Here is a 51,369-nt window from a genome sequence, read left to right as displayed (position 1 = left end):
GGGGTGCGGCGGGCCACAGGGCCGGCCGCACGGCCTGTCGTCCGGAAGGAGGGACGTCGATGAGCACGAAGGACTTCGTCGAGAAGGACTACTACAAGGTCCTCGGCGTCCCCAAGGACGCCACCGACGCCGAGGTCAAGAAGGCGTACCGGAAGCTCGCACGCGAGTACCACCCGGACGCAAACAAGGGCGACGCGAAGGCGGAGGAGCGCTTCAAGGAGATCTCCGAGGCGAACGACATCCTCGGTGACCCCAAGAAGCGCAAGGAGTACGACGAGGCGCGCGCCCTCTTCGGCAACGGAGGCTTCCGGGCGGGTCCCGGCGGTGCGGGCGGCAACTTCAACTTCGACCTGGGCGACCTCTTCGGCGGTGCCCCGGGTGGCGGCCAGGGCGGCGGAGCCGGTGGCTTCGGCGCCGGTGGCGGCGGCCTGGGCGACGTCTTCGGAGGACTGTTCAACCGGGGCGGTACGGGCACCCGTGTCCAGCCGCGCCGCGGACAGGACATCGAGTCCGAGGTCACGCTCAGCTTCACCGAGGCGGTCGACGGCGCCACCGTCCCGCTGCGGATGTCCAGCCAGGCGCCCTGCAAGGCATGTTCGGGCACCGGCGACAAGAACGGCACCCCGAGGGTCTGCCCGACCTGCGTCGGCACCGGTCAGGTGTCGCGCGGCAGCGGCGGCGGGTTCTCGCTCACCGACCCGTGCGTGGACTGCAAGGGCCGGGGCCTGATCGCCCAGGACCCCTGCGAGGTCTGCAAGGGCAGCGGCCGGGCGAAGTCGGCCCGCACGATGCAGGTCCGGATCCCCGCAGGGGTGCTGGACGGTCAGCGGATCCGGCTGCGCGGCAAGGGCAGCCCGGGCGAGCGCGGCGGTCCCGCCGGCGACCTGTACGTCGTCGTCCACGTCGACGCCCACCCGGTGTTCGGCCGCAAGGGCGACAACCTCACGGTCACCGTGCCCGTCACCTTCACGGAGGCGGCGCTCGGCGGCGAGGTGAAGGTCCCCACGCTCGGCGGACCCCCGGTCACCCTGAAACTCCCGGCCGGCACCCCCAACGGGCGTACGATGCGGGCTCGCGGAAAGGGCGCCGTACGCAAGGACGGCACCCGGGGCGACCTCCTCGTGACCGTCGAGGTCGCCGTGCCCCAGGAACTCGGCGCGGATGCCCAGGAAGCGCTGGAGGCCTACCGGAAGGCGACCGCGGGGGAGGACCCGCGGGCGGAGCTGTTCCAGGCTGCGAAGGGAGCTTGAGATGGACGGCCGTCGACGCAATCCGTACCAGCTGACCGATGAATCACCGGTGTACGTGATCTCGATCGCGGCCCAGCTCTCCGGCCTGCACCCGCAGACACTGCGCCAGTACGACCGCCTCGGCCTGGTCTCGCCCGACCGCACGGCCGGGCGCGGCAGGCGCTACTCGGCCCGCGACATCGAACTGCTCCGCACGGTGCAGCAGTTGTCGCAGGACGAGGGCATCAACCTGGCGGGCATCAAGCGCATCATCGAGCTGGAGAACCAGGTCGCCGCGCTCCAGCAGCGTGTCGCCGAGCTCTCGGCGGCGGTGGACGGCGCGGCCGTGGCCATGCAGCAGCGCGAAGCCCAGGTGCACGCCTCCTACCGGCGGGACCTGGTGCCGTACCAGGACGTGCAGCAGACCAGTGCCCTGGTCGTCTGGCGGCCCAAGAGGCCGACGGACTGAGCTCTTCCGGGAAGGCGGGATCACCGTTCGCGGGGATCCTGCCTTCTTCCGTGTCCGGGCAGGTGCGCGGGACGGTTGCCCGGTCCCGAGGGGCCGTTCGTCAGGGTTCCAGCCCCGGGGTGGCCGCCCGGCGGGGCGGTGTGCCGTCCGGTTCCGCGATCCCCGACCGGACGATGAGCGCCCCCAGCTGGGTGCGGCTGTGCGCGTCGAGCGTCTGCATCAGCTTGGAGATGTGCGAGCGGCAGGTGCGGACGCTGATCCCGAGCTCGCGGGCGACCACGTCGTCGACGTGGCCCTCGACCAGGAGCCGGGCGATGCTCTGCTGGACGCTCGTGACAGGGGCTCCGGGGGTGGCGGAGGGCAGGTGCTCGCTGTAGGGCGTGGCCTGGGCCCAGAGGACCTCGTAGACCCGGGTGAGGTAGCGGACCAGCGCCGGGTGCCGGACCTCCAGGGCGACCTCGTCACCGGGCGCGGCGGGCACGTACGCCACCGTGCGGTCGAAGATGATGAGGCGGTCGACGGTCTGCTCGATGGTCCTTACCTGGAGCCGGCCGCTCGGCATCTGCCCCAGGTAGTCCCTGAGCCGCGGGCTGTAGCGCGCGGGGTGCTGGTACAGGTGCCGGAGCCGGGCGCCTCCCGCGATCGCGGTACGGCCGTTGCGCAGGGCCTGCTGCATGTGGTGCTCCAGGCGGTTGCCGCCCGGCTGCGCGGTCAGCACCTCGTGCCTGGCCCGCGCGGACGCCTCCTGGAGGGCCGCGATGATCAGCGGCCGTCCCTCCAGCACGGTGATGGCGAGATTGGGATCCTCGCTGGCTACCGTCGCCAGGGGGGCCAGCGCCCCGGCGAGGGCGGCGCTCAGCCGTATCCGCTCGTCTATCTCGCGGGTGATGGGCTGCAGCAGATGGGCCAGCGCGGCCGACGGCGGGACGGGAGACACATAGGTGTCGTCCGCCGGGTCGGGATGGACGAGGGCCATGTCGAGCAGGCACGGGGCGGCGGCCAGCCGGGTGCGAGGGATACGTCCCGCACGCAGCGCCTCCTCGTAGAGGCGTACGGCCGGTTCGCAGAGCTCTCGGTTCCCGTGCGAATGAGACTGTTCTGCCTCATCGGTGACGATTTGGGACCCCCCGCTTTCTGCACTGCAACAAGATGACGGTGGCGGAAGCCTAGCCGCGGGGGGAGGCTGGTCGTACCGGTCGAGCGCCTCGCCCGGGGGCGGTCAGGTGTCCTGGTCCAGGATTCCCGACCGGGCGATCAGATAGCCGAGTTGGGCGCGACTGTTGCTTCCGAGAGCTGCGGCGATCTTCGCCACATGGGCTCGGCAGGTCCGGACATTCATGCCGAGACGCCGGGCGATGGAGTCGTCGACATGACCGTCCACGAGGAGTTGTGCAATGGAGCGCTGAACGCCGCTGATTCCCAGGGGCGTCGGTGTGTATTTCACTTCTTCCAGAAGTGGCTCGGCGCGTGTCCAGAGCTGCTCGAATACCTTGGCGAGATATTCGACCAGGCCCGGATGGCGAAGTTCCAGGGCGACTTGGCGGTCATCCTGGGCGGGTATGAATGCGACCGTGCGATCGAAGATGATAAGCCGTTCGATGAGTTCTTCGAGCGTCCTGATCTCCACGTGATTACTCGCGATGCGTTCGGCATATGCGAGCGTGCTGGGGCTGTGGCGCACGGTGTGCTGGTACAGGGTGCGGATGCTCACGCCCCGGTGCACCACGGACAGGCCGCGTTCGAGCGATTTGCCCAGACGGTCCTCGCTCCTGCCGCCGCCGGGCTGGACCGTGAGGACCTCGGTGCGGCACTCTGCCGTGGCGAGGTCGAGCGCGGCGTTGATCCGGGTCTCCCCCTCCAGCACGGTGATGGCGTGCGTGGTCGGAGGTCCCTGGGCACTGATGTCCATGAACGGTTCGAAGCACTCGGTCAGTTCCACCGAGTGCCGTCGGCGCTCCTGGATCTCGCGCTCGATGGGGTGGAGATGCTGTGCGAGCGCGGCCGAAGGCGGAACGGGACGGAGCCACTCGGCGTCGTCCGGATCGGGATGCAGGAGCGCGAACTCCATCAGGCACGGCGCCGGAACCACTTCGGCGCGAGCGATACGGCCGAGACGCAGTGCGCTGGCGTAAAGGAGCCCCCCGGCCTCGCACAGTTCGGTGATCCCGTGAGGATGTGTCGGCTTTGTGCTACTTGTGGTCATATCTCCACCCCCCAGGTTCCTGAACATACAGGAACATGATGCATCGACTCAGTGGTGTTCGAGTGCCCTGGTGAGACATCGTCTTAAGTGCGGGGGAGAAGAATCCACAAGTGAGGACGAAGCCGACTATGTATAAGCGAATGCTTCGCTCGGTGCTTGCCGCCTCGTTCGTCGCGGCCCTGGGGCTGGGGTTGGGCGGAGGTGACATCGGCTGGAGCAGTGAAGCCGCTGCGTCGGGTGACATCGGCTGGAACGCGCCCGCCGGCGTCACGGGTGACATCGGCTGGGCCGCTCCGCTCGACGACATCGGCTGGCGCGCACAGTCGGGTGACATCGGTTGGAACACGCAGTCCGGTGACATCGGCTGGAACAAGCAGGCCGGTGACATCGGCTGGTCCGCTCCGACCAGCACGGTCGCATGACCACCCCTCCGGACGACCGAACCTTCCGGCGGGAGATGGCCACGGCCTACAGGTCAGGGTGGCACTTCATCGATCTGCTCACGGCACTGACCCGCCAGGGCGATTCGTTGATGGTCACCCTGTTCGGGGAGCCGATAGTCGTCGTGATGGAGACGGACGACGACGTCCGCGCCTATCGCTGTCTTCGCCGGCCCCGCGGGGCCCCGCAGCCGGTCCGCTGCGCTGTCCGGTACGGCATGATTTTCGTCAATCTCGATCAGCGGGACCACGAGCTGTTCGAACAAGAAGCCATCTCCGCCACCCCCCGCAGTGCCTGAACGGTTCCCCCGTCGTTCCAGATCGTTCAGGCACTTCCCCCACACAGCGGCGCCATCGTGACCTGAACACGATGGCGCCGTTGTGCTGCCCGGACGCGGGTCAGCCCCTGCCGAGCGCCCGGTCCACGGCGATCTCGATGACGACCCTTTCGGGGTTGTGCGCCGGAGTGCGTTCGTACCGCTCCGCGTAGCGGCGTACCGCGTCCGCCACCTGTTCCGCCTCCGTCCGTACGACCGCGCGGCCCTCCAGGGTCGCCCAGCGGCGCCCCTGCATCTGGCACACCGCGACCCGTGCGCCCTCCGGACCGGCCGCCAGGACGTGGGCGACCTTCCTGCTCCCGCCGCTGGTGATGACGCGGGCGAGCCGGGTCTCCGGGTCGTACGTCACGCCGACCGGCACCACGTGCGGAGTGCCGTCCGGGCGGAGCGTGGTCAGGGTGCACACATGGCGCTCCCGCCAGAAGGCGAGGTACTCGGGGCCGGGGTCGCGTACGTCAGGCATGGGATCAGCCTAGAGAGGGGACTCGCTCCGCGTGTGCGGAGGTGCCTGTTCAGGCTTGAGTGGAATAGACTCAACTTTGTACCCGTTGTTCGAGTCATAGTTCCGTGAAGCACCAGCACGAGGAGGAGACAGAGCCCGTGGACGCCGAGCTGACCAACAGGAGCCGGGACGCCCTCAACGCGGCCACCAGCAGGGCCGTCAAGGACGGACACCCCGATCTGACCCCCGGGCATCTGCTGCTCGCACTGCTCGAGGGCGAGGACAACGCCAACATCGTCGACCTGCTGGCCGCGGTCGACGCCGACCAGGCGGCCGTGCGCGCCGGGACCGAACGGCTCCTCGGCACGCTGCCCAGCGTCACCGGATCGACCGTCGCGCCGCCCCAGCCCGACCGTGAGCTGCTCGCCGTCGTCTCCGACGCCGCACAGCGTGCGAAGGAGCTCGGCGACGACTACCTCTCCACCGAGCACCTGCTGATCGCCCTCGCGGCGAAGGGCGGCCGTGCCGGTGAGATCCTCGACGGGCAGGGAGCCGGCGCGAAAAAGCTGCTGGACGCATTCGAGAAGAGCAGGGGAGGGCGCCGGGTGACCACTCCCGACCCCGAGGGCCAGTACAAGGCCCTGGAGAAGTTCGGCACCGACTTCACGGCCGCCGCGCGCGAGGGCAAGCTGGACCCGGTGATCGGCCGCGACCAGGAGATCCGCCGCGTCGTCCAGGTGCTGTCACGCCGTACGAAGAACAATCCCGTGCTCATCGGTGAGCCCGGCGTCGGCAAGACGGCCGTCGTCGAAGGGCTCGCCCAGCGCATCGTCAAGGGTGACGTCCCGGAGTCCCTGAGGAACAAGCGGCTCGTCTCCCTGGACCTCGGCGCGATGGTCGCGGGCGCCAAGTACCGCGGTGAGTTCGAGGAGCGCCTCAAGACCGTCCTCTCCGAGATCAAGGAGAGCGGCGGCCAGATCATCACCTTCATCGACGAGCTGCACACGGTCGTCGGCGCGGGCGCCGGCGGCGACTCCGCGATGGACGCGGGCAACATGCTCAAGCCGATGCTCGCCCGCGGTGAGCTCCGCATGGTCGGCGCCACCACCCTGGACGAGTACCGCGAGCGCATCGAGAAGGATCCCGCGCTGGAGCGCCGCTTCCAGCAGGTCCTGGTCGCCGAACCGTCCGTCGAGGACACCATCGCGATCCTGCGCGGACTCAAGGGCCGCTACGAGGCCCACCACAAGGTCCAGATCGCCGACTCCTCGCTGGTGGCCGCCGCGACCCTCTCCGACCGCTACATCACCTCCCGCTTCCTCCCCGACAAGGCCATCGACCTGGTCGACGAGGCGGCCTCCCGGCTGCGTATGGAGATCGACTCCTCCCCCCTGGAGATCGACGAGCTCCAGCGCGCCGTCGACCGGCTGCACATGGAGGAGCTGGCCCTCAGGAACGAGACGGACGAGGGCTCCAAGCAGCGCCTGGAGAAGATCCGCCGCGACCTCGCCGACAAGGAGGAGGAGCTGCGCGGCCTCACCGCCCGCTGGGAGAAGGAGAAGCAGGGCCTCAACCGCGTAGGCGAGCTCAAGGAGCGCCTCGACGAGCTGCGCGGTCAGGCCGAACGAGCCCAGCGTGACGGGGACTTCGACACCGCGTCCAAGCTGCTGTACGGGGAGATCCCGGGCCTGGAACGCGAGCTGGCCGAAGCGGCCGAGGCCGAGCAGGAGGCCGCCGGGGACACCATGGTCAAGGAGGAGGTCGGCCCGGACGACATCGCCGACGTCGTCGGCGCGTGGACCGGCATCCCGGCCGGACGCCTCCTGGAGGGCGAGACCCAGAAGCTCCTGCGCATGGAGTCCGAGCTGGGCAGGCGCCTGATCGGCCAGTCCGAGGCCGTACGAGCCGTGTCCGACGCGGTGCGCCGCACCCGTGCCGGGATCGCCGACCCCGACCGCCCCACCGGCTCGTTCCTCTTCCTCGGCCCGACCGGTGTCGGCAAGACCGAGCTGGCCAAGGCCCTCGCGGACTTCCTGTTCGACGACGAGCGGGCCATGGTCCGCATCGACATGAGCGAGTACGGCGAGAAGCACAGCGTCGCCCGCCTCGTCGGTGCGCCGCCCGGCTACGTCGGCTACGAGGAGGGCGGCCAGCTCACGGAGGCGGTCCGCCGCCGCCCGTACAGCGTCGTCCTGCTGGACGAGGTCGAGAAGGCCCACCCCGAGGTCTTCGACGTCCTGCTCCAGGTGCTCGACGACGGCCGGCTCACCGACGGGCAGGGCCGGACGGTGGACTTCCGCAACACCATCCTGATCCTCACGTCGAACCTGGGCAGCCAGTTCCTGGTCGACCCCCTCGTCGAGCCCGAGGTCAAGAAGGAGCAGGTGCTGAAGACCGTACGGACGTCGTTCAAGCCGGAGTTCCTCAACCGGCTCGACGACCTGGTCGTCTTCTCCGCCCTGTCCGGCGGCGAGCTCGCCCACATCGCCGGCCTCCAGGTGGGCCGGCTGGCCGACCGGCTGGCCGACCGGCGGATCACCCTCGACGTGACCCCCGAGGCCCTGGCCTGGCTGGCCGAGGAGGGCAACGACCCGGCGTACGGCGCCCGGCCGCTGCGCCGGCTCATCCAGACGGCGATCGGCGACCGGCTCGCGAAGGAGATCCTCGCGGGCGAGGTCAAGGACGGCGACACGGTCCGGGTGGACCGAGGCGGGGACGGTCTCGTCGTCGGGACGGAGTCCCCCGTCAAGACCCTGTAGGCCGTCGACGTGCCCCCGGCCGGGACCGAGACGGTCCCGGCCGGGGGCACACGTGTGCCGGAAGTCGGCGCATTGATGGATGCATCAGGCATCCATCGACTGCGAGATCATTCGATCCGTCTCCACGGGACCGCCCGCGAAATTGAGCCGAAAATTTACATTCCATGGCTGAATGGCAGATGCCGGGCGGTCTGTGCGTTGTTATTTGTATCTGGACGGTACATATCGTCACCCTCGACCGCAGTGGATCAACTGTGATGCGGGTACCGAGGTTTCCGCGCAATATCAGGACACTCCGGACCGCCATTACTGTTCCACGAGTGAGGTCTGGGGGAATTCGTCAGCCGGTAAGGTACGCGCATGACGGAACGTAAACCTGGCGAGATAAGCGCGGAGTCGAATGATTGCAAAAGCGACAGCCTAATTCGCCTCAGCGAATTTCGTACTCTGTGGGCCGCTTTCGCGCAGTCGGTCCTGGGGGACCAGCTGGCGCGGGTGGCGCTGTCGCTGCTGGTCTTCGAACGCACCGAGTCGGCCGGCTGGACCGCGGCGACCTACGCCCTGACGAGCCTGCCCGCCCTGCTGTCCGGGGTGCTCCTGACCGGGCTGGCGGACCGTTTCCCCCGCCGCACGGTCATGATCGGCTGCGACCTGGTGCGTGCCGTCCTCGTCGGGCTGATGGCTCTGCCCGGTACACCGTTGCCGCTGCTGGCCGGACTGCTGGTGCTCGCGCAGCTCGCCGAGGCCCCGTTCGGCGCCTCGCAGGGGGCCCTGATGCCGGCCGTACTGGGTGAGCGCCTGTACGAGCGCGGGCAGCGGGTCATCATGATCACGCACCAGGCCGGACAGCTGGTCGGCTTCGCACTCGGCGGCGTCCTCGTCGTATGGCTCGGCAGTCACGTCTCCCTGGGACTGAACGCCGCGACGTTCCTGATCTCCGCCGTCCTGATCCGCCTGGGCGTGAAGGCGCGTCCCGTGGACACGAGCGCCGACGCGCGGCCGAAGCGGATGCACACCCAGATCAAGAGCGCTGCGGCACTGATCTGGGCGGACCCCCGGCTGCGTTCGCTGGTCGCGCTCGGCTGGCTGGCGGGGTTCATCGTGCTGCCCGAGGGTCTCGCCGCCCCCTTCGCGGAGGAGGTCGGCGCGAGCGCCGCCTCGGTGGGGCTCCTGCTCGCCGCGCACCCCGCGGGCATGGTCCTGGGCGCCGCGATCCTGGGGCGGGCCTCCGTCGGCGACGAGCGGCGCCGTCGGCTGCTCGGGCCGCTGGCGGTGGGGGCGAACGTTCCGCTGCTCGTCTACTGGGCGGGCCCCGGGGTGGGAGTCGCCCTGCTGGTGCTCCTGGTGTCGGGCATCTGCTCGGCCTACCAGATCACCGCCGGAGCCACCTTCGTGCTGCTCACCCCGGCCGACCAGCGCGGTCAGGCGCTGGGACTCGCCCGGTCGGGACTGACCGCCATGCAGGGGATCGGAGTCGCGGCGGGCGGTCTCGCCGCCCAGCTGTCCGGGTCCTCGGCCCTGACGATCGGCGGTGCGGGGCTCGTCGGAACGCTCTGCGCGATCATGGCCGCGGTTTCCTGGGCGCGGGCCAGGCAGACGGGTGCCGGGACGATTCCCCTGAGGGCGTAGGACTACTGGCCGCCGATCGCGGCTAGGGTCGATGGCAGGAAACCACGAGCGATCCACAGGAGTACCCAGCGATGTCTATCGACCCGTCCTCGATTCCCAACTTCGGGGGCCAGCCCGAGCCGCAGGCGGCAGGACCCGAGGGGCCCGTTGTCCCTGACCAGGACCTCGTCAAGCAGCTTCTCGAGCAGATGGAGCTGAAGTACGTCGTCGACGACGAGGGTGACCTCGCCGCGCCGTGGGAAGAGTTCCGCACGTACTTCATGTTCCGCGGCGAGGAGGACCAGCAGGTCTTCTCGGTGCGTACGTTCTACGACCGCCCGCACGCCGTGGACCAGCGCGCCGTGCTCCTCGACGCGATCGACGACTGGAACCGCCGCACCCTGTGGCCCAAGGTCTACACGCACGCCCACGAGGGCGAGGAGGGCGCTGCCGCCTCCGTCCGGCTGATCGGTGAGGCGCAGATGCTCATCGGCACCGGCGTCAGCCTGGAGCACTTCGTCTCCTCGACGGTCAGCTGGGTGCGCGCCTCCATCGAGTTCGACAAGTGGCTCGTGGAGCGCCTGGGCCTGGCGACCGAGGAGAAGGCCGGGGGCGACGAGCCCACGGAGACCTCCCCCGAGGCCTGATCCGGCCCACGGAACGGCGGCCCGGCCCCGGGACGGCGGTCATCGCGACCACCGTCCTGGCCGGGCTTTCGCGCGTCCAGGACGGCCTCAGCGCACCGCGAGGCCCTTCAGCCGGCCGACCGCCTCGGTCAGCACCTCCGTGCGCTTGCAGAACGCGAAGCGCACGAAGGGCGCTCCCTGGTCGCGGTGGTCGTAGAACACCGCGTTCGGGATGGCGACCACCCCGCACCGCTCGGGCAGCGCCCGGCAGAACGCGAGGCCGTCCCGCTCGCCGCCCAGCGGGCGGATGTCGGTGGTGACGAAGTACGTCCCGGCGGGCCTGTAGACCCCGAAGCCGGCCTCGGCGAGGCCGGCGCTCAGCAGGTCCCGCTTGGCGCGCAGGTCCGCGCGCAGCTCGTCGAAGTAGCTGTCGGGCAGGCGCAGCGCCTCGGCGACCGCGTACTGGAGGGGCCCTCCGGAGACGTACGTCAGGAACTGCTTGGCGGAGCGGACCGCGGTGACCAGCTCCGGGCTCGCGGTGATCCAGCCGATCTTCCAGCCCGTGAACGAGAAGGTCTTGCCGGCGCTGCTGATGGTGACCGTGCGCTCGCGCATGCCGGGGAAGGAGGCGAGCGGGATGTGCTCGCCCTCGAAGACCAGGTGCTCGTAGACCTCGTCGGTGACGACGAGGAGGTCGCGCTCGCACGCGAGTTCGGCGACGGCGGCCAGTTCCTCACGGGTCAGCACGGTGCCGGTGGGGTTGTGCGGGGTGTTCAGGAGGATCAGCCGGGTGCGAGGGGTGACAGCGGCGCGGAGCTCGTCGAGGTCGAGCCGGTACGCGCCCTCGTGCGGGTGGAGCGTGACGGGGACCCGGGTGCCGCCCGCCATGGCGATGCAGGCGGCGTACGAGTCGTAGTACGGCTCCAGGGCGACGACCTCGTCGCCGGGCTCCAGGAGGGCCAGCAGGGCGGCCGCGACGGCCTCCGTGGCGCCCGTGGTGACCAGGACCTCGGTGTCGGGGTCGTACGTCAGGCCGTAGCGCCGCTGCTGGTGCTCCGTGATCGCGGTGCGCAGTTCGGGTACGCCCGGGCCCGGCGGGTACTGGTTGCCGTGGCCGGCGCGCAAAGCCCGGACCGCGGCCTCGCGGACCTCCTCGGGGCCGTCGGTGTCGGGGAAGCCCTGGCCGAGGTTGATCGATCCGGTCCGTACGGCCAGCGCCGACATCTCCGCGAAGATCGTCGTACCGAACTCGGCGAGGCGGCGGTTGAGCAGCGGTCGTCCGTGTGTCATGGGCGCCATCCTGTGCCGAAGCTCTGGAGTTGCTCAAGTCTGCTTTGGCCCCCGCGCGGCGCGGGAATCCCCCGGTCACGAAAGAAGCGGGGACCTCGCTTCGGGGGAAGAGAAGGATGTGAGGTCGGTGGAGCTGTTCATCTTCATCGTGTTCATCGTGCTCGTGTGCACGGGGGTGGCGGTCCTGATGTCGGGACGGGGGCGCAGGAAGAGCCCGCTGGGGGGACGCAAGGGGCGCGGCGGGCGGCGGGGCTCGGACAGCGGCGGCTCCGGTTCCGACGGCGGCAGCTGGTGGGCCGGTGACAGCGGGGGCCACTCGTGCGGCAGCAGCAGCGGCTCGTCCTGCGGTGGCGGCGGTGGCTGTGGCGGTGGTGGCAACTGACGGTGGCGACTGACGGTGGCGACCGGCGGTACGCACGCCGGTCGTGCCGGCGGAGGGGGGCCCTGCGCCCGTGAGGTGTCCGACGGGCCGAACTCCCGCCGGACACCTTTTTGTTGGGCCGCACAGGGAACAGATGAACCGTGCTGCCCCCGAGGGGATGGAAACCACGTCAAGTTGGGTAGAAACGCTGTGGGTGCGGCGTAGTTCATGATTCCCTCCCTCTAGAGAACATTCAGCCCTCGGACCCGAGTTGGGCCGGATCGGGCGTCTCCCTCCCCCAGGCGCATCGCGCCGGGGCGCCCCCTGTCCAGGTGTCCATGTGTGTTTGCGGAGCCGACCCATGCTCACGACCCTCAAGACCGCCTATTCCGATACCCGTGCCGCCGATCTGGCCTGGGCGCTGGGGCGGGAGCCCCTGCCCGCCCTCGCCGTGCTCGACCTCCAACTGGGCGGCGCCAAGCTGCAGATGAGGCTCCTCGGTGCCTCCCACCAGGTTCTTCTGGAAGAGGAGCGCGGTACGTGCTCCGAGACCGTCGCCTGTATCCCCGGCAGCAGTACGCCACTGCCCCTCGGAGTCGCCAAGCGCCTCGGTGACTGGGAGTACGAGTTCGCCGCCCGCGTCGAGACGCTCTCCGAGGGCTCGTTCGGGGGGCGCGCGCAGGAACTCCTCGCACTGGTGGCCGACCATCCGCACGGACTTGCCGGGACGTTCCCCGGCAGCCCGTACGCCTTCACCGCGATGCTGGCCCAGCAGGCGGAGGGCCAGGTGCGCTGGCGCACCTGGCACGCGTACCCGCAGGAGGGGCAGTTGGTGGTGACCCGGACACGGGTGGGTGTGCGGGTGGCCGCACCGGTTCCGTGAGCGGGGAGAGCCACCCGCGCGCGGCACGAAGCGTGGCCGCAGTGCGTCCGGCGTGCGTCCGACAGGTGTCCGGAGCACCCTACTTACACCCTTGTGGGTGACAAGCGGCGACCTCTTCGTGACGTAGCGTTCCCATCATGATCGACCAGCAGGTGTCGCTGCGAGGGGGCGCGGCGCGGCTTCCCGTACGGCCGAGGACCGGCCGGTTCCTCGTGCTGGCCGTGGTCTTCATCTGTGCCGCGTGCGGCCTGGTGTACGAGCTCGAACTGGTGGCGCTCGCCTCGTACCTGATCGGCGACTCGGTCACGCTGGCCTCCGTCGTGCTCTCCGTGATGGTGTTCGCGATGGGCCTCGGGTCGCTTCTCGCGAAACGTTTACGCAGCCGTGCCGCTGTCGGGTTCGGCCTCATCGAGGCGGCCCTCGCGCTGGTCGGCGGAACCTCGGCGCTCGTCCTGTACGCGTCGTTCGCCTGGCTCGGCGAGTCGCGCCACGCACTGGTCGGGTTCTCGCTCGCGATCGGGATCCTGATCGGTGCGGAGATCCCGCTGCTGATGACGCTGATCCAGCGCGTCGACCGGCAGGACGCGGGCGGGGCCGTCGCGGACCTCTTCGCCGCCGACTACGTGGGCGCGCTGGTCGGCGGGCTCGCCTTCCCGTTCCTGCTGCTGCCGATGATGGGCCAGCTCACCGGGGCGCTGCTCACCGGGGCGGTCAACGCGGCGGCGGGCGGCGCGCTGGTGCTGTGGGTGTTCCGGCGGGACCTCGCCCCCCGGTCGCGCCTGCTCCTGATCGCCGTCAACGTCACGGTGATCGCCCTGCTGGCCACGGCCACGGTCCTGGTCGACGACTTCGAGCGGGCGGCGCGGCGCGCGGTGTACGGGGACCAGGTGCGGGTGGCCGTGCAGACCGAGGTGCAGGAGGTCGTCCTCACGGGAGGGGGGCGGGGCTCCCTCGACCTCTACCTGGACGGGCGGCTGCGGGTCAGCTCCCGCGACGAGTTCCGCTACCACGAGGCGTTGGTGCATCCCGCGATGGAGGGACGCCGTGCGCGGGTGCTGATCCTGGGCGGAGGTGACGGGCTGGCCGCCCGCGAGGTTCTGCGGTATCCGGACGTCGAGTCCGTCGTGGTGGTCGAGCTCGATCCGGCCGTCACCCGGTTGGCCCGCACGGATCCGGCGCTCTCCGCGCTGAACGGGCACGCGTACGACGATCCGCGCATGACGGCGGTCTCCGGGGACGCGTTCACCTGGCTGCGGACCGCCCGTGGCCGCTACGACGTGGTGGTCGCGGACCTGCCCGATCCCGGGATCACGGCCAGCACCAAGCTCTACTCGGCGGAGTTCTACGGACTGGTCACGGAGGTCCTGGGGCCGGGCGGGCGGATCGTGGTGCACGCCGGGCCGCTGGGCAGCAGACCGGAGACGTTCTGGACGGTGGAGGCGTCGATGAGGGCGGGCGGCCTGGGCACCCGCCCGTACCGCGTGGAGGGCCGTCTCACGGGCTTCGCCGCGGGTCCGGACCGCGCCACGGACGCGTCACAGGCGCCGCACGACTGGGGGTTCGTGCTGGGTGCCCCGCACACCGTGGGACAGCTCGGTATCGCCCCCCGGGCGCCGGCACTGCGGTCGCTGGGGGCGCGCGAACTCCTGGCGGCCGGACGTTCGGCCGAGCGCGTACGGCCGCGTGGGGTGCCGCCCTCGACGCTGGTGCACCCGCGGTACCGCGAGGAACCGTGAGCACGCCGGGGCGGTGCGGTCCCCACGGAGCACGGGGTGTGGAAGCGCTGACGGGACGGCCGGGGCTGAGTAGGCTCGGGAGGTATGGAGCATGAGGTGTTCGTTCCGGTTCCGGTCGCGTCCCTTCGTCGGACGCTGGGTGATCCCGTGCGTGTCGCACGCTGTGTACCCGGACTCCAGCAGGACGCCGACGCGTCGGCGGGACCGCTGGCCGGCCGGCTGAAGGTCCGCGTCGACGGCCACACGATCACGTACCGCGGTGCGCTGACGCTCGACGGCCGTGGCGGTGACGCGTTCTCCGTCACCGGTGAGGGCGTGGAGGCCCGGGGCACGGGGGCGGTGAAGATGGCCCTGACCGTCGGGCTCACGGAGACGGACGGCGGGACGACGATCGCGTACACCGGGTCGGCGACCGGTGACGGCCGCATCGTGGAGCTGGACGAGGCGGCGGCGCTCGCCGCGGCACACCGGCTGCTGGACCGCTTCACACAACAGCTGGTGACGGAGTCACTGGCGGAGCGGGACGGGGAGGAGCCGGCTTCCGGGTCGGCGCCCGATGCCGCCGCCGAGCCTGCCCCCGGTCCCACGCCGGACGCTGCTCCCGGTCCGGCACCCGGTCCCGCCTCGGACGACGCGCCGGCCGTAGGCAAGGAGTCCGCGTTCGACGCCCCCGTGCCGCCGCCGTCGCTCGACCCGGCCACGGAGCTGGAGTTCACCGTGCCGGACGTTCCGCCCGCGGAGGCCGCGCACGCCCGCCGCACGATGATCGGCCGCAGCACGGAAGAGGTCGACCACGCCCCGCCGCGCGGCCGGTACGCACCCGTGCCCTCCCCCGAGGCGGGCGCCGCCGGCATCGCGCTGCGCTGGGCGGCTCCGGCCGCGGCCCTGGCGATCGCATCGGCCGTGGTGGTGGGCCGAGCCCTGCGGCGCCGGAGGTGACCGGGTCCCCGCGCCAGTAGGGTCGTGGGGTGAGCAGAGTCGCGAAGAACGTCCGGCTGACCGCCGGCGACGCCGAGTTGACCGTCGACCCCGTCCATGGCTGCCGTATCGGCAGCCTGCGGATCGGAGGCACCGAACTGCTGCGCCAGGGAGAGCGGTACGGCTGCTTCCCGATGGTGCCGTGGTGCGGCCGTACCGGGAACGGCCAGTTCCGCAACGGCGGCGAGCTGCACCGGCTGCCGCTGAACTCCCCGCCGCACGCCATCCACGGCACCGGCCGCGACACCGCCTGGCAGCTCGCCCGGCAGGACGGCGCGGAGGCGGCCTTCTTCTACGACCTGGCCGAGCCGTGGCCGTACGAGGGCCGGGTGACGCAGTCCTTCGAACTGACCGAGGACTCGCTGACGCTCCGTCTCGGCGTCGAGACGTACGGGAACTCGTTCCCGGCGCAGGCCGGGTGGCACCCCTGGTTCCTGCGCAACACCGGGGGCCAGGACGTACGGATCGACTTCGAAGCCGCCTGGCAGGAGGAGCGCGGTGACGACCACCTGCCGACCGGCCGCCGGATCGACCCCCTCCCGGGCCCCTGGGACGACTGCTTCGGGATGCCCGAGGGCGTCGACGTGAAGCTCACCTGGCCCGAGCGGCTGGAACTGACGGTGAAGAGCCGGGACGAGTGGGTCGTGATCTACGACGAGCAGGCGGAGGCGGTCTGTGTGGAGCCCCAGTCGGGCCCGCCGAACGGCCTGAACACCGCGCCCCGGCTGGTCACCCCGATCGAGCCGCTGGAGATCACCACGACGTGGAACTGGGTGCGCCTCTGACCGGCGGCACCGGCGCGGTGGCGGCAGCGCTTACCCTCGTGGACATGACTGACGTACGTGCTGAGCTGCTCCAGCAGATCAAGGACAAGGCCGTGGTGCACGGCAAGGTGACCCTCTCCTCGGGTCTGGAAGCCGACTGGTACATCGACCTGCGCCGGATCACGCTGGACGGCACCGCCGCGCCGCTGGTCGGCCAGGTGATGCTCGACGCCACCGCCGAGCTGGACTACGACTGCGTCGGTGGTCTGACGCTGGGCGCCGACCCGGTCGCCACGTCGATGCTGCACGCCTCCGCGGCGCGTGGGAAGAGCCTGGACGCGTTCGTCGTCCGCAAGGCGCAGAAGGCCCACGGGATGCAGCGCCGGATCGAGGGGACGGATGTCAAGGGCCGTCGTTGCCTCGTCGTCGAGGACACGTCGACCACGGGCGGTTCCCCGCTGACCGCGGTCGAGGCGGTGCGTGAGGCGGGCGGCGAGGTCGTGGCCGTGGCCGTGATCGTGGAGCGCGGCGCCGCCCCGGCGATCGCCGAGGCCGGACTGCCGTATGTGAACGTGTACGGGGTCGCGGACCTCGACCTGTCCTGACCTGCGAGTTCTCCGAGGGGCGGTCGGTTTCACGTGAAACCGGCCGCCCCTCGCGTCTGCCGCCACGCATCCCGACGGATGGGCAGGGTGGAGCCGGAGCGAGAGTCTGGGAAGATGGGGGCGACGATGACGTCGCCCCCAGGTCAGGGACCAGCACTGCACACCCGCACATCCCAAGGAGCGGACAGATGCCCATCGCAACCCCCGAGGTCTACGCCGAGATGCTCGACCGGGCGAAGGCAGGCAAGTTCGCCTACCCGGCCATCAATGTGACGTCGACCCAGACCCTGCACGCTGCACTGCGCGGCTTCGCGGAGGCGGAGAGCGACGGCATCGTCCAGATCTCCACCGGTGGTGCCGAATTCCTGGGCGGCCAGCACAACAAGGACATGGTGACGGGCGCCGTAGCCCTGGCCGAGTTCGCGCACATCGTCGCCGCCAAGTACGACGTCACCGTGGCCCTGCACACGGACCACTGCCCCAAGGACAAGCTGGACGCGTACGTCCGCCCGCTCCTCGACGTCTCCGCCGAGCGCGTCGCCAAGGGTCTGAACCCGCTGTTCCAGTCCCACATGTGGGACGGTTCGGCCGAGACCCTCGCCGACAACCTGGCCATCGGCCAGGAGCTGCTCGCCAAGGCCGCCGCCGCCAAGATCATCCTTGAGGTCGAGATCACCCCGACCGGTGGCGAGGAGGACGGCGTCACGCACGAGATCAACGACGAGCTGTACACGACCGTCGACGACGCGCTGCGTACGGCCGAGGCGCTCGGCCTGGGCGAGAAGGGCCGCTACCTGCTGGCCGCGTCCTTCGGCAACGTCCACGGCGTCTACAAGCCGGGCAACGTCGTCCTGCGTCCCGAGCTCCTCAAGGACCTCCAGGAGGGTGTCGCCGCCAAGTACGGCCAGGCGTCCCCGTTCGACTTCGTCTTCCACGGCGGCTCCGGCTCCACGGCCGAGGAGATCGCCACCGCGCTGGAGAACGGCGTCGTGAAGATGAACCTCGACACCGACACCCAGTACGCCTTCACCCGCCCGATCGTGGACCACATGTTCCGCAACTACGACGGTGTGCTGAAGGTCGACGGCGAGGTCGGCAACAAGAAGTTCTACGACCCGCGCAGTTGGGGCAAGTCCGCCGAGGCGGGCATGGCCGCGCGCGTCACGCAGGCCTGTGTCGACCTGCGTTCCACGGGCACCAAGCTGAAGTAGGCACTTCCGCACGGACGTCCTGGGCCCGGTCCCCCTTCAGGGGTGCCGGGCCCGTTCCGTGTCCGACCGATCCCTGAGGAATCCGCTGTGAGTACGCCCGCGCGCTACGACTTCGACACCGTCATCGACCGCCGGGGTACCTGGTGCGTCCAGTGGGACGGGGTCGCCGACCGGTTCGGCGTGGACGGGCTGCTGCCGTTCACCATCTCCGACATGGACTTCGAGACCGCTCCCGAGGTCCTGACCGCGCTCAGGGCCCGGCTCGACCACGGGGTGCTCGGCTACACGACCTGGCAGCAGGACGACTTCCGGTCGGCGGTCGCGCACTGGTTCGCGACCCGGTACGGCACCGAGATCGACACCGGGCGGCTGGTCTACGGGCCGTCCGTGCTCAGCCAGCTCTCGCAGCTGCTGCAGATGTGGACGGCGGAGGGGGAGGGTGTGGTCGTCCACACCCCCACGTACGACGGCTTCCGGAAGGCGGTCACCGGGCTCGGACGCGAGCTGCGGGGGGTGCCGGTGGGGGATACGGGGGCGCTGGAGCGGGAGCTGGCGCGGGCCGACGCGAAGGTGCTCGTGCTGTGCTCCCCGCACAACCCGACGGGGCGGGTGTGGACGGAGCCCGAGCTGCGGGAGATGGCCTCGCTCGCCCGGCGTCACGGGGTCGCGGTGATCAGCGACGAGATCCACGCGGACTTCGTGCACGACGGGTTCCGGCACGTGCCGTGGACGCGGGTCGGCGGTGACGGGCGCTGGGCGTTGATCAGCTCCGGTTCGAAGTCGTTCAACTTCCCGGCGCTGACCGGTTCGTACGGGATCATCGGCGATCCGGCGGACCGGGCGGAATTCCTGCGCCGGATGGAGACGGCTGAGGGGCTCGCCTCGCCGGCGGTGCTGTCGCTGACCGCGCACGTCGCGGCGTACCGGGAGGGCGCGCCTTGGCTGGACGCGGTCCGGGAGTACGTCGCGGGGAACCTGGCGCTGGTCGCGGAGCGGCTGAACGGGGCGTTTCCGGAGCTGGCGTGGGAGCCGCCGCAGGCGGGCTACCTGGCGTGGCTGGACCTGCGTCCGCTGGGTGTGGACGACGAGGCGTTGCAGCGGGTGCTGATAGAGCGGGAGAAGGTCGCGGTGATGCCGGGGGCGGTGTACGGGGCGCCGGGGTTCCTCCGCCTGAACACGGGGTGCCCGCGGAGCAAGGTGGAGGCGGGGGTGGGGGCGGTGGTGCGGGGGATTTTGGCGGTGCGGTAGGGGTGGGCGGGGGTGTGGGGGCCGCGGGGCGTTGCCCGGGGCCCGTTTTGCCCTCAATCGCCGGGCGGGCTTGATTTGGCGCTGGGGTGGGCTTGGTTTGGCGTTGGAGTGGGCTTGGTTTGGTGCCGGGCGGGCTTGAGATGGTGCTCGGGTGGGCTTGATTTGGCGTTGGGGTGGGAATGGTTGGTGCCGGGCGGGATTGGCTTGGTGCTCGGGTGGGCTGAATCGTGTTCCCGGCTGTTTCTGGAGTGGGGGCGGGTGATGCTGGCTCGTATGAATGACGATGCGGGTGGCGGTGGGATTCGGATTGCCTCGGCTGCCGGGCGGTGGGTCGTCCTGACCACTGTGCTCGGGTCGAGCATGGCCCTGCTCGACTCGACGGTGATCAACGTCGCCCTTCCCCGCATCGGGCAGGACCTCGGTACCGACCTGGCCGCCCTCCAGTGGACCGTCAACGCGTACATGCTCACGCTGGCCGGGCTGATCCTGCTCGGCGGTGCGCTCGGGGACCGGTTCGGGCGGCGGCGGGTGTTCGTCGTCGGGGTGGTCTGGTTCGCCGTGGCCTCCCTGCTCTGCGGGCTGGCCCCGAACGCCGGCGTCCTCGTCGTGGCCCGCGCCCTCCAGGGCGTCGGCGGGGCCCTGCTCACGCCCGGTTCCCTCGCGCTCATCCAGGCGAGCTTCCACCCGGACGACCGGGCCCGCGCCGTGGGGCTCTGGTCGGGGCTCGGTGGGGTCGGGGCCGCGATCGGGCCGTTCGTCGGCGGCTGGCTCGTCGACGGGCCCGGCTGGCGCTGGGTGTTCCTGCTCAACCTCCCGCTCGCCGCCGTCTGCGTTCCCGTCGCCCTGCGGCACGTACCGGAGTCGCGGGATCCGGACGCGCACGGCCGCTTCGACGTGCTCGGGGCGGCGCTCGCCGCGTTCGCGCTCGCACTGGTCACGTACGCCCTGATCGAGGTGCCGGAGCAGGGCGCGTCCGTGCCGGTCGTCGGGGCGGCGCTCGGCGGTGTGCTGCTGGGCGTGGCCTTCGTACAGGTGGAGCGGCGCCGGGCCGACCCCATGGTGCCGCCGTCGATCTTCGCGTCCCGGCAGTTCACCGCCGTCAACATCGTCACGTTCTGCGTGTACGCGGCCCTCGGCGGCTTCTTCTTCCTCTCCGCGATCCAGCTCCAGGTCGTCGCCGGTTACTCGGCCCTCGGCGCGGGCACCGCGCTCCTGCCGACCACGGTGCTCATGCTGCTCTTCTCCGCGTCCGCCGGCGACCTCGGCCGGCGCATCGGGCCCCGCATCCCGCTGACCGTGGGCCCGCTGCTCGCCGCCGCCGGGATGCTGCTGATGCTGCGGGTCGGCCCCGACGCCTCCTACGTACGGGACGTGCTGCCCGCCGTCCTGGTGCTGGGCCTGGGCCTGGTCACCCTCGTGGCGCCGCTCACCGCGACGGTCCTGGCCGCCGTCGACACCGGGCGGGCCGGGCTCGCCAGCGGCATCAACAACGCGGCGGCGCGGGCCGCCGGCCTGCTCGCGGTGGCCGCGCTGCCGCTGCTGGCCGGGATGGGGCCGGAGGCCTACCGCGACGCCGGAGAATTCGCCTCGACGTTCCGCCGGGCGATGCCGATGTGCGCCGGGCTGCTGGTGGCGGGCGCGGTGATCGCCTGGTGGGCGGTGCGGAAGCCCGCCGAGCCCGGACACGAGGCGCGGCCCGAGTGCGCGATGCACTGCGGGGTCACGGCCCCGCCCTTGGAGCCGGAGCCCGGACCCAGGCACACTTGAGCCATGTCCATCCACGAGAACCTTCTCGGGGGCCCTGCCCCGACGCACCTCCCCGACGACCCGGAGCCGCGCGAGCTGCTCGCCGCCGGTACGCCGCCCGCCGATGTCGCGGCGAAGTACCCCACGTCCTCGCTGGCCTGGGCGCAGCTCGCCGACGAGGCGTACGAGGGCGGTCGCGTCATCGAGTCGTACGCGTACGCGCGCACCGGCTACCACCGTGGCCTCGACGCCCTGCGCCGGGCGGGCTGGAAGGGGCACGGCCCCGTCCCCTTCGAGCACGAGCCGAACCGCGGCTTCCTGCGCGCCCTGCACGCCCTCGCGCGCGCCGCGCAGTCGATCGGTGAGCAGGAGGAGTACGAGCGCTGCTCGTCCTTCCTGCGCGACTCCTCGCAGACCGCCGCCGACACCCTGGGCTGAACCGCCCCACCCGCTTCCCGGGCCCCGCAGGCACGCACCACCGCCTGCGGGGCCCGAGGCGTCCCACGCGGCGCCGGTTTAGGATGCGGGCAGGGGACCGGAGCTCCACCACCTCAGAGGAAGGGGCGGACCGCTACCCGGAAGCTCGTGTCGAGGAGACAGCGATGTCGACGATCAACCCCGATCCCGAAGCCACCGGTGCGGACACCCCGCACCTGGACTTCGCGGGAACGACTCCGTACGAGGACTACGTCCAGGCGGATGTCCTGACCCACCTCCAGCACCTGCGCTCGGACGATCCCGGCGAGATGGTCTTCCTGGTCACCACCCAGGTCATGGAGCTGTGGTTCACGGTCATCGTCCATGAGTGGGAGACGGCGGCGCACGCCCTGCGCGAGGACCGCATACCGGTCGCCCGTGACGCCCTGAAGCGCTCGCTGCGGGAGCTGGAGGCACTGAACGCCTCCTGGAAGCCGCTGGCCGGCCTCACCCCCGCCCAGTTCAACTCCTACCGGGGCTCGCTCGGCGAGGGTTCCGGTTTCCAGTCGGCGATGTACCGGCGGATGGAATTCCTCCTCGGTGACAAGTCCGCCTCCATGCTCGTGCCGCACCGCGGTGCCCCCAGGGTCCACGCCGAGCTGGAGAAGGCGCTCCACGAGCCCGGCCTGTACGACGAGACGCTCGCCCTGCTCGCCCGGCGCGGTCACGCCGTGCCGCAGTCGGTCCTCGGCCGGGACCTGTCGCAGAAGTACGAGCCGTCCCCGCAGGTCGAGGCGGTCTGGGCGGAGATCTACGCGAACCCGGACCAGAACGACGAGCTCGTGCGGCTCGGCGAGGTGCTGACCGACGTCGGCGAGCTCGTGTGGCGATGGCGCAACGACCACCTCACCGCCACCCGGCGGGCCATGGGCTCGAAGACCGGCACCGGCGGGTCCGCCGGGGTCGCCTGGCTGGAGAAGCGGGCGACGAAGAGCGTGTTCCCCGAGCTGTGGACGGCGCGCAGCCATGTCTGACCTCCAGGAGCGCGCGACGGCGCTCGACACCGCAGACGGCCTGGCCGGACTCCGCGACCTGTTCGTCCTCGACGACACCGTCTACCTCGACGGGAACTCGCTGGGCGCGCTGCCCCGTCACGTCCCCGCCCGCATGCAGGAGGTCATCACCCGGGAGTGGGGCGCCCTGCGCATCCGCTCCTGGGACGAGAGCGGCTGGTGGACCGCCCCCGAGCGGATCGGCGACCGGATCGCCCCGCTGGTCGGGGCCGCCGCCGGACAGATCGTGGTGGGCGACTCCACCAGCGTGAACGTCTTCAAGGCCGTGGTCGCCGCGACCCGGCTGGCGGCCGAGGGGCGTGACGAGATCCTGGTCGACGCCACGACGTTCCCCACGGACGGCTACCTCGCCGGATCCGCGGCCCGGATGACCGGCCACCGTCTCGTCCCCGTCGCCCCCGCCGACGTACCGGACGCCCTCGGGCCCCGTACGGCGGCCGTCCTCCTCAACCACGTCGACTTCCGCACCGGCAGGCTCCACGACCTGCCCGGCCTCACCGCCGCCGTCCACGGGGCGGGCGCCCTCGCCGTCTGGGACCTGTGCCACAGCGCGGGCGCCCTGCCGGTCGGCCTCGACGCGCACGGTGTGGACCTGGCCGTCGGATGCACGTACAAGTACCTCAACGGCGGCCCCGGTTCGCCCGCCTACCTGTACGTCGCCGAGCGACACCAGGCGGCCTTCGACTCGCCCCTGCCCGGTTGGACGTCGCACGCGGACCCGTTCGGGATGACCCCCGGATACGTGCCCGCGGACGGCTCCGTACGGGGCCGGGTCGGCACCCCGGACATCCTGTCCATGCTGGCCCTGGAAGCGTCGCTGGACGTGTGGGAGGGCGTCGCGGTGGACGCCGTGCGCGCCAAGTCCCTGGCGCTGACGGACTTCTTCCTGGAGTGCGTCGCCGCGTACGTCCCCGAGGGCCTGGTCACCCCGGTCACCCCGGCCGCACACGCGGAGCGCGGCAGCCAGGTCTCGCTGCGCTGCGAGGACGCGGACAGGACGGAGCCGGTGATGCGCGCGCTCATCGGACGCGGAGTGGTCGGCGACCTGCGCCGCCCGGACGTGCTCCGCTTCGGCTTCACCCCGCTGTACGTCGGGTTCGCCGACGCGGAACGGGCCGCACGCGTCCTCGCCGAGGTGCTGGCGGCGTAACCGCACCCGACGGGCCCGGTTTCCGGACCGGGCCCGTCCCCCGCGGTCCGATCGGTGACGGTCCGTCGGATGGCGGCGCGCGGTACTGATACCGTCCCCGCAGGTCAGTCCAGTTGGGCATATGCGTAGGACGGTTGGAGCAGCATGTCGGATTCTGCCGCGCGTGATCGTGACGCCGCCGAGACCGAGTCGGCGTTCGCACATCCGCCGGTCGCCCCCGATCGGTCCGCCGCCTACGGCAGCCACCCCGACCAGGTGATCGACTTCTTCGGTCCGCGTGACGGCCGGGACGGTGCGCCGCTCGTGGTCGTCCTGCACGGCGGGGCCTGGCGGGCGCCGTACGACCGGCAGCACGTGTCGCCGTTCGCGGGCTTCCTGGCCCGGCGCGGATTCGCCGTGGCCAGCGTCGAGTACCGGCGCGGCGGTGAGATTTCGCAGCAGGGCGGGCCGGGACCCGTGGCGGGACGCTGGCCCGGGACGTTCGACGACGTGGCCGCCGCGATGGACGCCCTGCCGGAGCTGGTCGCGCGTGAGCTGCCGCGGGCCGATGTGCGCAAGACCGTGGTCACCGGGCACTCGGCGGGCGGGCAGCTCGCGCTGTGGGCCGCCGCCCGGCATGTGCTCCCGCTCGGTTCGCCGTGGCGCCTGCCCGCACCGCCGCCGCTTCGCGGGGTGGTCGCCCTGGCGCCGATCGGTGACTTCGCGAGCGCGGTCGAGCTGGACGTCTGCTCCGGCGCCGTGCACCAACTCCTCGGCGGCGCCGAGCACTTCGAGACGCGCGGCGCCCATGTCGATCCCGCCGCGCTGCTCCCGACCGGGATCGCGACGGCCGTCGTGCAGGGCGTCGACGACCTCACCGTGCCCCAGGCGGTCACCGAGGCGTTCGTGGACGCCGCGGCGAAGGCCGGGGAGATGGTGGGGCTGACGCTGCTGGACGGGGTCGGGCACTTCCCGCTGATCGACCCCTCGGCGGACGCCTGCGCGGTGGTGGCCGAGGAGATCGCCCAGCTGGCCTGGTAGGTCCTACAGGTGCGCGGCGGTGCCCTGCCGGATCACGTACCCGGCCACCCGGATACCGGGGAGGTCCATCCCGGCGTCCTGCGCCGTCGTGGCCCCGCGCGGGCCCGGTAGTACTTGCGACGGACGGCCCAGGATCCGTATCACTGCTGACGACCCGGGCCGCCCCGCCGCCTACCTTGGTGAGCGTGACCGAGACGAAGACCAGAAGCCCCGAGTTCCGGCTGGCCGCAGGGGCGATAGACGGCCTGCGGCAGGACCTCTTCCACAACGTGTTCGACTACCGTCCGCTGGGCCCGCTGGGCACCGGCGGCCCGGTGATCAGGAGGCTGCCCGGGGCGATCAGGAGGCGGGCGGTCTGGACGCCGCACGCGGTCGTCGGGGCGGTCGCGCTGATCTCGCTGCTGGCCGGTGTGTTCGAGGCCAACACCTACTCGGTGTTCGGGATAGCCACCCTCATCACCGGTGTGATGCCGCCGGTCACCCTGCTGATGACGCTGATCCGGCCCGTCCTCGGGTTCTGGGTGTCGATTGTGAGCACCCCGATCGTGGCCGTCGTGGGACACGGGGACTGGCCGTGGGGGCCGAGCGGCTTCGCCTGCCACCTGGGCGTGCTGATCGTCGTCGCGGCGCGGACCCGGCCGCGTACCGCCGCCTGGATGTGGCTGATCACCCTGGTCGTCGGGTCCTTCCTGGGGAACTTCGGCAGCGGCCCCTACAGCTCCACCACCGCGCCCATGGCCGTCACCTCCGCCTTCGCCCTGCTCCTCGTCACCGTGGTGCAGGTGCGCCGCGAGGCCGAGCGCGAGGTGACCGTGCAGCGGACCGTCACCGCCGTCGAACGCGACCGGCGCACGCTTCTGGAGGAGCGCACCACCATCGCCCGTGAGCTGCACGACGTCGTCGCCCACCACATGTCCGTCGTCGCGATCCAGGCCGAGGCCGCCCCCTACCGGGTGGAGAATCCGCCGCCCGAGCTGGAGCAGGCGTTCGTCACCATCCGGGAGAACGCCGTCGCCGCGCTCACCGAACTGCGCCGCGTCCTCGGCGTCGTACGGGCGGAGGACTACGAGGCGCCGGACGCACCGCAGCCCACCCTCGCCGAGCTCGACCGGCTGCTGGACAACGTCCGGGAGACGGGTCTGGAGACGGAGAAGACGGTCACCGGGGCGGTGCGGGAGCTCCCGCAGGGAGTCGAGCTGTCGGCGTACCGGATCGTCCAGGAGACGCTCAGCAACACGCTCCGGCACGCGCCCGGCGCGTCCGCGAAGGTGGAGATCGGGTACGTGCTCGGCGGGCTGGGGCTGCGCGTCGTCAACGGACCCGCGCGGGGGCTCGTCAAGCCCTCGCCGGGGGCCGGCCACGGGATCACGGGGATGAGGGAGCGGGTCCAGATGCTGAACGGCGAGATGACGGCCGGGACGACGGAGGACGGCGGCTACGAGGTCGCGGTGTTCCTGCCCGTGCCGGCGGCGCACGACACCGCGGAGGAGAGGGCGTGAGCGAGTCCACCCCGTCGTCCACCATCCGGGTGCTGATCGTCGACGACCAGATGATGGTCCGCGAAGGGTTCTCCGTACTGCTCAACGCCATGCCGGGCATCGAGGTCGTCGGGGAGGCCGTCGACGGCAGGCAGGCCGTGTCGCAGGTCGCCGCCCTGCGGCCCGACGTGGTGCTGATGGACATCCGGATGCCCGAGCTCAACGGCATCGAGGCCACCCGCGAGATCGTCGCCGCCGACGCGGACGCCAAGGTGCTCGTCCTGACCACGTTCGACCTCGACGAGTACGTGTACCAGGCCCTGCGGGCCGGGGCCTCCGGCTTCCTGCTGAAGGACGCGTCCGCGCGACAGCTCGCCGACGGCGTACGGGTGGTGGCGTCCGGGGAGGCGCTGCTCGCCCCGACCGTGACCCGGCGGCTGATCACCGAGTTCTCCAAGCTCGCCGAGGCGCCCCGGCCGCCCGCCATGGCCCGGATCGGCGACCTCACCGAGCGCGAGACGGAGGTGCTCGTGCTGATCGCCCAGGGGCTGTCGAACCTGGAGATCGCCTCCCACCTCGTCGTCGCCGAGTCCACCATCAAGACGCACGTGAGCCGCATCCTGGTGAAGCTCGGGCTGCGCGACCGGACCCAGGCGGCCGTGTTCGCGTACGAGGCGAGGCTGGTCACGCCCGGGTAGCGTCGGCCCATGCACGTGTCCTTCGACCCCTGGTCCCCGGCGTTCGTCGCCGACCCGTACCCCGCCTACGCCGCGCTGCGCGCCACCGGCAGGGCGCACTACTTCGAGCCGACCCGGCAGTGGCTGATCCCGCACTACGCCGAGGTGTCCGGGCTGCTGCGCGACCGGCGGCTGGGCCGGACGTACCTGCACCGCTTCACCCACGACGAGTTCGGCGTGACCGCGCCGCCCGCCGCCCACGAGCCGTTCCACACGCTCAACGGGCAGGGGATCCTCGACCTGGAGGCCCCCGACCACACCCGGATCAGGCGGCTGGTCGCCAAGGCCTTCACCCCGCGGACGGTCGAGACGCTCGCGCCCACCGTGGAGCGGCTGGCCGCCGGGCTCGTCGAGGACTTCGTCGCGGCGGGCGGCGGTGACCTCCTCGGCGCGGTCGCCGAGCCGCTGCCCGTCGCGGTCATCGCCGAGATGCTCGGCATCCCGGAGTCCGACCGGCCGCTGCTACGGCCCTGGTCGGCCGCGATCTGCGGGATGTTCGAGCTGAACCCGCCGCAGGAGACGGCGCGGGCCGCCGTCCGGGCGTCGGTCGAGTTCTCCGCGTACCTCCACGGGCTGATCGAAGCCCGCCGGGCGGACCCCGGCACGGACCTGATCTCCGCGCTCATCGCCGCCCACGACGACGGCGACCGGCTGACCGAGCAGGAAATGGTCTCCACGTGCGTCCTCCTGCTGAACGCCGGCCACGAGGCGACGGTCAACGCCACCGTCAACGGCTGGTGGACGCTCTTCCGGCACCCGGAGCAGCTGGCGTCCCTGCGCGCCGACCACGAACTGCTGCCGACCGCGGTGGAAGAGCTCCTGCGGTACGACACCCCCGTGCCGATGTTCGCGCGCTGGGTCCTGGACGACATCGAGGTCGACGGCACCGTCATCCCGCGCGGCTCGCAGGTCGCCCTGCTCTTCGGGTCGGCCAACCGGGATCCGGAGCGCTTCGCCGACGCCGGGACCCTGGACCTGTCCCGTGCGGACAACCCGCACATCTCCTTCGGAGCGGGCATCCACTACTGCCTGGGCGCGTCGCTGGCCCGCCTCGAACTGGCGGCCTCGTTCGGCGAACTGCTGCGCAGGGCACCCGGGATGCGGCTGGTCGCGGAGCCGGAGTGGAATCCGGGGTACGTGATCCGGGGGCTGCGGGGGCTACAGGTGGAGATCTGAGCCGACGGATCCGGGCAGCACCATGACATCCGGTGCCGGCGCCGGATTCGCCCAGGAGTGCGGTCCCACGCGGACGGTACGGGCACCCCGGCCGCGCACACCGCCGCGACCAGCACCCGGGTCCGGGCCGAACCGCGGCCGTCCAGCAGGCGCGGCGCCAGGAGGGACGGCCGGCGGGAGGAGGGCGCCCGTGAGGAGGACGAGGGGCAGCTCCGTCCGCGGGACGGAGAAGTCCCGGCCCGCGCCCTCGAAGGCGCCGCCCATGTGCCGGTCGGTGCGCCGGAAGGTGCTCCGGAGGAACAGTGCCGTGACCGTCCCCACCGGTGCCGGCCCGCACCCGCCGTACCCCGCCGTGTCCCGTCGATCCATACGGATCAGGACGCCGCCCCCGCCCCCGCCCGGCCCGGTTCCGCTACCTGGTCTCCAGGTCCCGTCGCCGGAAGCCCTCCAGCCCGAGCCACAGGAGGCCGGCCGCGATCAGGGTCAGGACCATCATCGGCGTCCAGTCCATCGCGGCGGCGGGCAGCCGCGGCACCTGCCCGAGCGGCGACACGTCGTTCATCCACCCCGGGAATCCCAGGAGTTCGCCGAGGTAGCCGGTGACGAACGCGTACACCGGGACGATCCACGCCGCCTGCGCCGCCCGGGGCAGCCACCCGAAGAGCACGGCGGCGACCCCGGCGGTCACCCACAGCGCCGGTGCGTACGAGAGTGCCGCGCCCAGCAGCGCGGGCACCAGCGCGGTGTCCCCGGTCGACGCCGCCCCCGCGACACCGATGCCGAGCCCGCCCAGGAGCATCACGGCCGTACCGCCGACGAGGGCGACGGCCAGATGGCTGCCCGCCCAGCGGGTGCGGGACAGACCGGTCGCGAGCAGGGCCTCCGCGCGGCCCGCGGTCTCCTCGCTCCGGGCTCGCAGGGCCGCCGTCACGACGTACACGGAGGCGACGACGGCGAGGACGACCATGACCATCGACGCGAACGACTCGGCCGTCGTCGACCCGCCGGCCCTCCGGAGCGCCTCCTGGATCCCGTCGATGTCCTTCAGCATCTCGTCGGCCTGACCGAGGATCGACCCGTACATCACGCCCATCAGGAACAGCCCGGTGCCGAAACCGGCCAGTACGGAGCGGTGCAGCCGCAGGGCGAAGCCCAGTGGGTGGGTCAGCGCGGCCGACGCCACCGCCCTGCCGGGCCTCGTGGCGCGGAGTCCCGCGCCGACGTCGCGCCGGGACGACAGGGCGAATCCGGTGCCGGCGCAGAGCACGGCGAGTGCCAGGCAGAGCAGCAGCGGCCACCAGCGGTCGTCCACGTAGACGTAGGTGCGCTGGGCCCAGCCGATGGGAGAGAGCCAGGACAGGGCGGCGGTGCCGCCCGCGTCACCGGCTGCCCGCAGCACGTAGGCGAGGCCGATGACGGCCAGCGCCGCGCCGGTCGCGCCCCGGGTGTGGGCCGTGATCTGTGCGGTGATCGCGGCGACGGAGGCGAAGACGATGCCCACGGCCGCGTAAGCGAGGCCGAGGAGCAGAGAGCCGGTGGCGCCGTCGGGGGCGAGGTCCATGCTCCCGAGACCGACGGCCACCAGCAGGGCGAGTACGAGGTCGGCGAGCACCGCGACGGAGAGCGCGGCAGCCAGGTGCGCGTGCCGTCCGACGACCGTGGAGCGGACCAGCTCGGCGCGACCGGTCTCCTCCTCGGCACGCGTGTGGCGGGTGATGACCAGGACGCTCATGAGGCCGGTCAGGACGGCCATGAAGCCGAGCAGCTGGTGGCCCGCCATCGCACCGAAGGTGTAGTCGGTCAGATAGTGCCGGGGCCCCGTCATGGCGAGTCCGGCCGGGCCGGCCATGGTCGCGGCGACGGAGGCGCGGGCCTCCGGGTCGGCGTACAGCGTCGTGTAGTTGCGCGCCGTGGACACCGAGCCGAGGAACAGTGCCAGGATCCACACGGGGAGCCGGACACGGTCCCGGCGCAGGGCGAACCGGATGAGGGTGCCGGTCCCCGCGAGCGGGCCGGTGCCGGTGCGGGCCTCGGCGGACGGCGCCGTCCGGATGGAGGTCGCGGCGGTCATCGAGCGTCCTCGTGGCGGTGGGCCGCGAGCTCGTCGCCGTAGTGGCGGAGCATCAGCTCCTCCAGGGTCGGCGGATGGCTGACCAGACTGCGGACACCGAACGCGGCGAGCCGGCCGATCGCGCCCTCCAGATGTCCGCCGTCCACGGCGAACCTCACCCGGGCCGCACCCCCGGCCTCCCCGGGGAGAAGCTCCACGGCGTGCACTCCGGGCAGGTCGCCGAGCCCGGTGGCCGGGTGGGCCGTCTCGGCCTCGACCGTCGTGCGCGTCAGGTGCCGCATCTCGCTCAGCGAACCGGACTGCACGGTCCTGCCGGACCGGATGATGCTGACCCGGTCGGCCAGCTTCTCGACCTGCGCCAGGATGTGGCTGGACAGCAGCACGGTCCGGCCGGCGGCCTTCGCCTCCAGGATCACGTCCTGGAAGACCACCTCCATGAGGGGATCGAGCCCGGAGGTCGGTTCGTCGAGCAGCAGCAGCTCCGCGTCGGAGGCCAGCGCGGCGATGATCGCGACCTTCTGGCGGTTGCCCTTGGAGTAGGCCCTGCCCTTCTTCGTCGGGTCGAGGCCGAAGCGTTCGACGAGCTCGTCGCGCCGCCGCCCGTCACCCCCGCCGCGCAGCCGTGAGAGCAGGCCGATGGCCTCGCCGCCGGTCAGATTGGGCCACAGCTCCACGTCGCCCGGTACGTAGGCCAGCCGCCGGTGCAGGTCGACGGCGTCCTGCCAGGGATCCCGCCCGAGCAGCCGGGCCGCGCCGGAGTCGGCGCGCAGCAGCCCCAGCAGGACCCGGACGGTGGTGGACTTCCCGGCGCCGTTGGGTCCCAGGAAGCCGTGGACCTCGCCGGTCTCGACGCTGAGGTCGAGGCCGTCCAGCGCCTGTGTCCGCCCGAACGACTTGTGCAGTCCGGCCACGGCGATCGCCTTCGTCATGCTTCTGAACGTACGCTTTCTTCACAATCTTGTGAAGTTAAAGAAGCGTATAAAGTCGGTTCCATGATCGGAGCGGCGGAGGCGGCGGAGCGATGACCAGCGGGACCGGGGAGAGTGCCGGACGGGACGAGCCGGCCGTGGCGCGGTTCGTCGAGCGCTTCGCTGCCGAGATGACGGAGGCGGGGATGCAGCGGACGGCCTCACGCGTCTTCGCGGCGCTCCTCGCGGACGACGACGGCTCCATGACCTCGGCCGAGCTCGGCGAGCAACTGCGGATCAGCCCGGCAGCGGTCTCCGGCGCGATCACCTATCTGACCCAGGCCAGCATGGTCGGGCGGGAGCGCGACCCGGGCTCGCGCCGGGACCGCTACCGGCTGCACGACGAGGGTTGGTACGGCACCTTCACCGACCGGGACCGGCTGCTGACGCGCTGGGAACGCACGCTCCGGGAGGGGGCGCGGGCCCTGGGCGCGGACACGCCGGCTGGGACGCGGATCGAGGAGAGCGCGGAATTCCTGGAGTTCCTGCAGAAGGAGCTGGCGGGGGCGATGGACCGGTGGCGGGAGAGCCGGGGCGGCGGGGGGACGAGGAGCGGGGGCTGAGCCTTGTCGGCTCGGCCCCCGAGGCCGTCTTTCCGCTACCGCCGGTGCAGCGGACGGCGGTTTCGTACCGCGGGTCGGGAGGCCCGCCGGGCAGGGGGCCCGCCGGGCAGGGGGCCCGGCGGGCAGGGGGCCGGCGGGCTGGGGGCCCGCCGGTTCAGTGGTCCGTAGGTTCAGCCGCAGCCGTCGGGAGTATCAGCCCCCACGCCCCCGCCCGCACCGTCCACGTCCGGGTCCTGACCGGCCCAGCGACCTGTATGTCCGCGCGGTAGCGGAAGTCCGGACCGGACACCGTGACCGCCTTGCTCTCCGCCGTCACCGTCTCGCCGGACGAGGTGTGGATCACCACGTCCGCCAGGCCCCCGTCGCCCTGTGTGGTCACCGAGACGCCCTCGACCGGCCGGTCCAGGTCGTTCAGCAGGACCCCGTCCGCCTCCACCCGCAGCCGGTACGCGCGCGGCGGGCCGGTGGGCGAGGCCGGTGCCGGCCGGACCAGGGCGGCCATCAGGGTGCGGCAGGTGTCCCAGACCGCGGTGACCCCCGAGTGGTGCGCGCCCGCGCCCGGCGCCGAGGTGAGGGCGGGGATGCGCAGGTCGCCCAGCACGACGCCGTCGCTGTCGTCGACCAGCAGGTCCAGCCGGCGCGCGGTCCCGTCGAGCGCCGTGCGCGCCGCCGCCACCGCGCCCCGGGGCACACCGAGCGCGTGGGCGAGCTCCAGGGTGTGCGCCGCGCCGACCGGGATCAGCGAGAGCACGCCCTCGGCGAGCTCCCGCTCCCGGTGGAGCTGGGCCACGGCGCGCAGCAGCGCGCGGTCGTCACCGACGACCACCGGCCGCCGGCCGCCCCGCCGGGAAAGGGCCCGGGCGAACTCCTCCGGGCCGTCCGGAAGACAGATTTTCGTGTGCGCGCCCGCGCTCAGCACGTCCTTCGCGATACGGACGGATTCGCCGTCGGTCCTGCGGGCAAGGGGGTCGATGAGCACAAGTAGCTGGTGGTCGCCGTCGCCGGGGGGCTCTGCAGCCGACACCTCGGTCCTTCCTCGGGTAGCATCTTGGTGCAAGAGCCCCTTGCGCTATTGCGCCAGGGGCTTCGTCTATTCCGGGGCACCCGGTTCGACGGCTCAGGCTTTGCCGTACATCGTCGTACGGCAGGTACGACCTTTACGTACGCCCCCTGACCTTGGACATGCCCCGCCCGGAAGGGGTGTACGCCTGTGCCCGCACTTGTGCTGCTCGGTGCTCAGTGGGGTGACGAGGGCAAGGGGAAGGCCACCGACCTCCTCGGTGGATCCGTCGACTATGTGGTGCGTTACCAGGGCGGCAACAATGCCGGCCACACGGTTGTCGTAGGCGACCAGAAGTACGCACTGCATCTCCTCCCCTCCGGAATCCTGTCGCCGGGGTGTACCCCGGTCATCGGTAACGGCGTCGTGGTCGACCCGGCCGTCCTGCTCTCCGAGCTGAGCGGTCTGAACGAGCGGGGCGTCGATACGTCCAAGCTCCTGATCAGCGGCAACGCTCATTTGATCACCCCGTACAACGTCACCGTCGACAAGGTGACGGAACGCTTCCTCGGCAAGCGCAAGATCGGCACGACCGGTCGCGGTATCGGCCCGACGTACGCCGACAAGATCAACCGGGTGGGCATCCGCGTCCAGGACCTCTACGACGAGTCGATCCTGGAGCAGAAGGTCGAAGCGGCGCTGGAGCAGAAGAACCAGCTCCTGGCCAAGGTCTTCAACCGGCGCGCGATCGAGGCCGGGAAGATCGTCGAGGAGATGCTCCAGTACGCGGAGCAGATCAGGCCGTACGTCGCCGACACGACGCTGATCCTGAACAACGCCATCGACGAGGGCAAGGTCGTGCTCTTCGAGGGCGGCCAGGGCACCCTGCTGGACGTCGATCACGGCACGTACCCCTTCGTCACCTCGTCGAACCCGACCGCGGGCGGTGCCTGCACCGGATCCGGAGTGGGCCCGACGAAGATCAGCCGGGTCATCGGCATCCTCAAGGCGTACACCACGCGCGTCGGTGCCGGACCCTTCCCGACCGAACTTCTCGACGAGGACGGCGAGGCGCTGCGCCGGATCGGCGGCGAGCGCGGGGTCACCACCGGCCGGGACCGCCGCTGCGGCTGGTTCGACGCCCCGATCGCGCGGTACGCGACCCGGGTCAACGGCCTCACCGACTTCTTCCTCACCAAGCTGGACGTGCTGACCGGCTGGGAGCAGATCCCGGTGTGTGTGGCGTACGAGATCGACGGCAAGCGCGTCGAGGAGCTCCCGTACAACCAGAGCGACTTCCACCACGCGAAGCCGATCTACGAGAACCTCCCCGGCTGGTCCGAGGACATCACGAAGGCCAAGACCTTCGACGACCTTCCGAAGAACGCGAAGGCGTACGTGAAGGCGCTGGAGGAGATGTCCGGCGCCCCGATCTCCGCGATCGGTGTCGGCCCCGGCCGCACCGAGACCATCGAGATCAACTCCTTCCTGTAGGAGTCGCACGCGCGTCGACGGCCGTCCTGCCCCGGCAGTGGCGGCCGTCGACGCGGTTCCGGCCACGCGCCGTGGCGCGACCTCGGTGCCCGGGGTCCGTTGGGCCGGCCGGACGCGGGTGAGACCCCCGGCAGCGACTGCCGGGGGCCTCTTACGTCTCCGTCCGGGGTCAGCCGGTGCGCCGGTAGGTGAACGGCGCGTCGTTCTCGTCCGAGCCCGGCCAGGTGATGGACAGCCCGTCGGCGCCCTTCATCTGCACCGTGCGGGTACCGGCGTTCTCGCACCTGTCCTCGGGCTCCGCCGCCGTCACGATCGACGGGCCGATGCGCAGCTCCTCGCTGTTCGCGTAGACGAGGACGCTCTCCATCTCGCAGTGGTGCGAGGGCCCGTCGCTGGTGTACTCGGCGACCACCTCGCCGTACGCGCCCTGGTCCAGCACGAGGGTGAACTGGTCCGTGGACGGTGACTCGCCCGTCCCCACGTACTCCCACGTGCCGAGGAACTCGGCGGGGATGGGCGTCGCGTTCTCGACGCCCTTCGTGAGGACCGCGGTCTCGCCGTCGTCGTTCGTCCAGATGAGCGTGCCGTTGTCCGCGGCGCGGATCGTCTGCCGCCCTCCGTCGGTGCAGGCTTCCTCCGGGATGCTGGTGACCGCCCTGGACTCCAGCACCATCAGGTTGTCGAAGGAGACCAGCTCGGCGGCACCCTTGCACAGTTGCTCGTCGAACGAGTTGAACGTCGTGGCGACGTCGGCGCCCACGCCGCCCTGGGTGATGGTGACGCGGCGGAAGGAGAGGGGCTGCTGCTCGCTGTCCTTGCCCGTCCCCTCCCAGGTGCCCAGGTACGCCTCGTCGATCACGCCCTCGACCGCCGCGGACGGGTCGGCGGAAACCTGCGAGGGGGACGCGCCGTCCGTGGACGGCTTCCGGCTCGGTGCCGAAGAGCTCGGTGAGGCCGCGTCCGCCCCCTTGCCGTCCGACAGGTCCGAACCGTCGCTCATGGCCGCGTACGTGATCCCGCCCGCGATCAGCGCGACGGCGGCGACCGCCGCGGTCACGATCAGCGCGGTGCGCCGCGGCCGGCCGCCGGGAGGTCCCGCACCGTCGGGCCGGGTGACGGCCTGCGGGCCCAGGTCCGGGTGGGCTGCGAGGGGCGCGCCGAAGACACCCAGCTGCGGGGGCGCGACGGGCGGCGTCGGCTCCGGGCCGGTGAGCGGCACCGTGAGAGGTGTGGGGGCAGCCTCGGCCGCCCCGGCCGGCCGGGGCGGCGGGGGCGTGGCACCCGGCGGCGGCCCGGCCGGCCGGGCCGGTGCCCGCTGCCCCGGGCCCTCGGCGTCGAGCAGCTCGGCGGCCTTGCGGCCGAGCTCGGCGATCAGCCCGCCCGGCAGCCACGGTTCGGTGTCCCCGGACACCTCCTCCGTACGGGCCACGACCTCCGCCGGTGTGGGCCGGCCGGCGGGGTCCTTCGCCAGGCAGGCGCCCACCAGCTCGGTGAGTCCGGCCGGGAGCCCGGTCAGGTCGGGCTCCTCCTGGGCGATCCGGTACATCACCGCGTGCATGCCGCTCTCCGAGGAACCGAACGGATGACGGCGGGTACCCGCGAACGCCAGCACCGATCCCAGCGAGAAGACGTCGCTGACGGGTGTGAGCGCCTCGCCGCGCACCTGCTCGGGGGACATGTAGCCGGGCGACCCGATCACCGCGCCGGTCCGGGTCAGCTTGCCGTCGGCGGTCACCGCGTCCAGGGCCCTCGCGATCCCGAAGTCGATGACGCGCGGCCCGTCGATGGTCACCAGGACGTTGGCGGGCTTGAGGTCGCGGTGGATCAGCCCGGCGGTGTGGACCGCGGTGAGCGCCTGGGCGAGCCGGTGGGCGAGGATGCGCACCGAGCGCTCCGGCAACGGCTCGGTCCGTCCGGCGAGCACCGTGTGCAGGGACGGGCCGGGAACGTACGCGGTGGCGACCCAGGGCGCCGGGGCGTCGGTGTCCGCGTCCAGCACGGCCGCAGTCCACAGCCCGCCGACCCGGCGGGCCGCCGCGATCTCCTGCGCGAAGCGCCTGCGGAATTCGGGTTCCGTGGCGAGTTCGGAGCGTACGAGTTTCACGGCGACGGTCCGCCCGCCGGCCGAACGCGCCAGGTACACCTCGCCCATACCACCGGCTCCCAGACGGGCAAGAAGGCGGTACGGTCCAATATGTGACGGGTCGTCATCTGTCAGCTGATCCACCATCGGATCCTCGCACAGTGGCCTGTGCCCGGGCGCGGGGACGGCACGCTGTGGTGCAGTTCCGTTACGCGGCGGACACCCGTGGCCGCGGGTTCAGTCCCTGGCGCACAGCCGCATTCCCTTCGGGGTGGCGCACGGCAGGTGGCCGTGGTCGAACATGATGTCCTGCCCGCCCCCGCGGCTCAGGTAGCCCAGGAAGCCCGCGGCGGGCGATCCGGCCGACGGACGTCCGTAGGTGTAGGCGTACTCGGTCTCGCGGAACGGGTACGGGGACGACTCGATGTCCTCGATGGAGGGGACCGGTGCGCCGTCGATGGCCAGCTGGTGCAGCCCCTTCGTCTCCGTGCCCTCGCGCAGCTCGCTGTAGCCGATCGCCCCTTCGACCTTCGCGACCGTGGACAGGACCTCGTCCGTGTCGTCGAGCTCGCAGCGGATGTAGGGGACGTCCGGGGCGCTCCTGGTGGTGCAGTCGCGGGAGGAGAAGGTGGGTTCGCTGCTGCCCAGCACCCGGCGTCTGAAGACCTCGCGGGTGCCGGAGCCGGCGTCCCTGCTGATCAGCTTGACCGTCAGGTCGGGGCCGCCGACCTCCTTCCAGTTGAGGATCTCGCCGCGGTAGATCTTCCGGATGGTGCCGAGGTCGAGGTCCTGTACTCCCACGTGGTCGTTGACGACCAGGTGGAAGAGCGAGATGCCGACCGGGGTCTCTCCGAGCTCCGTGTACGCCTCGGGCCTCACGCCGTCGGAGAGGGTGACGGTGGTGCCGGCGGCCCCCGGCTTCGCTCCCTCGCCGGCGAGGGAGCGCAGGCCCTCGGCGCTGCCGTTCGCCCTGACCTCGATGCGGACGCCGTCGCACTTGCTCTCCAGCTCCCGCTCCGCCGCTTCCAGGACCGGGGCGAAGGCCGTGGAGCCGGTGACCGTCAGACTGCCCGGTGCGCATTCCATCGGCGGCGGGGGAGCGTTCCGTACGAGGATGATCGAGGCGAGCGCGACGACGCAGACGGTCAGGGCGACGGTGATGAGCCTGGCCGAGCGGCTGAACACGGGTGGCTTCTCGTCCGGTCGCAGCGCCGTGTTCGGGGACACCTCGCCGTCCCGGATGCCTCCCGTCACCCTGATCGGGCTGCCCACGTTCGCGCCGGTGAGCAGGACCAGCAGCTTGAAGTGCTCGTTGCGATTGAGCGGGACGCGCGGCAGCCGGATGAGCGCCCCCGTGTGCCGCAGACCGGCCGCCGGGGTGAAGTGGTCCATCAGATGGTCGGCGCCGGGGGAGTGGGTGACGGCGACACCGCGGACGGTACGACCGGTGAACTCGGCTGTGAGTCCGTGCAGTTGCTCGCCACGCCCGGTGTAGTCGTCGTTCCCGATCGACTGCGAGCCGTCGTTCTCCACCCGGAGCAGGACGAGCGTCGCGTCGGCCATGTCGGGGGTCTCGCTGAAGAGTCCGAGCCGTACGTTGGCTCGGCCCTGGCTGACACCGCTGCCTATCGGGGTGTCCATCTGGACGCGGTAGCCGATGCGTTTGCGGCGGGGGACGCGGCGTTCGTACCAGAGCACGCCCGCCGACGTCGCCACGCCGAGGGCGGCGGTGAGGACGGCGATGACGTTCTCGGGCTCGAACCACGCCATGGATGCTCGCGCTCCCTCAGGGGTGCGGGGTACCGGTCGCGCCACCGTACGGCGCGCCGGCCAGGGGCGGGCGGGCCGCCGGATTCCTTACGGTGAAGTTCGCCCGGCGTTCAACAAGCCTGTGCGCGGCACCAGTTGGAAGCGGACGGCAGGAAGCCGGATTCTGGTCTAGACCTTGACAGGTCCAGACCATCGACGGTTGAGTGGTCGTACCCCCCATGGCGGCGCGCGCTCACGCGGGCGCCGCGTCGAAGGAGTGATCACGTGGTCAAACGTGTCATGAGCCTGATCACCGCGCTGGGCGCGGTCGTCGCGATGCTCGTCTTCCTCCCCGCCACCACCGCCTCGGCGGCCGCGTGCGCCCCGGCCTGGAGCTCCTCCGCCGTCTACTGGGGCGGCGGCGCGGCCTCGTACAACGGGCACAACTGGTCCGCGAAGTGGTGGACGCAGAACGAGGCCCCGGGCTCGGCCGACGTCTGGGCCGATCAGGGCAGCTGCGGTTCCGGCGGCACGGACCCGGGGCAGCCCGACCCCTCGGGCTTCGTCGTCAGCCAGTCCCAGTTCAACCAGATGTTCCCGAACCGGAACTCGTTCTACACCTACAGCGGTCTCACCGCGGCCCTGAGCGCCTACCCCGGCTTCGCCAAGACCGGCAGCGACACGGTCAAGAAGCAGGAGGCGGCGGCGTTCCTCGCCAACGTCAACCACGAGACCGGTGGTCTGGTGCACATCGTGGAGCAGAACACCGCCAACTACCCGCACTACTGCGACCGCAGCCAGTCCTACGGCTGCCCGGCCGGTCAGGCCGCCTACTACGGCCGCGGTCCGATCCAGCTCAGCTGGAACTTCAACTACAAGGCCGCAGGTGAAGCGCTCGGCATCGACCTGCTGGGCAACCCCTGGCAGGTGGAGCAGAACGCGTCCGTGGCCTGGAAGACCGGGCTCTGGTACTGGAACACCCAGTCCGGCCCCGGCACCATGACGCCCCACAACGCCATGGTCAACGGTGCCGGATTCGGCGAGACCATCCGCTCGATCAACGGCAGCATCGAGTGCAACGGCGGCAACCCCGCCCAGGTCCAGAGCCGCATCGACAAGTACAGGGCCTTCGTCCAGATCCTCGGCACCACGCCCGGCTCGAACCTGAGCTGCTGAACTCGGCCCCACCCCGAGGGACGGGGGGCGTACCCGGCTCCGGCCGGTACGCCCCCCGATTCGTCCGCCGGGAACGGCGGTTGACAGGATCACGCTCATGACCACCGACGACAGCGCCCCACCGCCCGCCGGCGCCGAGGGCGGGCTCGCCCGGATCGACGGGCTCCTCGCCCTGCCCTTCCCCGCCGGGGAGGAGAGCGAGGACAGCGGCGTACACAGCAGTGGTCCCGGACACCATCTGCTGATCCTGCGGGCGAGCCAGGACTTCTGGGACGACCGGTCCCCGGAGCGTGTCGAACCGGCCGAGCAGGAGATCGAGGACGAGTTCAGCGCCCTGGCGACCGCGTTGACCGAGCGCTGGGGCGAGCCCGAGACCGTCGACCTCTGGCCGTACCTGGAGGGGAGCCAGGAGGGCGCACCCGCCCCCGAACCGATGGGCCGGCTCTGCAACCTGGCGGGCAGCATGCAGGTCTGGCGGCCGCCCCCGGGCGGGCCGGACGCGCCTCACCCGCCTCACGCGCCGGGGTCCCGGGCCGGTGGCCGGTGGATCGGGCTGGCCGTGGGGCAGGCGGACCCCGAATTCCCCATCTGGCTGCTCGCCGCCGTCGGGGAGACGGCGATCCTGCCCGGATGAGGCCGGCCGGGGTGGGCGTACCCCGGGCTCCGTCAGAGCAGCGCCGGCTTCACGGACATCAGCAGATGCTGGTGCGCGGGGGCGTCCGCGTCCTCCCCGCCCGTGATCATGGCGCGCTGGCCCGGCCCCATCAGGCTCATCCGGACCGTCGGATCCTCGAAGGAGGACAGGGCGTCCATGAGGTACGCGGGGTTGAACGCCACCGTCATCTCCTCGGCGCCCTCCCACACGGCCGGCAGCCGCTGGGAGGCGATGTCGTCCTCGTAGCCCGCCTGCAGCAGCACCGAGGCGTCGGGGCCGGGGGAGAAGGTCAGCTGCAGCGGACTGCCGCCGTCCGCCACCACGGAGACACGCTTGACGGCCTCCACCAACCGGGCCCTGTCCAGCACCGCGGCCGTGGGGCCCGCCAGTGCGAACAGCTTGTCGTGGCGCGGCAGCCGGCCGTCCAGGAGGCGCACCGTCGTGCGCGTCCCGGCGTGCTCGAAGCCTGCCGAGCCCGCGTCCAGGGCGACACTGACCGCACCCGAGCGGCCCAACGAGCGCGCGATCTCGGACAGCCGGCGGGCCGACACCACGACATCGGCCGTCGCGTCGGGCACCGCCGCCCGCCAGGGCAGGGAGCGCACCGCGAAGCGGTACCGGTCGGTGGCCGCCAGCGTCATCGTGGAGCCGTCGAGCGCGATGCGGATCCCGGTGAGCGCGGGCAGGGTGTCGTCCCGCCCCGCGGCCACCGTGACATGGGCGACCGCAGCGGCGAACTCCGCGGCGTCCACCACCCCGCGGACCTCCGGCAGCGGCGGCAGCGCGGGGTAGTCGTCGAGCGGGAGCACCGAGAGCCCGAACCGGGCGCCGTCCCCGGACACCGTGAACCGGGAGCCCTCCACCGCGCACTCCACGGGCCCCTCGGGCAGCACCTTGCAGATGTCGAGCAGCCGGCGCCCCATGACGAGCACCTTCCCGGACCGGGCGGTGTGCGCCTCCACCTCGACCCGGGCCGAGGCCTCGAAGTCCAGCCCGGACACCCGCAGTCGCCCGTCGGCCGCGTCGAGCAGCAGTCCGCCCAGTACGGGAACGGGGGACCTGGCCGGCAGCACCCGCGCGGCCCAGGCCACGGCGTCGGTCAGTGCGCCACGCTCCATACGGAATTCCACGGTGGGGGCCTCTCTCGTCCGGCGTACGACACGGTCGGGACGAGACGCTATGCGGCACCACTGACAGTCCCGGCGGCCGACGGGTCAGCCCGTCTTCGTGTACGTCAGGCTCTCGCCGGTGTCCGCGATCTCGCGGCGCAGGGTGCCGTCGGGCAGCAGGGTCAGGACGGTGGGCCTGCCCGGGGTGCACGACGACATCGGTTCGCCGACCGTGACCTCGGAGGAGCCGACGCGGACCGGGGAGCCGGGGGACGGCTCGGTCTCCAACGGTGCCTGGAACACGCAGTGGTACGAGCCCCCGGTGCCGAGCGGGCCGTCCGCCGTGAGGGACAGGACCGTGTCGCCCACCTCGCCCTGCTGGATGACGAGCCGTCGGGTGGACCGCCCGCCGCCGCCCTCGACGGCTGCCGACCAGGTGCCCAGATAGCCGTCGGGGACGACGCCCGTACCGCTCTTCCCGTAGGCGGACGGCCCGGAGCCCGGATCGGAGGGGGAACGGGACCCGGTCGGGGTCGGCGAGGCCGTGGTGTGCCCGTCGCCGTCCCCCATGAACGTGTAGACCGACCAGCCCGCGCCGATCGCGACGAGCACGGCGACCGCGACCAGCAGCACGGTCCAGCCCGCCGAGCGGCGGCGCCGCGGCGCGGGAGGAGGGACGGGGGCGGCGAATCGGGGCGGGCCGTACGGCGTGGTGGACCCGTAGCCGTACCCGTTGCCGTGCCCGTTGCCGAGCCCCGGGGCGGGATGCTGCCGCGGGTAGCCGTAGGACGGCGGCGGGGACTGCGGTGGGCCCGCCGGGGCGGGCCGCGCGTGCGGAGTGACCGGCGGCTGCCGGTGCGGACCCGGGGCGGGCGGGGTCAGCGGGGCGGCGGGGGTGTGCGCGGGCGCCGGGGACTGTCCGGACGGGGGCGGGTGCGGGCTCTCCTCCGGGTCCTCGGAATCCAGCAGCTCCACCGCGTGCCGGCCGAGCTGGGCGATCAGCGCACCGGGCAGCCAGGGCTCCGCCGACTCCGTCTCGCCCAGCCGCTCCAGGACGGCGTCCGTGGAGGGCCGCGCCTTTGGGTCCTTGGCCAGGCAGTCCCGGATCAGTTCGACCAGGTCCACGGGTACGCCGGTCAGATCCGGGTCCTCCTGCGCGATCCGGTACATCAGCGCGTGCACCCCGGTGTCCGCCACGCCGAACGGAAGCCGGCCGGTGGCCGCGTACGCCAGGACGGAGCCGAGGCAGAACACGTCGCACGCCGTCGTCACCCGCTCCCCGCGCACCTGCTCGGGTGCCATGAAGCCGGGCGATCCGATGAGCGCCCCGGTACGGGTGAGACCGCCGTCCGCGACCGTCTCCAGCGCGCGGGCGATGCCGAAGTCGATGACCCGAGGCCCGTCGATCGTCATCAGGACGTTGGACGGCTTCAGGTCACGGTGGATCAGTCCCGCCCCGTGGATGTCCTGAAGGGCGCCCGCGAGCCCGGCCGCCAGGATGCGTACGGAGCGCTCCGGGAGCGGACCGTACGCCCCCGACTCGGACACCGGGACGCCGGGACGGCCCGAGACGATCCGCTGGAGCGCCGGTCCGGCGACGTATCCCGTGGCCACCCACGGCACCGCGGCCTCCGTGTCGGCGTCGAGCACCGGCGCGGTCCAGGCACCTCCGACCCGGCGGGCTGCCAGGACCTCCGCACGGAAGCGGTCGCGGAACTGCTGCTCCGCCGCGAGCTCGGGCCGGACCAGCTTGATGGCGACGGTACGGCCGCGGTCGGAGCGGGCCAGGAACACCCTGCCCATCCCGCCCGCGCCGAGACGGCCCAGCAGGCGGTAGCCGCCGATGCGTTGCGGATCGCCGGAACCCAGCTGCTCCATGGTGTGCTTCCTCCCCCGTACGGCCGTGGCAGACCGTGCACGAGAATAGCGGCGGGCTCCCCGCCCCGGACCGAGGGCCGGACGGGAGCCGCGCCCCCGGTGCCCCCGTCGACGGAGCGGGCGCCCCGTCGACGGAGCGGGCGTCCGCCCGGCAGTGCCCGGACGGGCGATTCGTTATTCATTCGTGAGGCCGCGAGCGCACGCGCGCGTATTCCTCACGGCCCCCGGAGTTTCGCGCACGCCGGAGTGACGCGGCGATTATCCGCGTGAGGTGGGTGCTACCCACAAGTAGTAAAAGGATTCGCCGGGGCGTCGGTTTGTTGTCCGCGCGGGGAACACGGCATTGCGAGCAGGGGGACGTATAGCGGAATATCGGGTGGGGATTGTCGGTATTGTTCGAGCGGTTCAGTGCTGCCGAAGGCTGTTCACACCTATGGAGACGCTGTGTGGCAGTGCCACGGTTGCAGTCCAGTCCGCCGGCAACGGCAGAGCGCGCACGGCCCAGGCGTCCGGAGTGCCCGGGATGCCCGCCGTGACCCTGGCCGGGTCCGGGTGGTCCGGGTGGGTCTCGATGCCCGTCAGGTCCGTGGCCAGGCCGATGCCGATCGCCTTGAGCACCGCCTCCTTCCGTGTCCAGCAGCGCAGGAACGCCCTGCTCCGCTCGATGCCGGGCGGGGCGTTCCGGACGTGCAGGTGCTCGGCGGCGGTGAGCGCGACCCGCGCCATCGAATCGGTGTCCACGGCGCGTATCCGCTCGACGTCCACGCCGACCGGGACCCGGGCGACCGCGAGGAGGAAGCATCCGGAGGAGTGGGAGATGCTGATCCGGAAGGGGCTCGGAGGGCGGACGACGGCAGGTGGTCCATGCCTTTGGTCCCCGCAGCCGGGACAGGGCAGCCTTCCCAGCCCGATCTCCGTCGGTTCGACGTCGAGGAGATCCGAGAGCGCGCGCCGGGTGCCCGCGCGGCTCGCGGTGAACTCGGCCGCGAGGCGGGGGTGTTCGATGCGGCTCAGCCGGTCGCGCTCGCCGGCGTCCAGGAGGGACAGATCGGCCGGATCGGGGTTCTCCCCGGTCGACAGCCACCACCGGACGGCCGCGTCGGTCGCCGCGGGGGCGTGGAATTCGGTCATTGACGGAGGGTAGGCGGGGTCATCGCGTTGCAGAGACCGATGGCCGCTACCGGACAGCTTCGGCTCCGGTGGGTGACCACGCGATCACATACGGCAGAGTAAGCGGAATGTGAAGGGCTCGAATAGGTGGCCCGGATGCAGCTTGGTGACAAATTGGCTCCGCGGGATGGGGTCGGGACCGGCTGAGGGGGAAATCGCGGACCCGATCCGTCCGCTTGTTCCGGTCGGCCGTTGACTGGTTCACGTCCTAGATCTAATGTCTGGGAAAGTTGGGCGTTGGCGCGTTAGTGCCCAAGGGATACGTAATCGATTTATCTATCAACCTCTTTCGGCTCCGTGGAGCCTTTGGGGAATGAATCCAGCGCGGGTGATTGTTTCCCGGGCCGGTCGAATTAGTGGGTGAGGGAGCGGAATGGGTTCGGGGGTGACGGATGCGCCTGAGGGTGTGCGTGGTGTCGATTCCGTGGAGCGCGCGCTGCTGGAGGCGCGGGCACTGATCGAGTCCTCGGTCTCGATGCATCGCAGTCGGCCGGGCGGCGCGTCGCTGCTGGTGCGGGCGGACGACGGCTCGGTGGACAACGCCGTGAAGCGCGTCATGGCGGGTGCGAAGTACTCGGCCCATCTCGCGGTCAGCGGCAACTGGAAGCACTCGGCCGTGGTGATCAGGACGGTGGCCGGAGCCGTGGCGCCTTCGACGACGCCGAGGAGACGGGGCCAGCTCGCGGTGCGGCTGCTCGCGGCGGGCCGGGCGCTCGAACTGTCCGCCGACTCCCGGCAGGGGTTCGCAGAGACCTCGCTCGAAGTGCGTATGACGAACGGTGAGCTGCGTGAGGCACTGATCGTCGACGGCCGGACCGCTCTGGTCCAGTCCGGTGACGGATCGGGAGGCCGGCACGCGGCGGTCATCACCGACCCCGCGGCGGTCGGAGCACTCGATCTGCTGTTCGCGGGTGCCTGGGCCGTCGCCCGCCCGGTCGCCGACGAGCTCCTGCTGGACCGCAGTCTCCGCAGCGAACTGGCGTGCCGGATCCTCGAACAGCTTCGTGCGGGGCGCACCGACGACGTGGCCGCGCGGGAGATCGACGTGTCTCTGCGGACCTACCGGCGCCATGTCGCCGCGATCATGCGCGTACTCGGGGCGAACTCCCGTTTTCAGGCGGGGGTTCGCGCGGTGGAGCTGGGGTTGCTGGACCGGTGCTGATCCGTCAGCCCGTGCAGTGACACCCGCCGTTGATCAACGGGGGCAACAGGAAGATGACCAGGACGACACCTGCGACGGGCCCGGATGCGGGCGGCGGCGATCCGCGGAGGCCGAAGGGGACCGGCGAGGAGGCGGCCGGCCCGCCGGCCCGCGGTGGCGAAGGGCCGGACGAGGGACAGGACGCCATCGAGCAGGCACTGCTCCAGGTCCGCGCCCTGATCGAATCGACGGTGGAGCGGCATCGCAACAGGGTCTCGTGGGACCACCAGATCATCGCCGTGGACGGCCAGCGGGCGGAGGTGCTGAGCGAGGCCCGCAAGCTGGTGCTGCAGGCCCGGTCGACCATAGACGTGGTGCTCGCCTCGGGGCCGAGCTGCGGCGCCGAGGCGAAGGGGTCCCTGCGCGAACTGACCTACATGGTGCCCGACAGCGTCCGGCTGCGGCTGCTGTGCTCCCCGGCCATGATCGACGAGGACTTCGTGCGTGAGCAGCTCGCACTGGGCTCACCCATCGAGATCCGGGTGGCGCGGGTCCCACCCCTGCAGGCCGTGATCGTCGACGGATCGGTGTCGCTGGTCTCGGCCGAGTCGTCGACCGGTCGCCGCGCGTCGCTCATCAAGGTGCCCGACGTCATCAGCACGCTCCGCACCCTCTACGAAGGCGTGTGGCGCAACGCGGTGCCCGCCGCCGCGCGCATCACGTTCGGTGACCACTGCCGCACCGATCTCGCCCGGCAGATACTCGGAGCCCTGCGTGCGGGGGTCACCGACGAGGTGGCCGCACGGGAACTCATCGTGTCCGTACGCACCTACCGGCGGTACGTCGCGGAGGTCATGACGCTGCTCGACGCCAGCTCGCGCTTCCAGGCGGGCGTACGGGCCGCCGAGCTCGGCCTGCTCGGCGGGATCGAGGGTCCCAGGCAGCAGCCGGCGCCTCCCGCCGCGGAGGCCTGACGGGCAGGCGGCGCGGGTCGGTACTGGCAGCTTCCTGAAGTTGCCGTTGTCGGGCCGGGAAGCGGGCGGCTACAACTGGCTGCGTCGACCGGGTCCGCCTGCGCGCCCCGGCGCAGTACCGCCGAGAAGTACCGCCGACGCGAGGTGCGAACAGAATGAAGGCCGGCACGGGCGGCGGACGGTTCCGCCGCCGCAGGGCTGCGACCCGCCGCCGGGGCGTGACCCGCAGGGCCCCGCACCGCCTCACCCCCCGCCCCTCGCGCACGGACGACGAGACGCCGATCGCCGAGGTCGCCGGCACGGACAGGACCACTCCGGAGACCCCGGACGTGACGACTGCCGTGGTACCCCCGCTCCACGCAGGCCCCGGGAGCGGGGCCACCCGCCGTCGGCAAAGCGCCCGCCCGGCCCGCTGCCGCACCGGTGGACACGATTCACGGGCGGCCGGTGCGGGCCCGGCGGCGCGGGCCGACTTCGCTCCCGCCGGACCTGCCCGACGGGCGTTCGCCGGCGGCCACTTCTACCTCATCGCCCGGCGCGCCGATCCGACCGGTGCGCCGGCCGAGTCCCTGGAGGGTGTTCGATGACCACCTTGCCCTACCCCGACCTCGCCCCCCTGCCCCACGACAGCGGGGTCGGCGTGCTCAACAAGGCGTCACTGCTGCTGAGTGTGCTGGAGGACGGCCCGGCCTCGCTGTCCCGGATCGTCGTGGTCTCGGGGCTGACACGGCCCACCGCCCACCGGCTGGCCCAGGCGCTGGAGCGGCTCCGCCTCGTCACCCGTGACTCCCGGGGACGGTTCCAACTGGGACCACGACTTGGGGAGATGGCGGTCGTCGTGCACGGTGACCGCATGCTGGCCCTGGCCGGGACCGTGCTGCCGGAGCTGCGCGACCGGACCGGCGCCGGTGCCCGCCTGCACCGCCGCTGCGACGGCGGGCAGCTGTGCGTGGCCGGTGCGGAGGCCGCCACGGCGGAGAAGGACGCGGTGGCGGTGGGGACCGCCTTCACCCTGCGGTCCGGGGCGGTGGCCCAGGTGCTGCTCGCCTGGGAGGACCCCGAAGTGCTGTACGCGGGCGTCGCCCGGGCGCGTTTCACCGCCGCCGCGCTGACGCAGGTGCGCCGCCGCGGCTGGGCGCAGAGCACCGGCATCTGGGACACCGACGTCGTCACGCTGGCCGCTCCCGTGCGCGGGCCCGGCGGCCGGGTGGTCGCGGCGCTCTCCCTGTCGGGTCCGGCCTCGGTGCTGACCAGGGAGCCCGCGCGGGAGTTCGGCGGTGCCGTCATCGACGCGGCGCTGCGACTGGGCGAGGCGTCCGGCGGATGAGCTCCCCCCACCAGGACGTGGGGCGGCCCGTACTGACGCGGCAGCAGGAGTCCGTACCGCAGATGGAGTTCAGGATCCTCGGCCCGACGGAGATCTGGGCCCGCGGGGTCCGTATCCCGCTCACCGCCGCCAAGCAGCGCACGGTGCTCGCGGCGCTCCTCATCTCCCCGGGGCGGTTCGTCTCCGATCTGTGGCTCGCCGAACTGCTGTGGGGACCCACACCGCCCGCGACGAAGTCCGCGCAGCTCTACACCTACATCTCCCGGCTGCGGCGCAGCTGCGAGCCCGGCCTCAGGCTGGTGCGGAAACACCGTGGCTACGGCCTGGTCCTGGGCTCGTCCCGATTCGACTGGAAGACCTTCCAGCAGCTCGCCGAGCAGGGGCGCCAGTACCTCGCGCAGCGCCGTTACGCGGAGGCCGCGGCCAGTCTCGAACCCGCGCTGGGGCTGTGGCGAGGTCCCGCGCTGTCGGACGTCACGGAACTCCTGGCCAGGACCGAGCTCCCCCTGCTGGAGGAGGCACGGCTACGGGCGGTGGACCACCGCATGGAGGCGGTCCTCGCCCTGGGCCGACACGATGCCGCGCTCCCGGAGCTCACCCGGCTGGTGGCGGAGAACCCGGCCCGGGAGTCGCTGCGCGGACACCTGATGACCGCGCTGTACCGCTGCGACCGGCAGATGGACGCGCTGCGGGTGTACGAACAGGGCCGCCGGGTCCTCCAGGCGGAACTGGGTGTGGCCCCGGGGGCGGCGCTGCGCGCGCTGCACCGCGCGGTACTGCTGGAGGAACTGCCCGGTCCGGCCGGCGCCGAACCCCTGACCCTTACCGTGCGGCGCGCCGGGTCCGCCCCGCAGACACCCCTCGTGCCGGACGGCGTACCGCGGCGGGCCACACACAGTCCGTGGAACGGTCTGGTCCCCGCGATGCTGCCGACGGACACGGCCGGGTTCGTCGGACGTCGCTCCGAACTCGCTCGCGTCGTAGCGGAGTTGTGCGACAGCCGGAGTCCGTACCGGGGGGTCGTCCTGACCGGCGCGGCCGGGGTGGGCACCTCGGCCCTGGCCGTACGCGCGGGGCACGCCTGCCGTGACGACTTCCGGCAGGGCCAGCTCTACATCGATCTGCGCGACGAGGCGGGCCGCCCCAAGGACCCGCTGGACGTGCTCGGCAGCTTCCTGCGCGCGCTGATGTACGTACGGGCCGAGGACCTGCCCGCCACGCTGGACGAGCGCGTACAGCTCTACCGCAGCGCCCTGTCCCGTCGCCGGATCCTCGTGGTGCTCGACAACGCGTCCGACGAACGCCAGGTGCGGCCCCTGCTGGCGAGCGGATCCGGCTGCCGGGTGCTGATCAGCGGTGGCCGGCACCTCGTCTCCACGGAGGGCGTCAGGGCGGTGCGGGTCGGACGGCTCGACGACGCGGAGGCGCGGGAGCTGCTGTCCTCCCGTGTCGGCCAGGAGTGCCTCGACGCCGAACCGGGCGCCACCCGGCAGTTGTTGGAGCTCTGCGAGGGCCTGCCGCTGGCGCTGCGGTTCTGTGCGGCCCGGCTGGTCGCCCGCCCGCAGTGGCCGGTGAGCAGGCTGGTCGACAGGCTGGAGAACGGAGAGGTGCGGCCGGACGAGTGGGGGGAGGGGGTCCAGGAGCTGTGGACCGTGCTCAGGGCGGGCGTCATGCGGCTCGAACCGCCGCTGCGTCCGGTCCTGCGCACCCTGGCCCGGACGGAGCCGGGTGACTTCTCGCCCGCCGGCGCCGCGCAGCGGCTCAACTGGACGGAGGACCGGACGCGTGGGGCCCTGGACGCTCTGGTGGAGGGCGGGCTGCTGGAGCTCACCGCCGGAACGGCCCGGGGGAGCGCGGCGGCCGGCGAGGGCACGGAGGTGGGACCGGGCGGTATTCCGCCGCTCCCGGCGGGCGGCGGCCCGTCCGACGTGCCGGCGCAGGAGCGCTACCGGTGCACACCGCTGGTCCGGTTACTGGTGCGTGAGCGGCGTCCGTCGCAGCACTCCTGACCCGGCACGTCCCGGTCAGCCGGCCGAGGGACCGGGCGGGGGCGGCTGCACGTCGTTGATGAACGCCGCCAGCAACGCCGCCCAGCGCAGCCCCTGGTCGTCCGCGGCCCGGTCCTCCTCCGTGTACGCGATGTCCTCCTCCGGCCCGCACCCGTCGGGAGTGTCCTTCGGCGCACACCCGTGCCACTGCGCCCCGGTCCGTGCCGGGGCGTCCGGTACCTCGGCCGGATCCGGTGCGGCGTCCTCGCCCATGTGTCCCTCCTCCTCGAACCGCCCCTGCCGGGCGTCCGCTCCAGGGTTGGGTACATACCTATGCGTTTTCTATATTCCGCTTCCCGGGACGCACACCTGGGCGCCCGTGCCCCGTCCGCTGGCAGCTTCCTGAAGCGGGTATTGCCCGGCGCGGTGCGCGGGCAGTTCCATGGACGCGTCAGGCGCAGTGCTCGCCCCGATCGCGGAGCCTGCCTGTCCGGCGGGCGATCCCCCCCCCGTACCGCCGGGACGCCGGGGGTCCGGTCCCCGCGTGAGACCGGACCGTCGGGTCCACTGCGTGTCGTGCCCGCCGTGTACGTCCACGGCGCCGCGAGACCGCCGAGAAAAGGACGAGGACATGACTGTCACGGCCCTGCCCGGTTCCGAGCTGCTCGTACACATGGCCGCACACGACCCGTTGTTCCGGGAGCGGACGGCCCAGTCCCTGCTCGCCGTCGAGAAGCGCCTGCTGGACTGTGCGTCGGACGCCCCCGATCCACGCGTGGCCGAGCTCACGGGCCACATCGCGACGGCGGGAGGCAAACGGCTGCGGCCGCTGCTGGTACTGCTCGGCGCGGAGTTCGGGGAGTCCTGGCGGGACGGGGTCGTCGAGGCCGCCGTGATCGCCGAACTCGTCCACATCTCCTCCCTCTACCACGACGACGTGATGGACGGGGCGGAGCTGAGACACGGAGTGGTCAGCGCCAACGCCCTCTGGGGCGCGCGCCTGGCCGTGGCCGGCGGCAACTGGCTGCTGGCCCGCGCCGCCCGGCTCGCCGCCGAACTCGGCCCGGACATGGTGCGGTTCCAGGCCGATGTGGCGAGCGAGCTGGTCGTGGGCCAACTGCGCGAGATGACCGGGCCCGACGAGGGTGAGGACCCCGTCGCCCACTACTTCCAGGTCGCCTCGGGCAAGACGGCGGCCCTGCTCGCCATGGCGCTGGGGGCAGGCGCGCTCCGCGCGGGTGCCCCGGACGCGCACGGACGCGCCCTCATCGAGTACGGACGCCAGCTGGGCATCGCCTTCCAGATATCCGACGACCTCCTCGACCTCGTCGCGCCCGCCTCGCGCACCGGCAAGGAGCAGGGCGCGGACCTGGCCGCCGGGGCCCCCAGCCTGCCGGTGCTCCTGGCCGTCGCGGACGGGCGCCCGGCCGGTGCCGAGCTGCGGGAACTGCTGTCGGCCGGACCGCTGGAGGACCCGGCCGACCGCCGGCGCGCACTGCGACTGTTCGCGGTGTCGCCCGCCCCGGCGGGCGCCGAGGCCCATCTGCGCCACCGGCTCGACCTCGCCCGGGCAGCGCTGGACGTGCTGCCGCCGGGCCCGGCACGCCGGGCGCTGCACGCCCTGTGCGACTACGTCGACTCACGCGTCGCCCGCACGGTGGACGCGGGGCACTGACCGGACCAGCAGACACGACGAAGGGGTTGGACATGCCACCGGAAACACGGGGCGAACTGGCGGTGATCCGCGCCGAAGCGCTGCGCGGACCGAGCGACCGGGCGACCGAGGCGCAGCATGCCAAGGGCAAGCTGACCGCCCGGGAGCGCATCGATCTGCTGCTGGATCCGGATTCGTTCAAGGAGGTCGAGCAGCTGCGCCGGCACCGGGCGACCGGGTTCGGCCTGGAGGAGAAGAGGCCGTACACGGACGGTGTGATCACCGGCTGGGGGACGGTCGAGGGCCGCACGGTCTTCGTCTACGCGCACGACTTCCGGATCTTCGGCGGGGCGCTGGGCGAGGCCCATGCCACGAAGATCCA

Annotated in this window: 47 protein-coding genes; 34 read left to right on the top strand and 13 right to left on the bottom strand. The window is 72.0% G+C overall.

The window, feature by feature from the left end:
* Positions 1–59 precede the first annotated feature (59 nt).
* Positions 60–1,250, top strand: coding sequence for a molecular chaperone DnaJ (dnaJ, locus tag ACFWVP_RS32380; RefSeq protein ID WP_384501552.1), 1,191 nt, complete (start codon positions 60–62; stop codon positions 1,248–1,250).
* Position 1,251: 1 nt separating this feature from the next.
* On the top strand, positions 1,252–1,698 hold the full coding sequence (locus ACFWVP_RS32375; RefSeq protein ID WP_056793306.1) for a heat shock protein transcriptional repressor HspR: 447 nt from the start codon (positions 1,252–1,254) through the stop codon (positions 1,696–1,698).
* A 100-nt stretch (positions 1,699–1,798) separates the two neighbouring features.
* Here the strand turns inward: ACFWVP_RS32375 and ACFWVP_RS32370 are convergent, their stop codons facing one another.
* Entirely contained in the window at positions 1,799–2,674 is an 876-nt protein-coding gene (locus ACFWVP_RS32370) for a response regulator transcription factor (RefSeq protein ID WP_384501551.1), read from the bottom strand.
* A 243-nt stretch (positions 2,675–2,917) separates the two neighbouring features.
* On the bottom strand, positions 2,918–3,901 hold the full coding sequence (locus ACFWVP_RS32365) for a helix-turn-helix transcriptional regulator (RefSeq protein WP_384501550.1): 984 nt from the start codon (positions 3,899–3,901) through the stop codon (positions 2,918–2,920).
* 152 nt (positions 3,902–4,053) lie between these two features.
* On the opposite strand from ACFWVP_RS32365, the gene ACFWVP_RS32360 reads away from it, so the two are divergent.
* On the top strand, positions 4,054–4,323 hold the full coding sequence (locus ACFWVP_RS32360) for a 5'-nucleotidase (protein ID WP_384501549.1): 270 nt from the start codon (positions 4,054–4,056) through the stop codon (positions 4,321–4,323).
* The gene (locus ACFWVP_RS32355) at positions 4,320–4,640 is read left to right on the top strand and encodes a (2Fe-2S)-binding protein (protein WP_361899603.1); all 321 of its coding nucleotides are present in this window, start codon (positions 4,320–4,322) and stop codon (positions 4,638–4,640) included. The genes ACFWVP_RS32360 and ACFWVP_RS32355 overlap by 4 nt, the downstream gene beginning before the upstream one ends.
* Positions 4,641–4,740: 100 nt before the next feature.
* On the opposite strand, the gene ACFWVP_RS32350 is transcribed toward ACFWVP_RS32355, so the two are convergent.
* The gene (locus ACFWVP_RS32350) at positions 4,741–5,142 is read right to left on the bottom strand and encodes a pyridoxamine 5'-phosphate oxidase family protein (protein ID WP_384501548.1); all 402 of its coding nucleotides are present in this window, start codon (positions 5,140–5,142) and stop codon (positions 4,741–4,743) included.
* 137 nt (positions 5,143–5,279) lie between these two features.
* Here ACFWVP_RS32350 and clpB point away from each other — a divergent pair, with 137 nt between their 5' ends.
* The 3 genes from clpB (at position 5,280) to ACFWVP_RS32335 (ending at position 10,135) form a co-directional block, all read left to right on the top strand.
* Positions 5,280–7,880: an ATP-dependent chaperone ClpB gene (gene clpB / locus ACFWVP_RS32345; protein WP_384501555.1), complete on the top strand. Its 2,601-nt coding sequence runs from the start codon at positions 5,280–5,282 to the stop codon at positions 7,878–7,880.
* A 360-nt stretch (positions 7,881–8,240) separates the two neighbouring features.
* Entirely contained in the window at positions 8,241–9,509 is a 1,269-nt protein-coding gene (locus ACFWVP_RS32340; RefSeq protein WP_384501547.1) for an MFS transporter, read from the top strand.
* 71 nt (positions 9,510–9,580) lie between these two features.
* Positions 9,581–10,135 (top strand): YbjN domain-containing protein, encoded by a 555-nt coding sequence (locus ACFWVP_RS32335; RefSeq protein ID WP_384501546.1) that lies wholly within the window; start codon positions 9,581–9,583, stop codon positions 10,133–10,135.
* An 87-nt stretch (positions 10,136–10,222) separates the two neighbouring features.
* Here the strand turns inward: ACFWVP_RS32335 and ACFWVP_RS32330 are convergent, their stop codons facing one another.
* Positions 10,223–11,404: a pyridoxal phosphate-dependent aminotransferase gene (locus ACFWVP_RS32330; RefSeq protein WP_384501545.1), complete on the bottom strand. Its 1,182-nt coding sequence runs from the start codon at positions 11,402–11,404 to the stop codon at positions 10,223–10,225.
* Between the two features lie 127 nt (positions 11,405–11,531).
* Here ACFWVP_RS32330 and ACFWVP_RS32325 point away from each other — a divergent pair, with 127 nt between their 5' ends.
* The 16 genes from ACFWVP_RS32325 (at position 11,532) to ACFWVP_RS32250 (ending at position 27,987) form a co-directional block, all read left to right on the top strand.
* A complete protein-coding gene (locus ACFWVP_RS32325; RefSeq protein ID WP_384501544.1) occupies positions 11,532–11,786 on the top strand; it encodes a hypothetical protein in 255 nt (84 codons plus the stop codon).
* A gap of 340 nt (positions 11,787–12,126) precedes the next feature.
* Positions 12,127–12,648, top strand: a complete 522-nt coding sequence (locus ACFWVP_RS32320) for a DUF2617 family protein (protein ID WP_384501543.1) — start codon at positions 12,127–12,129, stop codon at positions 12,646–12,648.
* Positions 12,649–12,785: 137 nt separating this feature from the next.
* Positions 12,786–14,384, top strand: a complete 1,599-nt coding sequence (locus ACFWVP_RS32315; RefSeq protein ID WP_384501542.1) for a polyamine aminopropyltransferase — start codon at positions 12,786–12,788, stop codon at positions 14,382–14,384.
* Between the two features lie 84 nt (positions 14,385–14,468).
* Positions 14,469–15,323, top strand: a complete 855-nt coding sequence (locus ACFWVP_RS32310) for an SRPBCC domain-containing protein (RefSeq protein WP_384501541.1) — start codon at positions 14,469–14,471, stop codon at positions 15,321–15,323.
* Positions 15,324–15,352: 29 nt separating this feature from the next.
* Positions 15,353–16,147, top strand: coding sequence for an aldose 1-epimerase (locus ACFWVP_RS32305; RefSeq protein WP_384501540.1), 795 nt, complete (start codon positions 15,353–15,355; stop codon positions 16,145–16,147).
* A 44-nt stretch (positions 16,148–16,191) separates the two neighbouring features.
* On the top strand, positions 16,192–16,731 hold the full coding sequence (gene pyrE / locus ACFWVP_RS32300) for an orotate phosphoribosyltransferase (RefSeq protein ID WP_384501539.1): 540 nt from the start codon (positions 16,192–16,194) through the stop codon (positions 16,729–16,731).
* 188 nt (positions 16,732–16,919) lie between these two features.
* The gene (fbaA, locus tag ACFWVP_RS32295; RefSeq protein WP_384501538.1) at positions 16,920–17,942 is read left to right on the top strand and encodes a class II fructose-bisphosphate aldolase; all 1,023 of its coding nucleotides are present in this window, start codon (positions 16,920–16,922) and stop codon (positions 17,940–17,942) included.
* A gap of 87 nt (positions 17,943–18,029) precedes the next feature.
* The gene (locus ACFWVP_RS32290) at positions 18,030–19,190 is read left to right on the top strand and encodes a MalY/PatB family protein (RefSeq protein ID WP_384501537.1); all 1,161 of its coding nucleotides are present in this window, start codon (positions 18,030–18,032) and stop codon (positions 19,188–19,190) included.
* Positions 19,191–19,463: 273 nt separating this feature from the next.
* Positions 19,464–20,957 (top strand): MFS transporter, encoded by a 1,494-nt coding sequence (locus ACFWVP_RS32285; RefSeq protein WP_384501536.1) that lies wholly within the window; start codon positions 19,464–19,466, stop codon positions 20,955–20,957.
* Positions 20,958–20,960: 3 nt separating this feature from the next.
* Positions 20,961–21,374 (top strand): DUF3151 domain-containing protein, encoded by a 414-nt coding sequence (locus ACFWVP_RS32280; protein WP_384501535.1) that lies wholly within the window; start codon positions 20,961–20,963, stop codon positions 21,372–21,374.
* Between the two features lie 164 nt (positions 21,375–21,538).
* On the top strand, positions 21,539–22,387 hold the full coding sequence (locus ACFWVP_RS32275) for a tryptophan 2,3-dioxygenase family protein (RefSeq protein WP_384501534.1): 849 nt from the start codon (positions 21,539–21,541) through the stop codon (positions 22,385–22,387).
* On the top strand, positions 22,380–23,576 hold the full coding sequence (gene kynU / locus ACFWVP_RS32270) for a kynureninase (protein ID WP_384501533.1): 1,197 nt from the start codon (positions 22,380–22,382) through the stop codon (positions 23,574–23,576). The genes ACFWVP_RS32275 and kynU overlap by 8 nt, the downstream gene beginning before the upstream one ends.
* A 144-nt stretch (positions 23,577–23,720) precedes the next feature.
* A complete protein-coding gene (locus ACFWVP_RS32265; protein ID WP_384501532.1) occupies positions 23,721–24,596 on the top strand; it encodes an alpha/beta hydrolase in 876 nt (291 codons plus the stop codon).
* Positions 24,597–24,775: 179 nt separating this feature from the next.
* Positions 24,776–26,095 carry a sensor histidine kinase gene (locus ACFWVP_RS32260; RefSeq protein ID WP_384501531.1) on the top strand — a complete coding sequence of 440 codons (1,320 nt, stop codon included), beginning with the start codon at positions 24,776–24,778 and terminating at the stop codon, positions 26,093–26,095.
* Positions 26,092–26,772 (top strand): response regulator, encoded by a 681-nt coding sequence (locus tag ACFWVP_RS32255; protein ID WP_384501530.1) that lies wholly within the window; start codon positions 26,092–26,094, stop codon positions 26,770–26,772. Before ACFWVP_RS32260 ends, ACFWVP_RS32255 begins: the two co-directional genes overlap by 4 nt.
* A gap of 9 nt (positions 26,773–26,781) precedes the next feature.
* A complete protein-coding gene (locus tag ACFWVP_RS32250) occupies positions 26,782–27,987 on the top strand; it encodes a cytochrome P450 (RefSeq protein ID WP_384501529.1) in 1,206 nt (401 codons plus the stop codon).
* A 412-nt stretch (positions 27,988–28,399) separates the two neighbouring features.
* Here ACFWVP_RS32250 and ACFWVP_RS32245 read toward each other — a convergent pair whose 3' ends face one another.
* Together ACFWVP_RS32245 and ACFWVP_RS32240 are read right to left on the bottom strand one after the other, a co-directional pair.
* A complete protein-coding gene (locus ACFWVP_RS32245; protein WP_384501528.1) occupies positions 28,400–30,058 on the bottom strand; it encodes an ABC transporter permease in 1,659 nt (552 codons plus the stop codon).
* On the bottom strand, positions 30,055–30,987 hold the full coding sequence (locus ACFWVP_RS32240; protein ID WP_384501527.1) for an ABC transporter ATP-binding protein: 933 nt from the start codon (positions 30,985–30,987) through the stop codon (positions 30,055–30,057). Before ACFWVP_RS32240 ends, ACFWVP_RS32245 begins: the two co-directional genes overlap by 4 nt.
* Positions 30,988–31,079: 92 nt before the next feature.
* Between ACFWVP_RS32240 and ACFWVP_RS32235 the strand changes: the two genes are divergently transcribed.
* Positions 31,080–31,589: a GbsR/MarR family transcriptional regulator gene (locus ACFWVP_RS32235; RefSeq protein WP_384501526.1), complete on the top strand. Its 510-nt coding sequence runs from the start codon at positions 31,080–31,082 to the stop codon at positions 31,587–31,589.
* Between the two features lie 154 nt (positions 31,590–31,743).
* Here ACFWVP_RS32235 and ACFWVP_RS32230 read toward each other — a convergent pair whose 3' ends face one another.
* Positions 31,744–32,613, bottom strand: a complete 870-nt coding sequence (locus tag ACFWVP_RS32230; RefSeq protein WP_384501525.1) for a diacylglycerol kinase — start codon at positions 32,611–32,613, stop codon at positions 31,744–31,746.
* 186 nt (positions 32,614–32,799) lie between these two features.
* On the opposite strand from ACFWVP_RS32230, the gene ACFWVP_RS32225 reads away from it, so the two are divergent.
* The gene (locus ACFWVP_RS32225) at positions 32,800–34,083 is read left to right on the top strand and encodes an adenylosuccinate synthase (RefSeq protein ID WP_384501524.1); all 1,284 of its coding nucleotides are present in this window, start codon (positions 32,800–32,802) and stop codon (positions 34,081–34,083) included.
* A gap of 169 nt (positions 34,084–34,252) precedes the next feature.
* Here ACFWVP_RS32225 and ACFWVP_RS32220 read toward each other — a convergent pair whose 3' ends face one another.
* Together ACFWVP_RS32220 and ACFWVP_RS32215 are read right to left on the bottom strand one after the other, a co-directional pair.
* On the bottom strand, positions 34,253–36,310 hold the full coding sequence (locus ACFWVP_RS32220) for a serine/threonine-protein kinase (RefSeq protein WP_384501554.1): 2,058 nt from the start codon (positions 36,308–36,310) through the stop codon (positions 34,253–34,255).
* Between the two features lie 93 nt (positions 36,311–36,403).
* Positions 36,404–37,936, bottom strand: a complete 1,533-nt coding sequence (locus ACFWVP_RS32215) for a PstS family phosphate ABC transporter substrate-binding protein (protein WP_384501523.1) — start codon at positions 37,934–37,936, stop codon at positions 36,404–36,406.
* 264 nt (positions 37,937–38,200) lie between these two features.
* Here ACFWVP_RS32215 and ACFWVP_RS32210 point away from each other — a divergent pair, with 264 nt between their 5' ends.
* Positions 38,201–39,091: a glycoside hydrolase family 19 protein gene (locus ACFWVP_RS32210; RefSeq protein ID WP_384501522.1), complete on the top strand. Its 891-nt coding sequence runs from the start codon at positions 38,201–38,203 to the stop codon at positions 39,089–39,091.
* A 97-nt stretch (positions 39,092–39,188) separates the two neighbouring features.
* Positions 39,189–39,725 (top strand): hypothetical protein, encoded by a 537-nt coding sequence (locus ACFWVP_RS32205; protein ID WP_384501521.1) that lies wholly within the window; start codon positions 39,189–39,191, stop codon positions 39,723–39,725.
* 32 nt (positions 39,726–39,757) lie between these two features.
* Here the strand turns inward: ACFWVP_RS32205 and dnaN are convergent, their stop codons facing one another.
* From dnaN to ACFWVP_RS32190, 3 genes are all read right to left on the bottom strand, one after another.
* Positions 39,758–40,876 (bottom strand): DNA polymerase III subunit beta, encoded by a 1,119-nt coding sequence (gene dnaN, locus ACFWVP_RS32200; RefSeq protein WP_384501520.1) that lies wholly within the window; start codon positions 40,874–40,876, stop codon positions 39,758–39,760.
* Positions 40,877–40,960: 84 nt separating this feature from the next.
* A complete protein-coding gene (locus tag ACFWVP_RS32195) occupies positions 40,961–42,733 on the bottom strand; it encodes a serine/threonine-protein kinase (protein ID WP_384501519.1) in 1,773 nt (590 codons plus the stop codon).
* 405 nt (positions 42,734–43,138) lie between these two features.
* Complete coding sequence (locus ACFWVP_RS32190) at positions 43,139–43,864, bottom strand: 4'-phosphopantetheinyl transferase family protein (protein WP_384501518.1); 726 nt, start codon at positions 43,862–43,864, stop codon at positions 43,139–43,141.
* Between the two features lie 463 nt (positions 43,865–44,327).
* Here ACFWVP_RS32190 and ACFWVP_RS32185 point away from each other — a divergent pair, with 463 nt between their 5' ends.
* The 5 genes from ACFWVP_RS32185 (at position 44,328) to ACFWVP_RS32165 (ending at position 49,354) form a co-directional block, all read left to right on the top strand.
* A complete protein-coding gene (locus tag ACFWVP_RS32185) occupies positions 44,328–45,065 on the top strand; it encodes a hypothetical protein (RefSeq protein ID WP_384501517.1) in 738 nt (245 codons plus the stop codon).
* Positions 45,066–45,118: 53 nt separating this feature from the next.
* Positions 45,119–46,018: a LuxR family transcriptional regulator gene (locus ACFWVP_RS32180; protein ID WP_384501516.1), complete on the top strand. Its 900-nt coding sequence runs from the start codon at positions 45,119–45,121 to the stop codon at positions 46,016–46,018.
* 155 nt (positions 46,019–46,173) lie between these two features.
* A complete protein-coding gene (locus tag ACFWVP_RS32175) occupies positions 46,174–46,605 on the top strand; it encodes a hypothetical protein (RefSeq protein ID WP_384501515.1) in 432 nt (143 codons plus the stop codon).
* 29 nt (positions 46,606–46,634) lie between these two features.
* Complete coding sequence (locus tag ACFWVP_RS32170) at positions 46,635–47,345, top strand: IclR family transcriptional regulator (protein ID WP_384501553.1); 711 nt, start codon at positions 46,635–46,637, stop codon at positions 47,343–47,345.
* Positions 47,342–49,354 (top strand): BTAD domain-containing putative transcriptional regulator, encoded by a 2,013-nt coding sequence (locus tag ACFWVP_RS32165; RefSeq protein ID WP_384501514.1) that lies wholly within the window; start codon positions 47,342–47,344, stop codon positions 49,352–49,354. The genes ACFWVP_RS32170 and ACFWVP_RS32165 overlap by 4 nt, the downstream gene beginning before the upstream one ends.
* A gap of 15 nt (positions 49,355–49,369) precedes the next feature.
* Here ACFWVP_RS32165 and ACFWVP_RS32160 read toward each other — a convergent pair whose 3' ends face one another.
* Positions 49,370–49,606 (bottom strand): hypothetical protein, encoded by a 237-nt coding sequence (locus ACFWVP_RS32160; RefSeq protein WP_384501513.1) that lies wholly within the window; start codon positions 49,604–49,606, stop codon positions 49,370–49,372.
* Positions 49,607–49,964: 358 nt separating this feature from the next.
* Here ACFWVP_RS32160 and ACFWVP_RS32155 point away from each other — a divergent pair, with 358 nt between their 5' ends.
* Entirely contained in the window at positions 49,965–51,008 is a 1,044-nt protein-coding gene (locus ACFWVP_RS32155) for a polyprenyl synthetase family protein (protein ID WP_384501512.1), read from the top strand.
* A gap of 32 nt (positions 51,009–51,040) precedes the next feature.
* On the top strand, positions 51,041–51,369 hold a 329-nt coding region (locus tag ACFWVP_RS32150), incomplete at its 3' end, for a carboxyl transferase domain-containing protein (protein WP_384501511.1).

The sequence above is a fragment of the Streptomyces sp. NPDC058637 genome (assembly GCF_042717325.1).
Lineage (GTDB): Bacteria > Actinomycetota > Actinomycetes > Streptomycetales > Streptomycetaceae > Streptomyces.
This window is presented reverse-complemented; position numbering and strand designations above follow the sequence as displayed.

What these genes read in the sequence shown, in the direction of transcription:
- dnaJ (WP_384501552.1), top strand. Translation starts at nt 60, where the DNA reads ATGAGCACGAAGGACTTCGTCGAGAAGGACTACTACAAGGTCCTCGGC.
- ACFWVP_RS32375 (WP_056793306.1), top strand. Translation starts at nt 1,252, where the DNA reads ATGGACGGCCGTCGACGCAATCCGTACCAGCTGACCGATGAATCACCG.
- ACFWVP_RS32370 (WP_384501551.1), bottom strand. Translation starts at nt 2,674, where the DNA reads ATGGCCCTCGTCCATCCCGACCCGGCGGACGACACCTATGTGTCTCCC.
- ACFWVP_RS32365 (WP_384501550.1), bottom strand. Translation starts at nt 3,901, where the DNA reads ATGACCACAAGTAGCACAAAGCCGACACATCCTCACGGGATCACCGAA.
- ACFWVP_RS32355 (WP_361899603.1), top strand. Translation starts at nt 4,320, where the DNA reads ATGACCACCCCTCCGGACGACCGAACCTTCCGGCGGGAGATGGCCACG.
- ACFWVP_RS32350 (WP_384501548.1), bottom strand. Translation starts at nt 5,142, where the DNA reads ATGCCTGACGTACGCGACCCCGGCCCCGAGTACCTCGCCTTCTGGCGG.
- ACFWVP_RS32340 (WP_384501547.1), top strand. Translation starts at nt 8,241, where the DNA reads ATGACGGAACGTAAACCTGGCGAGATAAGCGCGGAGTCGAATGATTGC.
- ACFWVP_RS32335 (WP_384501546.1), top strand. Translation starts at nt 9,581, where the DNA reads ATGTCTATCGACCCGTCCTCGATTCCCAACTTCGGGGGCCAGCCCGAG.
- ACFWVP_RS32330 (WP_384501545.1), bottom strand. Translation starts at nt 11,404, where the DNA reads ATGACACACGGACGACCGCTGCTCAACCGCCGCCTCGCCGAGTTCGGT.
- ACFWVP_RS32320 (WP_384501543.1), top strand. Translation starts at nt 12,127, where the DNA reads ATGCTCACGACCCTCAAGACCGCCTATTCCGATACCCGTGCCGCCGAT.
- ACFWVP_RS32315 (WP_384501542.1), top strand. Translation starts at nt 12,786, where the DNA reads ATGATCGACCAGCAGGTGTCGCTGCGAGGGGGCGCGGCGCGGCTTCCC.
- ACFWVP_RS32310 (WP_384501541.1), top strand. Translation starts at nt 14,469, where the DNA reads ATGGAGCATGAGGTGTTCGTTCCGGTTCCGGTCGCGTCCCTTCGTCGG.
- pyrE (WP_384501539.1), top strand. Translation starts at nt 16,192, where the DNA reads ATGACTGACGTACGTGCTGAGCTGCTCCAGCAGATCAAGGACAAGGCC.
- fbaA (WP_384501538.1), top strand. Translation starts at nt 16,920, where the DNA reads ATGCCCATCGCAACCCCCGAGGTCTACGCCGAGATGCTCGACCGGGCG.
- ACFWVP_RS32285 (WP_384501536.1), top strand. Translation starts at nt 19,464, where the DNA reads ATGAATGACGATGCGGGTGGCGGTGGGATTCGGATTGCCTCGGCTGCC.
- ACFWVP_RS32280 (WP_384501535.1), top strand. Translation starts at nt 20,961, where the DNA reads ATGTCCATCCACGAGAACCTTCTCGGGGGCCCTGCCCCGACGCACCTC.
- ACFWVP_RS32275 (WP_384501534.1), top strand. Translation starts at nt 21,539, where the DNA reads ATGTCGACGATCAACCCCGATCCCGAAGCCACCGGTGCGGACACCCCG.
- kynU (WP_384501533.1), top strand. Translation starts at nt 22,380, where the DNA reads ATGTCTGACCTCCAGGAGCGCGCGACGGCGCTCGACACCGCAGACGGC.
- ACFWVP_RS32265 (WP_384501532.1), top strand. Translation starts at nt 23,721, where the DNA reads ATGTCGGATTCTGCCGCGCGTGATCGTGACGCCGCCGAGACCGAGTCG.
- ACFWVP_RS32250 (WP_384501529.1), top strand. Translation starts at nt 26,782, where the DNA reads ATGCACGTGTCCTTCGACCCCTGGTCCCCGGCGTTCGTCGCCGACCCG.
- ACFWVP_RS32245 (WP_384501528.1), bottom strand. Translation starts at nt 30,058, where the DNA reads ATGACCGCCGCGACCTCCATCCGGACGGCGCCGTCCGCCGAGGCCCGC.
- ACFWVP_RS32240 (WP_384501527.1), bottom strand. Translation starts at nt 30,987, where the DNA reads ATGACGAAGGCGATCGCCGTGGCCGGACTGCACAAGTCGTTCGGGCGG.
- ACFWVP_RS32235 (WP_384501526.1), top strand. Translation starts at nt 31,080, where the DNA reads ATGACCAGCGGGACCGGGGAGAGTGCCGGACGGGACGAGCCGGCCGTG.
- ACFWVP_RS32215 (WP_384501523.1), bottom strand. Translation starts at nt 37,936, where the DNA reads ATGGCGTGGTTCGAGCCCGAGAACGTCATCGCCGTCCTCACCGCCGCC.
- ACFWVP_RS32205 (WP_384501521.1), top strand. Translation starts at nt 39,189, where the DNA reads ATGACCACCGACGACAGCGCCCCACCGCCCGCCGGCGCCGAGGGCGGG.
- ACFWVP_RS32195 (WP_384501519.1), bottom strand. Translation starts at nt 42,733, where the DNA reads ATGGAGCAGCTGGGTTCCGGCGATCCGCAACGCATCGGCGGCTACCGC.
- ACFWVP_RS32190 (WP_384501518.1), bottom strand. Translation starts at nt 43,864, where the DNA reads ATGACCGAATTCCACGCCCCCGCGGCGACCGACGCGGCCGTCCGGTGG.
- ACFWVP_RS32180 (WP_384501516.1), top strand. Translation starts at nt 45,119, where the DNA reads ATGACCAGGACGACACCTGCGACGGGCCCGGATGCGGGCGGCGGCGAT.
- ACFWVP_RS32175 (WP_384501515.1), top strand. Translation starts at nt 46,174, where the DNA reads ATGAAGGCCGGCACGGGCGGCGGACGGTTCCGCCGCCGCAGGGCTGCG.
- ACFWVP_RS32165 (WP_384501514.1), top strand. Translation starts at nt 47,342, where the DNA reads ATGAGCTCCCCCCACCAGGACGTGGGGCGGCCCGTACTGACGCGGCAG.
- ACFWVP_RS32160 (WP_384501513.1), bottom strand. Translation starts at nt 49,606, where the DNA reads ATGGGCGAGGACGCCGCACCGGATCCGGCCGAGGTACCGGACGCCCCG.
- ACFWVP_RS32155 (WP_384501512.1), top strand. Translation starts at nt 49,965, where the DNA reads ATGACTGTCACGGCCCTGCCCGGTTCCGAGCTGCTCGTACACATGGCC.